Genomic DNA, 57,671 nt, shown 5'->3' on the forward strand with positions numbered 1-57,671 from the left:
CCACATTCTTAGGGGGTCAAACCGTAAGAATGTTATTAACATTCTTCTACTTTTGAGGGGTCAAACCTCAAGAATCAGAGGGGTCAAACCGATAGGAATCGAGGGGTCAAAGGTGCAGGAATATGCATACACACTTTAGGTAATAAAGCGTTATACTATGTAGAGCTATACAGTCAATGAGAATTAAGCAATGTAATATGAATTCTAATTTTATTTTAATACTTGGTTTTATTATGCCAATTTTTGGTTTTAGTCAAATGAAAACGTCTATAGACGCAATTGGAAGTTTGGATTATTCCTATCGTAGTATTACTACTTCCAGTTCCGATGAATTTATCAAAGGTCTGGTCGAAAGAAGAAATGAAGGTGAAACGGGGAAAGTGGCTTGGAATGCGGGCTTAAATTTGAATAGAAAATTGTCGAAAAAAATATTTTTAAAAACAGGAGTTAGATTTATTAGTACGGGGTATAATGGGCCAGTTGAGGAAGTGACATGGGGCTCTCAGCATGATGGAAATGGAGGCCAGATAGAAGATCCAAGCTTACCTAAAGAGATTCAAATAAAGTATAATTATTGGTTTATAGAAATTCCGTTAGGGATTAGATGGGAAATAAATGAGAATAAATTTGCACCGTTTCTGGAAGCCGGAGTTGCACCTTCCTTGTATTTGAGAACTCGATCTGCTTTGGTCTCAGATCAGGATAAAGAAATTTCGTTTTCGGATGATAGAGTGAATAAAATGAACAACATTCATGCTTACGGCTTTATTTCATTCGGAGGTAATTATACTATAAATGAAAAATATCAACTCTTTGCTCAACCCATTTTTCGTTATCATTTGACAAAATTAGCAGACACGCCCATTCGAGAACATCTTTATAGTGGCGGAATAGAATTAGGGATTAGAAGGAAAATCCAATAGACCAGAAAGGTTAGAGATAGTCCATTACAAGATGCTTCATTTATATATGTTGATCATTTAAATTCTATTCGTCTGATTGATCAGTTTCTGGTCAAGATCATTCTAGAATCGCATTAAGAAACTTAAAAGATTCTTGAATTACTAAAATATTCAGATTAAAACAATATATTTGATGTATCAATAGTTATAGTATCAATTAATATTTAATTTATTATGCAAGACAAGGATTTAAGTAGTGTTTTTCTCTTTAAAATAGAAAATACAGCAAAACAATTCCGGAAGTATAAGAATAGAATCTTTAAAGAGAAAGGAATAGATATCACAAGTGATCAGTGGATTTTACTCAAGAATATTAATGAGGAAGAAGGTATTAATCAAACGGAGTTAGCTATTAGATCTAAGAAAGAAGCAGCAGCGGTTACCCGAACATTGGACATCTTAGAGCGAAAGAAAATGATTGTCCGAAAAGCTAATCCGAACAGTAGAAGAGTCTATAATTTAATGACTTCTGCTCAAGGCAAGAAAGTAATAGAACAAATCTTGCCAATTGCATTAGAGATTAGGAAACAAGCAAAATTAGATATTCCTGATGAAGATGTAGAAGTACTGAACCAGCTGTTGGATAAAATCTTCGATAACTTAAAATAATATTTTTTTGCATTAATAATTGATGCATCAAAAATTGATAATTAAACCATAACATTATGATGTCATATATATTCTTAATCATGACTATTCTTAACACAGGTGTTTCATATAATAATATCATTTCTAAGAATGGCATGACCGTTGAATGGATCTTTCTAGATGAAAAGAACATAAAATTTAAAGTGACATCGCCTGAGAAGGGTTGGGTTGCGATCGGATTGAATACAGAGAATGAATTAGTCGGAAGCAACCTCATCATGGCTGCTGTTTCCGATAAGCAAAATTTGATTTCTGATCGATACATCGTTGATTTTGGTGACCATCAATCAGTGGTGAGTTTAGGCGCAGAATCACAAGTGGAATTAATATCGGCTGTGGAAGGAAAGAAAGGAACAGTAGTCGAATTCATATTGAAAACAAAAACGCTGGACGAATACCATTTTAATATTGCAAGAAAGCAAAAATTCTATTTAGTGATGGCCTATTCTCGAGAGGATGATTTCTCTCACCATTCTGCCATGCGTACTTCAGTGGAAATAATTTTTTAACACAATAAATCAATAATATGAAGTTCTTAATTTTTTTAATCAGTATGGTCAATTTCACCAATCAAATGCCACAAGATGACTTAGTGATGATTTCTCAGGTCGTAGAATCGTTTGTTAAGCATGTAGATGATAGAAACATTGACGAAGTCAATAATGTCCTTCACGATGATTTTAGAGCAATTGTGAATCAAGCTTTTGGAAGTAAGGATGTTCAGTTTTTGACGAAGCCCATTTATCTTGATTTAATGAAGAAGAAAGAAATAGGAGGAGATGCTAGAAAAGTGGTCATTTTATCAGTAGATCTTGAAGATAAAAATGCAGTTGTCAAAGCGAAATTCACTGGAAAAGAATTGGTGTTTACTACATTCTTGCAGTTAATTAAAGATAGTGATGGAGACTGGAAGATCATGTCTGACCTGCCTGTGATTCATAAGATTTGAAGCCAAGGATTGAATTAAGTTAAAACCTGCCACTGTCTAATAGGATGGTTGGCAGTTTTTTTATTTGTCCCTATTATTGACTTCATTCGCTAACAAGAACATGGCTATAACGAAAAATCTTTGTTACATTTATCTTCATGAAGTTGTGTAAATATTCAATTTGAAGATCTTCCTTCTTTGATTTGTATTTTTAAAGTTATAAAAACAGTTGATGAATCCAGAAGTTGATGTTTTTTTTACGGATGGTTGTGGTAGATGTCCACTTGGTGGCACCCCAGAATGTAAGGTGCACAACTGGGATAAAGAACTAGCTTTTTTAAGAACGCTTGTTCTAGACTGTGGACTAGACGAGGAGTTGAAATGGGGTGTACCTGTTTACAGTTATAATGGGAAGAATGTTGTAGTTATCGGAGCATTCATAGATAATTGTGTACTTAGTTTTTTTAAAGGTGTTCTGTTAAGTGATGAGCTCGGGATTCTGACAAAGCCAGGAGAGCATACCCAATCAGCTCGGGTAGTCAGGTTTACTAACTTGGAAGATATTGTGAAATTAGAGAGTGATTTGAAAACATACATTTATGAAGCGATAGAAGTAGAAAGAGCAGGACTTAAGGTGGAATTTAAGAAAAATCCGGAGCCCATACCTGCAGAACTTCAAGACAAAATAGATTCAGATCCAGTATTTAAAGAGGCATTCGATGCACTTACGCCAGGAAGGCAACGTGGTTATATTCTTCATTTTTCTCAGCCCAAGCAATCTAAAACTCGAATTTCTAGAATTGAGAAAAGCATTGAAAAGATCTTTGAGGGAAAAGGTTATAATGAAAGATGATGCTACAGTCGTATTAAAATTTAATAACATGTGTAATCTGTTGACAAGCATTTTCTTGGCCTTGTCTATGTCTCTGTTGTCTTTATCTGTTAACGCTCAGACTGAATCTGCTAAATCTGAATTTGAAACCCTATTAAGTAGGCTAAATGTTCAGGAAATAGCTTCCACGAATCAAATAGATAATAGCCTTTTAGGAGCAGAACAATTGCTGACTTATTTTAAAAAAAGAAAGCACGTTATGCATCCTGCATCTATTGGGAAAGGGCCAAGTAAAGTTTCGGATAGGGATAAGAAATGGGCAAGTGATGCCTTAGAACATATCTTCGTAGGACAGCCCGCTTTGCCTTCTTTTTTCTGTGGAGACGATATAGACTGGGATTTATCGCCAGTTTCAGATATGGAGTGGAAATGGCAACTGCACCGAATGTATTTCTGGAATGCCATGGGAAAAGTGTATGCAAGTTCAAAGGATGAAACATATGCTGAAGCTTGGTGCGATCAATTGGTGGATTGGACAAAGAAGAATCTTCACAACTTGGAACATAAAGACGCGTGGAGATCTATAGAAGCTGGAGTAAGAGGTAGGAACTGGACGACATTGTTCTACCGTTTTCTGCATTCTAAGCACTTTAATGATGAAGTGTTAATTGCTTTCTTGAACAGTTGTTATGATCATGCAGAATATTTAATGACTGCTTACAGCGCTGGTAGTAATTGGGCCCTAATCGAAGCGGAAGGCTTGGCTTTTATTGCTTTTACCTTTCCAGAATTTAAGAACGCTGCTGGTTGGAAGGATGAGGCCATTCGTCGGTTCAATATTGAAATTGACAACCAAGTCAATGCAGATGGTTATCAACAAGAATTAACAATGAATTATCATATAGGAAGTATCAATTGGTTTATGAGATCGTATGAGTTGGCTCAGATAAATGGAGAGGGTAGTGCTTTTCCGGAAACTTTTGTGGATAAGATAGAACGCATGTGTGAAGTTCCTATGAAAGTATGTTTGCCAGATGGTACCAGTCCACAATTTGGTGACGATTGGGCAGGGAAACCACATCAATTTGCTTCAAGGTTCAAAGGTTGGTCGGAGCGTTTCGATCGGGATGATTTTCTTTATTTTGCGTCCAAAGGAACGGAGGGTGAGGCGCCAGAAGAGACCGCATATATGTTAGATGAAAGTGGCATTTACTCCTTCCGAAGCGGATGGGAAGAGGATGCCATCTGTATGGTAATGAAATGTGGTCCCGATGGTGGGAGCCATTGCCAGCCTGATAATGGAACCTTTACTTTGTTTGCAGGAGGGAAGAATCTGATGCCTGATGCGGGTAGTTATGTGTACAGTGGAGATCCAGAGGGAAGAAGTTGGTTTCGGCAGAGTAAAGTTCATCAGACATTGACTTTAGATGGTATGAATTCAGCTTTTCATCCTTCGTTAGTGAAATGGGAAACCAGTGATTCCCTAGACATGGTTATTGTAGAAAACCAATCCTATCCTGATTTAAAACACAGAAGAAGCATTTTCTTTATTGATAAAAAGTACTTTGTAATCGTCGATGATGCTATCGGCAAAGCTAGTGGAGTAGTTGATATTCACTTTCAGTTAGCACAGGGAAATGCAAGATTTGATTCTGAAAATCTAGAAATTCATTCATTAAATAAGCAAGAGTGGAATGTTGGCGTTCATACAATGTCAGATTCAGAAGTGAGATTGGAGGAAGAAGAGGGTTGGGTTTCGTTTGATTATTCGAAGAAAGAGCAAAGGCCGGCATTCAAGTTTTCCATTGACAAAAAAAGAGATGAAAAGAAGGTTAGATTTGTCTCTTTAATTGTTCCTTATGAACAAGAAATTCCAAAGTTAGCCCTTGATTTTGATTTTTCTGAGGAGGAAAATATTGAATTTCAACTTTCCATCGATGGAGAGATAAAGTCCTATAAAATCCTTCTAAAGTAAGTCAGATTCCCATAGGTTACACCTAGATTCTATCGTATGTGAAGAGACTTTAGTGCCTATTCGTACAATTAATAATGCGAAAGGTCTAAACATTCTTGCGGTTAAAGTTTTTAAATGTGTCTTGGTAGAAACGGATATTTGTATTTTTGCAACAGAAGAAACCTGAATCTCGAATTTTGAGGAAAGTAGAACGTCCATAAATGAATTCTTAACTTTCATGCCTAGTAATTTTACTTTGCTTGAAACCACTTCCTTTGAGCTTTAATGCTCTTCTACAATGAAAAAATCATTCATAAATATGAGCTTCTTTGGTAATAATTGTAAATAACATTGAGTAAGAAAAAGCAAAAATATAGCGCTTCTTTTTGGATTAAGATAACGGCCAAGATATTGTTCATCTTACTCTTTATTGCTATTGTCGGTGCGGTTATCGCATTCTTTTCTTTCAATAGATACTTGCAAAAGAACGAGAGAAAAATATATAATGATATTGCTTTTTTGCAGAACGGAGATGTAGCAGTTGACCAAGTTTATTTTAGTTGGCTGAAGGATTTTCCTCATCTATCTTTAGTGGCGGAAAATGTGGAGTTGACGGATTCTGACATTGGCAATCAAGAAATACCGATCCTTAAGAATACGACCTTGCAAACTAGACTTTCTATTAAAAATTGGAGAGATAAAACGCTAGAAATAAAACAGATTAAGCTGGAAGGTGGATCGTTTTATTATTTCAGAGATGCTCTGAAGAACTCTAACATTGACAATATCCTAAGAGGTGATATGAGTCAAAAAGGAAATGATCATGGTATAAATGTAAATGCTGAGCATTTTAACATATCGCTTATTAATATGAAGGCGGTCGTCGTTGATTCAAGCAAAATGATGTTCTTAGATGGTATCGTGAATAAGTTCGAAGCGGAAATTTTCAACGATAATTTAACTCAAGCATGCGATGCATCAATGGATGTGCAACTTGGAAAGTTAATCTTTAATGAAAGGGGTGGTGTTTTTTTAGAAAATGCCTTAGTTTCAGGTGATTTCAAGGCATCATTAAAAGATGAATACATAGACATAAATGAATTTCCTGTAGATATAAATGGTGAGGAATTCATTTTTAGTGGCCATATTTCAACTAACAAATCATCGAAGACGACTTTGAGTTTTGAAAATGAGCAAACGAACTTGGAGACTGCACTTCCTTTGCTACCTGAACGAATTAGATCTAAGATTGAGCCTTTAGATGTGAAAGGCGAATTCTATTCTAAGACCTTAGTAGAAATTCTAGCTGGAACCAATCCTTTAGTGGATGTGAAGTTTAAAATTCCAAGCAATGATGCAAATATCCAAGGTCTTTCATTTCAAGAATTAAGTGTAGAAGGACAGTATATTAATAGAAAGGATTATCAAAACATTGACAAAAATATAAGGAAGGGTGATTATTATCTAGAACTGACTGACGTTTCCTCTGAATACAATCGGTTTCATGTCAACACTCCGAAAGCTATTATTAAAGGTAGTAAGTTTACCAAGCCAGCGATCATAGCGAAAACAAAAATTCAAGGTAAAGCAGCTAATATTAGCAAGTGGTACCAGTCTGATAAATTTTTCTTTACAGAAGGGTATTTTGATCTTAATATAGCCATTGATGGTGAAATAAATGATATTTCGAAGCTTTTTATTGAGAGTGATGCGACGCTACATTTGAATGATTTGATGGTATATTATAAGCCCGCAGATGTGGCGATTCCTATCGATTCGATGTATCTGTTCAAGGAAGCAGGAGATGCTACATTCGATGTGGTTTCTACGACACTTGTCCATGACTATGATTATGAGTTGAATGGTGGCTTAGAGAACTTAGCTGCATTAATCAATAGTACAGTAGGCGAATCTTCACAAAGTACTGCTAGTATAAGTGCTGGTCGATTAAGTTGGCAAGATTTCGTGAGTCTTTTTTCTGTTAAAAAGGAAGCATCGGAATTGCCGAAGGGAGAATTGGAAACTAAGAAATCGATGAAGGAAACGATTAATGGCATCTATTCTAAATTCAAGCCCAGCTTAACCATAAATATTGACACTTTTGATTACTACGATAAGATTCAGCTCTATAATCTAAAGACTGGTGCTTTTTTCGATAGCAAGAATTACTTCGTGTTAGACGATACAAAATTTAACTTGGATCAAGGTACAGTTGACATAAAATCAAGACTAGATCTAAGCGAAACCAATCGGACAGCCTTTGTCATCGATTTAAAGGCAGAAGATATTGACCTAGAGACGATACTGACTTCCCTCGATTATTTTAACATTCCTTTATTAGTAGATTTGAAAAGTTACGCGAAGCACTTTTATGTGGATATACACCTAGAAGGCATTGTGAATGACGATGGTGGCTTAGTAGAAGATATGACGAGTGGTGAAATTACCTTCAGAGATAAGCAGAAAGAAGATCTCAATGGATCTATCGAATTCAAGTATATCGATGATGAGATGAATACCGTGATGTTGCTAAACGGAAATCCAAGTTTGTTTAATTCTTTTTTCGCAACAGAAGAGTTCTTTTTTCAAGATGCGGGGAAATTTGAAACTAAAGTAAATTATCAGGGAGATGTAAGGTCGGTTGCAGAATTATTTGATCAAGCAAAGATAGATTTTAGCATCACGAAAGGGGAGGTGTATTATGACAATGTAGATATCGTATTTCCGCTGGAGAGATTTGATGTTTTTCTGGAAAAAGACACGGTAGATTTTGATTTATTAATGAAATCAGAGGTGCTAGAACGTACAGTTAGCTTAGATGGATCGGCAAATAATGTTTCTGAATTGTTATTTGGTAATACCGGAAAAAAATTATCCACTTCTATCAATTTGCAAAGTCCATTTTTGAAATTAGATGACGCCATATTCATTTTTCAAAGTCCAGTTGATCCAGAAGATGTGAAGGTGGTAACTGAAGAAAAGGTCAAGATTTTAATAGGTTCTTTATTAAATCGATTTAACCCAAGGGTTCATATTGAGCTGGACTCATTTGCAGTAGACAGTACGATAAGCGTTTATAATTTAAATACGGGAATGCATTTGAAAGATTCCACAAATGTGATCCTTGAACAAACTACTTTTAATTTTTGCGATGGGGAAATTGGGCTTGATCTGAATTGGGACATCAGTGAAACGAAAGAAGATCCTTTCAGTGGTAACTTGTCGACTTCTAAGCTTTCACTGAGTCAGTTGTTAGAAAAGTTAGATTATTTGAAAATTCCTAGTCTGAAAAATGCGAAAAATATAGAAGGGGAGATTAACCTAGATTTAAATTTTGAAGGGAGGCTAGAAGATTTGAATTTAGTGGAAAACGATACAAAGGCACAATTAGATTTCAATATAGAAAACCTTAGAGTAGAGGGAATAGATATCATCGATGATATCACGAAGAAGCTAAGAATTAGTAGGTATTTCCAGAAGATTCGTTTTGCAGCAATTGCTAATTCAGTCACTTTAGATGGGACTTATATAGATGTTCCATTAATGGAAATACAATCGAATATTGGTAATTTCTTTATTGAAGGGTTTATCGATAAGAACAATAAAACTAATTTATGGCTTTCTATTCCTTACAATAATTTGTTGCACTTCAGAAAGGATTTAGATCCTAAGAAAAAGGGCTACGCGGAAACTAGGGCAAAGCTTTACCTAGAGATCTACGCACTCAAGAATGGAAAAATAGAAACGAAGTTTCATTTGAGCAAGAAGAAGTTTTATGAACAACGAAACAAATTGAACGAATGGAAGATTGATAAAAAAGTAAATCAAGCCATCCGCAGTAGACTTAAAAAATCTAAGTTATAACCTTCCCGATCTGACAGTTTTTCGATCTGAAAATAGTTTTGATCTGACAGAAGTTTCGATCTGACAGCGCTTTAAGCGATGTTAGATCTGTTCATTGCAATTTAGTCATCATCTCACTATTCAACTCAACTGAATAATCGCTAACATCAGGACTTGGAAAAAGAAATCGTTTATCTTTATCAAAAAGTTCTTCAGGAAATGGACAACCTCAATAAGCAAAACAATCCAATAAGTGATGCAAAGAAAATGCAGGCACTTTACGATGCGGCTCCCTATTCTGAAGTGCTGAACGCTGGGATGCAACAAAGTACACCATTGCTTATCAATTGGATAAATGCGGTCTGCGATCCAGGTCAAAAAGCGCTTAGCCCTCACTCAAGAATACTAGTTGCCGGATGTGGAGCAGGAGAAGAAGTCTTCATGCTAGCTCAATTATTTCCTAATGCAACTATTGTTGGTGTTGATTTTAGTCCTCGTTCGATAGAGAAAGCGAAAGAAAAGGCAAAGGATTTTCCTTTTCAGAATGTCACACTAGAAATAGCAGATCTGATGTCCGTTCAGTGGACGAAGAAATTTAAGCCGTTTGATTTTATTATATGTCGAGGAGTGGCGGATTATGTCAGCGACCCAGATCAGTTAATGAAAACGCTAACTCTTTGTCTACAGACTAATGGCGTTCTATGCATGATGATGAATACGCCTTTTCATCCAGCACGGATAGTTAGAAAAGCATTCGCTGACCTAGGAATTAGGCCGGATGAGTTCACTGATTCCGAATATCAAAGGAAATTGTTGCAACAAGTGGAAGTATTAATGAGTAGTAACAGCAATCTTCAGGGTTTTAGCAACGCTCCGAAGACTTACCTAGATGTTGATTTTTTTCCATCTATTGCTCATCACGATCCATTAGAAACATGGATAGATCGGGGTAGGGCAGCAGAGCTCGTTTTTGCTGGATCTATGGATGCGCCTATTGATCTTTTGAAAGTTTTCGATGATGTTATACCCATACTGTATAAATTTGGGAAAGCCGAATTGTCTTTGTGGTTTGCCAATCTTAGTCAAAGGCCAGGAATACAAATACTTTTTAGAAAAGTACAACGATCAGAACCAGTTTTTAAAGATCTTAACCAACTTTGGGAATGGAAACCAATCCTTGACGAAAGTTTAGGAAACTTGCCGATAATGAATGTTGATCTTGATTTACCTCAGAATATCACTCTAAGATTCCATGGTCTACCTGACTTTGTCATCAACTGTAAAGCTTACGATATAGAAGTCCTCAGACGATGTGATGGACACACCAGTTTGAAAACCATACAAAGTATGATGAATGCCAATGGTGATCTAGAATCCTTGAGAGCTACCTTATTTCGAGCATATCATTATGCCTTAATTTCCTAACTATTCCTAAAGTTTCACAAAGGTTTTAGTCAATGCGTCCCCTTTCTCATTGCTGATCCTTAATAAATATATCCCAGTTTTAAATGGACCCACATCAATTGAATTTCTTCCATTATAAACATTAGTGCTTAGCATTTTAACGCCATCTATTCTGTAGATAGTTACCATGCTCTTAGTATCTGAATCGGTATTAACTAGCAATTTATCTACAACAGGATTGGGTAGAATTTCAAATTTACTAGCGAAAAGATCATTCGTACTTGAAATCAAATCCTCTCCATCACAGTCTTCATCTATCCCGTTGTTTGGAATATCTTCAGCATCTGGATTAATTGCTGCATTAGTATCATCGCAATCGACATCTGAATTAAATCCGTCCATATCTTCATCAATAACGAGCAAGATTCCATCACAGTTTTCATCTACATCGTTGTTCGCTATTTCCGTGGCATCCGGATTGATTGTAGCATCGGCATCATTACAATCGACATCAGAATTGAAGCCGTCCATGTCATTGTCAACAGCAATGAGTACACCATCACAGTTTTCATCTACTTCGTTGTTAGGAATCTCCACAGCACCTGGATTAATCGCCGCATTGGTATCGTCGCAATCCTCATCAGAATTGAAACCGTCCATATCTTCATCGATAATTGATACTTCACCATCACAGTTTTCGTCGATATCATTATTTACAATTTCATCAGCATCTGGATTAATCGCTGCATTGGTATCATCACAATCGACATCGGAATTGAAACCGTCCATATCTTCATCGATGACTAATACCTCACCGTCACAGTTTTCGTCGATATCATTATTTGCAATCTCATCAGCATCTGGATTAATCGCTGCATTGGTATCATCACAATCGACATCAGAGTTGAATCCGTCCATGTCTTCATCGATAATTAATATTTCGCCGTCACAGTTTTCGTCTATGTCATTATTTGCAATTTCATCAGCGTCTGGATTGATCGCAGCATTGGTATCGTCGCAATCTACATCAGATGCAAACCCATCCATATCTTCATCCGTTTTCCCAAGAGAAAAATCAAAAACGACAGGAAGGTGATCTGAAGCTAAGTAGGTAGACTGCGAAGTAAGACCAAGTGAATTAAGTGCGGCCGCATCTAGATATTCAGTTGCTAGTACATATCCATTTTCTTGCGTCATGACAGAACCAGTATAAAAGATGAAATCTAACTTCCCTGGATTGTAAGAACTGAAATCACTCTTCCAAGTGTAGTTACTAGGGAATCCTGTAATGTAAGGATTTGCCTCTTCTAGATTTGTTCCGTCCCAATCTGGTGCAAAGTCAGCACCCAATATATCTTCATTGATAATATCTCCTTCGATAATGGATTTTATATTCTGGCTTTTTCCGACCATATTGAAATCTCCCGTAATGATTATCGGTGCATTCTCAGGATACGTGAAATTAATCTTTGGAGAAGCATTCTTGTCTCTTAAAACGGATAGGATATTGTCAATTTCGTATTGACGACCAGAATCATTATCACAACAAGGTAAGTGAACATTATATAGGATCAATGGATTTTCTCCTGCTTGATCATAAAGTAAGAACACTCCATTACCATCTATAGCATCGTATGCTTCTATAGTCCCTTTTGTGAAAACCATTACATCTGGACCTGTTTTCGCATACTGCCAACTTTTCCCTCCCGCTAGTGGAAGCGCATTATTAAGTAAGTCACGAATGGTCGTTAATGGCGTATCATACACCTCTTGTAAGGCTAGAACATCTGGATTTAATGCTTTTAGAATTGCTTCTAAATGTGGTTTTTGTTCACTATTCAAGAATCCATCTCGGAGGACATTATAAGTGACAACACGTGTCTGCGTATCATCCTTTTTATTAAGTGCATAGGTCGATGTAAAGGTTTCATTGTCTTTCATCGTATATTCTACGCCACCACTTGAATTCGGTACCTGATCTCCATTTTGACCATTCTCAATAGAAATAGCGATGGTATTTCCCATTTCAATTGTCCCTTCACTTGTCGTTACTTTCCGATTAAATACAAGTTCAAAAGTGGACGAAGTTACTGTCGGTAATGCGGTCATACCCAATGGCGCATGGTTAGTCTGAACGAAGGAGTTTGCATAATTCACATATGCGCTCCTGTTTTCAAAGTAATAAGAAATTTCAGATCCGATTCCATTGGTTCTGAAACCAGTATTCGGGTCATTATCGGCATCAATATAAATACTGATAGCTTCTGCATCTTGAATATCATATTCTCGATCCGCATCTATTCTAATATATATGTGGTCATCATCATTGGAGACATAGATGTTTTGGATGTCTAAGCTATTATTGTCACCTTCATCTGTTATCAACAGGTCAGTTAATTTCCAGTCATCGTATATTCCATCCACAGCAATTTGCCCTAACAACATATTGCACGAAATTAAAAGCAAGAGTATTATCTTATTCATTTTGCAAAATTACACCTATTTTCTAAAACTTCATTTTATACGATCATTGTTTAAGGTCTCCACGAAGAAAAGGGAAGATTTAGGTCAATTTTAGAGCACGGATTTAATAGGAAACTAGGACTAATTTTATTTTATCGGAGCAAATATTGAAACCCATCACCGGAATGAGTTTATTTTTAAGAATATTTATTTGCCTGCTAATAAATAGATAATCAGTTAATTAGGATTTGTAATAAGGGCTCTGCAAATTTTTTCTTATCTTATATTTAAACAAAATTGGAATTATCTAGTTATAAATTCATACATAACTAAACGAATGGTTAGATTTGTGTTAAATTTTTAAATTGATGGCTCGGAGTAAAGCTTATAAGGAGGAAGAAGTACTTGAAAAGGCAATGGACTTGTTTTGGCGAGTAGGTTATGAGACCACTTCTATGAATATGCTGGAGAAAGAAATGGGTATTAATAAGTTTTCTATTTATTCCAGCTTTGGGAGTAAGAAGGGAGTGTTTTTAGAAAGTGTGAAATGCTACAGAACGAGATTAGCAGTGTGCATGGATAAATTGAAAAAGTCGCAAAATGGAGTAGAAGGCATTAAGCAGTATTTCTATGACTTTATAGATTTCTCTAATGATTCTGGTGCTGCTAAAGGTTGTTTAGTAACCAATACGGCCAATCAATTAAACCCTGATGCAGATGCTGAAATCAAAGAAGTGCTTTCAGACTTTACAAATAGCGTTCGGAATTTATTTTTGGAAAATTTGAAACAAGAAAGTGATTTAAAAAATGACAGTATAGAGAATGTTGCAGACTATTTAATAGTATCCATTTTCGGACTATCATCAGCCTCTAGAGTTTTCAATAAAGCTCACCTGGAAAATTACATTGAAAATATATTTAAAAACATATAATATTTTTTTGCAATAAAACTAAACGAATGTTTAGTAATAAATATCAACATTATAAAATTAGAAATTATGACAACATTAAAAGTTCACACCATTGATACAGCACCTGAAGGTAGTAAATCACAACTTAAAGAATCAGCAAAATCATTTGGAAGAATCCCTAACCTTCACGGCGTATTAGCTGGAGCACCTGGAACGCTAGAAGCCTATAAGAAATTAGGAGATTTATTTCTTGAATCATCATTAACTGCAGAAGAACAAACAGTTGTTTGGCAGACTATTAATGTAGAGAACGAATGTCATTATTGCGTTCCAGCCCACACTGCTATTGCAGGAATGATGAAGATAGATCCAGCATTAACCGAAGCACTGAGAAATAGCGAGCCAATGCCGACACCAAAATTACAAGCACTACAGGATGCAACACTTAGTTTGGTAAGAAATAGAGGCCATCTTACTGATTCAGAATTAAATGCATTTTATAATGCTGGATATGGAGAGCGTCAGCTATTAGATATCATTTTAGGAATCGCACAGAAAACAATCAGTAATTACACAAACCATATAGCGAACACTCCTGTAGATAAAGCGTTTGCGAAATTTGAGTGGAAGAAAGAAGTAGTAGCAGTTTAATAAGTTAGTTTAGAGCATGATGATTAGACCTTCCTTTTGTAAAAAGAGGAAGGTCTTTTTAATTTAGGATTATATCTAAGTTAGTATTCAAATAAAACGATAAAAAGGTTACAGATATATCCAGAATTACTGTGTTTTAATAAGTAGTAGGCAAGAAGAGGGAATCAGTTTCCCGTCCATTGAAATTGCTAATTATTTTACTTAAGTGTCAATAAACAGCTATAAAATGTCTTAATAGTGGAATTGAAACTACTTTTGAAAATTGCATTTTTCTTTTAATAAAAAATGAAGTATGCCATAGCATAGTCTGGCTAGATAATTGATTATTATTAGTTTTTTAGCCTAAAGAAACCAAAACATATGCTTTGTTCTTTTCCATTAAGATATATCCTACCATTGTTTCTATTTGTGGTTTTATTAAGTTCTTGTTCTTCACCAGAAATCCAAAAGGAAGAAGCAAGTCAGGTATTTCCTGAAAATGAACTTGGATATCCCGATTTGATCTCTTTGCATTTGCAAGATAAAATGAGCACGAATGCTCTACCACCTATCAATAAAATCTCCAAAGAACAAAGCATCCGGGATCGATATAAACATGAGTTTGACATGACCAAGGATCCTAAAACAGGTAAAATCCCCAAAGATGTTTTGTTCAAGTCTCAATTAAACGCTGTAAAACAGGCTGCTGAATTATCAGCTAGAAATCCGATCCCTAATGTGCAATGGGAGGAAAGAGGGCCTAATGATGTAGGAGGTAGAACTAGAGCATTGATGTTCGATCCTAATGATAACTCTGGTAAGAAAGCTTGGGCAGGTGGAGTTGGTGGCGGTATTTGGTTTACGAATGATATTACAGCTACAAATGCTAATTGGCAAAGGGTTGATGATTTTTGGTCTAATATGGCAGTTACCGCTATAGATTATGATCCTGTGAATACGAATACATTTTATGTTGGTACGGGGGAAGGATTTGGGAATGCTGATGCTATCTCTGGTGACGGGGTTTGGAAGACGACAAATGGAGGTAATACTTGGCAACATTTGAGTAATACAACTGGATTCGGTAATTGTAATAAAATAGTTAGCTGGAAGGCAAATCATGTTCTTGTTGCAACAGGATCGGGTATACAATTATCTACGAATGGAGGTGCGAATTGGACGCAATTGTATTCTAATTATGCTATTGCAGATGCTGAGAAATCTGTTAATGGTGACTTATATGTTTCCACATTTGGTGGGGATGTGTGGAGATCCTATGATGATGGTGTAACCTGGCCTTATTCTAGAAATGGAACGGAAGGTAGGGTAGAGATATCTACCTCACCTAGTGATAACAATGTATTATATGCAACAATTAATAGTGGTGGGGATGTTGTGAAAATTCTAAGATCAAGTGACCGAGGAGCAACTTGGGTAGAAAAGACAGTACCTAGATATAAAGAGCAACTTGGGTGTGGATATGGAGCAGATATATATACAAGAGGGCAAGGATGGTATGATTTGATCTCACTTGTGAAATCAAATGATCCTAACACTATTATAATCGGGGGGATCGATTTATACCGATCAGAAGATGGTGGCACTACATGGGAAACTATTTCTTATTGGACAGGTACATGCGATGCGTATGTTCACGCAGATCAGCATGCACTTGCTAGCAGACCAGGATTTCCTAATGAGATTATTTCTGGGAATGATGGCGGTGTATTCTATAGCTCTAATGCCTTTGAGTCTGGGAGTAATCCAACATTTAATCATCAATCTGAAAATTATAACGTAACACAATTTTTTGCCGTAGCAATGCACCCAGGGTTAGGAGTTCATAATTTTTTGAGCGGAGCTCAAGATAATGGTACAGTCAGACTAACGAATAATGGTATTGGTGGGTCTGCCTATGTTTCCGGTGGTGATGGTGGATTTTGTCATATTGATCAAGATAATCCGAATATTCAGATTAGTTCGTATGTGAGGAATAACTATTATTATACCAATTCAAACGGATCTTTTTTGCAGCATTTTGTAGATAATTCAGGACGGTTTATCAACCCGACAGATTATGATAATGATGCTAATATATTATATGCTTGTGCAGGAAATAATCAATATTTAAGAATAACTGGTTTCGGAGGTAGTTTAACGGATGAATTTGTAACTGCAGCTGCATTTAATGGACAGGTTTCTTGTGTTCGGACCTCACCTAATGTAAGTAATAGGGTATACTTTGGAATTGATGGCAATCAAATTTGTCGAGTAGATAACGCACATTCTGCTTCACCTACCATTACTTATTTAGGACAACCATCTGTTGGTTATGTTTCTAGTATTGATGTAGAAGTTGGTAATGAAAATCACTTATTAATTACTTATAGTAACTATGGCATAACGTCAGTTTTTGAGTCTGTAGATGGGGGCAGTAATTGGAATGCTGTAGAAGGAGATTTACCCAATATGCCTATTCGATGGGGAATATTTGCACCTCAGAATGCTGATCAAGCGATTCTAGCAACGGAACTTGGTGTATGGACAACGGATAATCTGAACGGGGCCAATACGGACTGGGATCCGACCAATACCAATTTAGCGAACACAAGAGTAGATATGATTGAATTTCGTTCAAGTGATAATCTGGTTGCTGCAGCTACCCATGGACGAGGACTCTTTACATCTACATCATTTAATTCATCTGTTTGTGTTCTTACTTCAGCAGCATTAGGTACACAAACTTGTGACCCGAATACAAGTACTTATTCTCAAGAAATTACCCTCGAAATCCAAAATTCACCAGCTTCAGGAACCGTTTCATTAAATGGACAGATTTTTAATTTTACCAATGGACAAAGCTCAACTACGCATACATTCACATTAACCAATTTAACTTCCGATGGATTAGCTCATGATTTAGTCGTTTCCTTTTCTGCAAGTGCAGGTTGTAATAAAACATATACCGATTTTATCCAAGCACCATTTCCCAATTGTTTACTAAATAACAATGTTTGTTCTGGTGCTACGGTTATTCCTATTCCTGGAATTTACACTTGTAACGGTCCCGATTCTGGAAGTGGTTGTAACTATTGTGATGGGGCTTCTATGGCAGATTGGTTCACCTTCACGCCAACTACAAATGGTACTTTGACCGTGAAATCGTGTGGAGGTGGAATTGATACTCGATTAATCATTAGTGAAGGAAGTTGTGGCAATCTTGTAATTAATGGTCTAAATGATGATTTCTGTGAAATGTATGCTGGTTCTAGTGAATATGCAAGTCAGGTTATCGTAGAAAATGCAACTGCAAATACAACTTACTACATAGAATGGGATAATAGATGGTCGACCAGTGGATTTGATTTTGAAGTAATTTATGAGTCTGATGTCCCATGTGTGGTGACGACAACATTATTTGTAGATCCAGAAGTCACCTCTAATGGTATTGGTTGTTCTTGGGAAACTGCTTATAAGTATCTTCAAGATGCAATAGATGCTGCGGAATTTTCTGGAACAACAACAGAGCTATGGCTGAAAGAAGGCACTCATAAACCTGGTAAAGAAGGTGAAGGTGTGACTAGGTTTATTACTTTTGAAACAGAAGAATCAGTTTCTATTTATGGTGGTTTCAATGGAAGTGAAACCTTGCTTTCTCAGCGAGATCCTGCTTCGAACGTTACCATTTTAAGCGGGGACATTGGTATCCAAAACAATTCAGCTGATAATATTTTTAACATCTTCACTCATCGAACAGAGAAGCATCTTTTAATCGATGGAATTATCATTGAGGAAGGAGAAGAAACTAGTGGGAATGACTGGAGTGGGGCAGCTATCTGGAATACTGGTAAAATGACGATCAGGAATTGTATACTGAGAAATAATCACGCTACCTCGGTCGGATCAGCAGTCTATAATAGTGGTTCAGGCGCTGAAATAATTGTAGATGATGTTACTTTTGAAGGCAATACAGGAGATGATATTTTAAATACATCAAGCGCGACCATGATTCTTTCAGGAAGTCAAGACATAAAGATTAAAGAGTAACCATTTTAAATGTACTAAAGAGGTGCAAGTATAAAATGTTAAGCTTAGACGAGTAATATCCTAGTGGAAATTACTCGTTTTTTATATATAGTAGGTCAATTTTTTTCTTGAAAATTTAAATATATTTCCATTCAATTTTAACTAAAGGTTAGTATATAAATATAGGGCTTAGCAATTATAATCGAACTAGATTTACCACTTCGAGAAAAAATAGTTAGCCTCTCCGCGAAGGATTTCAGATATTCTGTTTTCTAAAGTTTATTCAGTAACAAATAAATTTTAGAAGAATGAAGTATTTAATGTTTTCACTTTTACTCCTCTTTGGATGCGCATCATGTGAAAAAGATGATGTCGATCCTATAGATTCAGATGAAGTAGTTGTACCTGTTAATGCTTCACTATTTTTAACCGATGGTAGAGAAGTTACGATATCTACCGTTGATTGTAACCTTTCCGATGGAACTGCAACGACTTGCTACCAAATTGTTACTTCTGGAGTTGCAACGGATCACAATATGGGGCCTTGGTGTCCAGATAATATTTCAGACAGTGCGGAGAAGGGTGGCATTTGGTTAGAAGGTGGAGAGGTCTATGATGTAGACGGGGAATTTATCAAGAATATGGCTGAGTTTTATAATGATGACAATTGGCTGATGTATGATACGAATGGAGATATTTTCACCACCGTTACGATAGATGATTGTGCGAATGCTGCGAATCCTAACGTCGGTGCTGAGTATGAAAACTTTTGTGTAGAGTGTCTTCCATCCTTTGTGACGAATATCAGTAATACTTATTTAATTCCTACTACACCTGTGAAAACAGGAAGTGCGACTTCATTTGGAGGATTCGGACCACCTAATGTTTCGCAAGGTCCATCTCAGAGAGGAATCGCTTTTAATGGGATCGTCTTTGATGCACCAGCACCTACGAATGCTATTTTAGGAGCATATACTTTAGCTCCTTTCGATGATGCAGGTGGACACATTAATCTGAATGCTGGCTATCATTATCATGCTGCGACTGGAGTGAGCACAGAAATTCCCCAAAGCGATGGACACGCGCCGATGATCGGATATGCGCTGGATGGTTTTGGTATATATGGTCTATTAGATGAAAATGGAAATGAACCTAAAGACTTGGATGCATGCCTTGGTCACTATGATGAAGTAAGAGGATATCATTATCACGTGGATAAAGCGGGTAATAACAATTTTATCAATTGCTTGAATGGCGCATACGCCAATTAAAATATATCTAAATGTTTGTTAGCCTCCTACTGGACTGGGAAGATCTTGTCGGAGGAATTTTTCAACCTTAAATTTTGAATATTATGATTAAGTGGATATTTGTTTTTTGTATGATATGTTCAACTTCCTTGCTAAAGGCTCACCAGCCTGATCTCTCATCGACTATGCTAATTGAACAAAGCGAAGATGTTTGGGTCGTTCAGGTTCGTGCTTCCTTAACTGCATTCGAATATGAAGTTGAGTCAAACTATGGTAAAGATTCATACAAAACTCCCGAAGAGTTTAAAACACTGGTTTTAGATCATATGATGAAAAATCTTAATATAAAATTTAATGATTTGGAAAATGTAAAGTTTGGCAATGGTCAAGTTAAATTAGGACATGAGACCAGTGTGGTATTAGAAGTATTAAATGCTCCTAAATCGATCGAGTCAGTAAAGATAAAGAACTTGAGTTTTGATGATATTTATAATAGTCAGAGTGCATTAATCGTCTTAAAGAAGGATTTCGCGAAAGAACAGTTTATGTTGAGCAAGGCGAACGAATATGAAGCTGAGCTAGAAGTAGGCGCATTGAAATTTGAGTTGAAACCATCGGCAAAGTCTGCAGCAAATCCATCATATGCTATGTTGATTTTTTGCGGATTGTTATTTTTTGGATTGAGTGCCTTAGTCTACTATGGTGGGCTTCCTTTATATTATAATCGTAAAGAATCCTTAGAGATTTAAGAACATCATTTTAGCAAATAAAGCATAAAAAAAGAGATGATTCTAAGTAGAATCATCTCTTTACTTTTTAGTGAATAAATAGGCTGCTTTATCTGTATAAAGCTAACTTTCACCATCACTCTTTATTCCTAAAATCTAGGAATTTTATTAATTCAGATCAAATCGATCATTATTCATCACTTTATTCCATGCAGCAACAAAATCTTTCAGGAATTTACCTTGTGAGTCTGCGTAACTATAGACTTCAGCAATCGCTCTAAGTTCGGAATTAGATCCAAATATCAGATCAACTCTTGTTCCCGTCCACTTTCTTGTTCCTGAAGCTCTATCTCTTCCTTCGAAGACATCACTTTCATCAGAAATAGCCTTCCATGTCGTTCCTAAATCTAACAAATTGACAAAAAAGTCATTTGTTAAATGCTCTCTACTTGTAGTGAAAACACCATGTTGAGAATGATTATAATTCGTATTTAGTACTCTCAATCCTCCAACTATTACAGTCATTTCTGGAGCGGTCAAATTTAACAACTGAGCTTTATCAATGAGCAACTCTTCAGCGGAAGTATTATGTTTCGAATTCATATAATTACGGAATCCATCTGCTGCTGGTTCCAGTGCATCGAATGATTCGATATCTGTTTGCTCTGCTGAAGCATCACCTCGTCCAGGCGTGAAAGGAACCGTAATATCATGTCCAGCATTTTTTGCTGCCTTCTCAATTCCTGCACAGCCACCTAATACTATCAGGTCGGCCACAGAAACTGCTTTATTTCCAGATTGGGAACTGTTAAAGCCGTATTGAATATCTTCTAACACACTTAGCACTTTCGATAGTTGACTTGGGTTGTTGACTTCCCAATTATTTTGTGGAGCGAGACGAAGTCTTCCACCATTGGCGCCACCTCTCTTATCTGATCCTCTGAATGTAGAGGCAGAAGCCCAAGCTGTAGAAACCAATTCAGATACAGATAAGCCTGAATCTAAAATTTTAGTTTTCAAATTAGAAATATCATGATCATCTATTAATTCATGCGTCACTTCTGGAATCGGGTCTTGCCAGATCAATACTTCTGAAGGTACTTCTGGCCCGAGATATCTTGTGATTGGTCCCATATCTCTATGGGTCAATTTATACCAAGCTCTTGAAAATGCATCTGCAAATTCATCTGGATTTTCATAGAACCTTCTAGAGATTTTCTCATATGCTGGATCTATCCGTAAAGCAAGATCTGTGGTCAACATAACAGGCACATGACTTTTAGCTGGATCATGAGCATCAGGCACTGTACCGGCACCAGCACCACCTTGTGGAACCCATTGATGCGCTCCCGCCGGACTTTTGGATAATTCCCACTCGTAACCAAACAAGTTTTCGAAGAAATTATTAGACCATTGTGTAGGCGTTGTGGTCCATGTTCCTTCCAGACCACTCGTGATCGTGCTTCCTGCATTTCCAGTTCCAAAGGAGTTTTTCCATCCTAGACTTTGTTCTTCTATCGCCGCCGCTGCAGGTTCTCTATCGACATATTTCGATGGATCAGCTGCTCCATGTGTTTTACCGAAGGTGTGACCACCAGCGATTAACGCTACTGTTTCTTCATCATTCATTGCCATTCTGCCGAAGGTTTCTCTTATATCTTTAGCAGAAGCCATCGGATCTGGATTGCCATTAGGACCTTCAGGATTAACGTAGATCAATCCCATTTGCACTGCAGCAAGCGGATTTTCTAATTCTCGATCTCCTGCATATCTAGCATCGCCTAACCATTCTGTTTCAGAACCCCAGTAAATATCTTCTGCTGGTTCCCACATATCTTCTCTTCCTCCTGCAAATCCGAACGTTTCAAAACCCATAGATTCTAGCGCACAATTTCCTGTCAAAACCATGAGGTCTGCCCATGAAATCTTGTTTCCGTATTTCTGTTTAATCGGCTGGAGCAACATTCTCGCCTTATCTAAATTTGCATTATCTGGCCAACTGTTTAAAGGTGCAAACCTTTGCGTCCCGAATCCAGCACCTCCTCTTCCATCAGCAATTCTATATGTTCCAGCACTATGCCACGCCATTCTGATAAACAAAGGACCATAATGACCGAAATCTGCTGGCCACCAATCCTGAGAATCTGTCATCAGCGCTACTATATCAGCCTTTAAAGCTTCCAAGTCTAGTTTCTGAAATTCTTCTGCGTAATTAAAATCTTCTCCAAGCGGATTCGAAAGGTTTGAGTTTTGACGAAGAATATTTAATTTTAATTGATTCGGCCACCAATCTTGATTTCTTGTGCCATTACCTGCACTTTTATGCATCGAACCATTTATGAATGGACACTTGCTACTCTCATTCATTTCTGCTAGTTCAGCTTGACCACTTTTTTCTATTTTGTTATTTTTATCCATAATTGAATTGATTTATATAATTCTATATTTATAAGGCTGAATTTACCAAATTGTTTATGGACTTTGATTTTTTTACTAAAATAAAAACTTGAATTATTTAATTAGCGCAACATTTTAGGATGAATTCAGCAAAATGCAGATTTATTAGCAACAACATCGTTGAATAATTGTTACTTATTATCACATAATATGAATGAAAATGAAGTTTAATACCACCATGCCTGCCAACTTAATTCCGCATTATCAAACGGAATTAGCTGATTATACCGAGTCCTTATCGAAAGGGAATTATGAACGAGCATGGGCACACTTGGAACGAGCTCATATTATCGGCCAGCGTTATCCGCTTGCGCATACCAGTGTTCATTGGAAAATGTTGAAATTTGGGTTTCGAATTAAGAGTTCTAAAGAGATTATAGGACAGATTCCTCGTTTGCTTGTAGGTGGGGTAAAGTCTTTCGTAGGTAAAATTCCAGTAGGTAACCCAGGCGGCGCGAATGTCCCTCCCCTGAAACCCTTTCCCATTGCTGGTGACTTACAACAAATTTTAGATAAGGCCCACTAATTAAAAACTTCCAGATCCTAGTTTCTTAATACTTCGAGCACCTTCTATCAGTGGATATCGAGCTAATCCATCTGGAATAATGACTTCCGTTTTTTTATTGGGTATTCCACATGGCGACCAATTGCGTCTATCTGACCAGGCTTGGCTTACTTCTCCAGTCCAAGTTAAAATTTCGCTCGATGAATTGCCACATACCTTATTAAAATCATGTCCAAACATTGGCATAAATCCTAATTCTCTTGCTCCCAGATCTGGCTTAGAATCGGTTACATAAAGTAGATTTATATTATCTAAGATTGTCCCAGTGTCTAACGCATTAGAAGAAGCCGCTAGATTAATGTCTATGTCAGCTTCCATAACCTCCTGAAATGGATTAACCGGCAAACTAATATTGACCATGTCAGATAATCCAACTTTAACTCCATTGACTTCTATGTTTGCACCTGCGGAAAGATCAGTGACCATTGCATAGCGCACATCATTCCACTTGAACCAAGGTGATCCGCTGCTTCCTGACCGAGAGGAGTAATATCCATTATAATCCCAGTTATGTGTTGATCCTGATACTAATTCATACTCTTGAAAACAGTAATTTCCTGCATATACCAGATTGTTTTTCACCACCGTATTCTGCCAACCAGAAGGAGAACTCATGCCATCACCAGACTGAATAGTTGTATTATGGACAATGTAAAGCCCAGCTGGCTTGCGATTCATTTTATATGTGGAGTTTTCCATATTCACGAACTCATTACGGAAGACATATGCTGGTCCACCGAACACAGGCGCGAGACTTATGCCTGCTCTGCCGTTCCACGCTCGATTACTATAGACTCTAGAGTTAGAAATCATCCCATCTACTTCTATTAAGTCGTCCACAATTCTGAATATATTATTGTGATGGATGTCAAGGCTGTAGGATTGTTTATAAGGTGGTCCATCAGTTGTAACACCATCACCAAAATTTGATATCGTATTAAAACTCACCACATTGTTATTCCCGCGAATATCGACTCCTCGTTCTCCTGGAATATTTCCATTAGATTGAGGCCATGTGGTTCTGCCTTGGAAGTGGTTATTCGTAATATACTGATCATGTTCCCATCCATTCGCTCTTCTGTTCAGGATACCATAATCCACATCAGAAATATCACAGTTTTGTATGGTCAGGAATTGCGTATTCTGTGCATCGATACCCCAACGGCCATTTCGAATCACAAACCCATCTATAAAAACGTATCGAGTGCTGTCATTAAAATTACCGACGGTCACAACTCCGCGATCCGTATCATTCCCCTCTATAATGGCACCGTGCAAATTCTTGGATATAATAAAAAGACCATCGGTTTCTACAGTGAATGGATTATATATGCCATCATTTACAAGAATAAGATCTCCAGGAATCGCCGCATTGATAGCATTTTGTATGCCGTTTGCTCCATCTGACGAATTGACTTCGATGGTGTCTAGACTTCCATTTGTATCGGGAAACGTTTTTGTTTTAATTTCTAGATCGACGGTCTGTCCACCGCCATCAGGATCAGAGATGACGAGTTGTATTTCATAGGTTGTATTTGGATTAAGAAACATTGCTGATCCGGCATGAAAATTCATGTTAAGTGCTGCGCCATCTACATTCATTTCAGGAAAAGCCCGCATTGTTTCCGCACCATTTTTATAATTGTTAAATCCTTTGATGCGATAAAGAATGGTCATTTCACTGTTGTGATTATCGTCGCCAGAAATATTAACGTGGCAACTAATATGCTGAAATGAAGCCGTGAGTCGGGTGCTGATAACCGATACCGGATTTTGGCTCATTGCAAGCGTGCAGAAAAGAGTACTCAGTATTAAGAAGGACATAGATTTCATTTTGCTAAGCTATTATACTGAGTGAAATTACCTTCCATTCTCCTAATCGTTTCATCCATAAATGTTCTAGGAGTGACTAGATTGCTTGTGTTTTAGTCTAATAAAATTCAAGGTCAAGCATAATTTAAGTAATTTAAAGAGGAAATAGCATCTCGTTTTTTGAAATAGATCAGCTCTTTACTTAATTAAATAGACTAATAATTAATCAAAACAAATGAAAAATATCCTACTCTTAGTTGTCTTTACTATTACTTCGCAATTCATATTTAACCCTAGTAGCATTGCACAATCGAATACAGATGAAATATCTCACTTGCTTGATTTGTACCACGATAATGATCAGTTCAACGGTTCTGTGCTCGTCGCCGAGAAAGGTCAGGTAGTTTATAAAGGAGGAAAGGGGATGGCGAATATGGAATGGGGTATCAAAAACGACGCTGATACAAAACATCGATTGGGCTCTATTACTAAGCAATTTACAGCTATGATCGTTATGCAACTGATGGAGGAAGGGAAAGTGAAATTAGATGCTCCGATTACCACCTATATTCCGAACTATCCTAAGGTAAATGGCGATCAGATTACTTTACATCACTTATTAACGCACACCTCTGGAATTCCAAATTATACCTCATTTGCTGGATTTTTTAAGAATGAATCTAGAAATACATATAGTCCAGAAGAGTTTTTGGTATTTTTCGCGGATTCAACGTTGAATTTCGAGCCTGGAAGTGAATTCGAATACAGTAATTCAGGGTATTTCTTGCTGGGATATATAATTGAACAAGTAGCTCAGGATTCGTATGAGAATGAACTGGAAAAACGAATATTCGATCCACTAGGAATGAAGGATACAGGCTATGATCATCATGGAACCATCCTTAAGAACAGAGCAACTGGATATGAAAGAGAGGGAATGAAATTTGTGAATTCGCCGTACTTGGACATGTCCATTCCATATGCCGCGGGCTCATTATATTCTACTGCGGAAGATCTATACTTATGGGATCGAGCTCTGTATACGGAAAAGCTAATTTCAGCGGAAACTAAGACACTAATGTATGGAGCACATGCTGATGCTTGGGGCGGCGCTTATGGGTATGGCTGGTCTATCGCCGATAGAGATGGAGAATTAGAAATAGGACATGGTGGAGGAATTAACGGGTTTAATACTTTAATATCGAGGTACCCAGAGCAGGATCAAGTGGTTATTTTATTAAATAATACTGGAGGGGCGAATCTTTCTGGAATTACGAAAGGAATCAAGGCGATACTGGCAGGGAAAGATTATGATATACCTAAGAAGTCATTGGCTAAAGCTGTAAATCAAGCGATCAACGCTGCAGGAGTAGATAATGGAATTAGACTTTTTCAAGAATTAAAGAATAGTGATGATTATGCATTAGAAGAACAAGAAATGAATGCGTTAGGTTATGATTTGATGCAGTCAGGGAATATTGCTGGTGCGCTTAAGATTTTCAAGTTAAATGTGGATGAATTTCCAGAGAGCTGGAATGTTTATGATAGTTATGCGGAAGCGCTAATGGTGAGTGGTGATGATGAAGGCGCTATAAAAAACTACACTAGATCGGTGAAGATGAATCCAGCGAATACCAGCGGAATTAAGTTTTTAAAAGATTTAGGGGCAGATACCAAATCTCTAGAATCGAAAGTGGAAATAGATGATGCCATGCTTAGTAGCTATGTAGGAGAGTATGAAATTCAGCCAGGATTTATATTGTCGATCACTAAGAATGGAAGCCAGTTATCTGGACAGGCTACTGGCCAAGGTGCTGCTGAAATATATCCGAAATCTGAAACAGAATTTTATTTGAAAGTGGTCAATGCACAAATTGTTTTCAATAAAAATGCTGCAGGCGAAGTGGAAAGTTTGACATTGATTCAAGGAGGAAATGAAATGGTTTCTAAGAAAATAAAATAGTATTGACTAGTTATTAATTTAAGTAAGGGCAATAATATTTATGGATTTTTGAGTTTTAGTGGCATGATCCGAAATTCACTTTTAAGTTTGATTTTTATTTTTGTAGGTCAATTTTTGAGCGGGCAATCGTTAGTTAATTCTATAGGGACAAGTATATGCGATCGGTTTCTGCTACCTGAAGGTTTTGAGCGCATAGAGTTAGAGACGAATGAGTTTGGGTATTTCTTAAGACACTTGCCATTGAAAAGTCACAATGAAAATGTAAAGTACTACAATGGTGAGGTAAAGACTAATTATAATGTCTACGATGCCGTAATAGATCTATATATCGGAAAAAAGAATCTCCACCAATGTGCTGATGCCATCATGCGACTTAAGGCTGAGCATCACTGGAATCAGAAAGAATATGAAAAAATACATTTCAACTTTTCTAATGGGAAAAGAGTGGAATATTCGGAATGGATGAAAGGGCGAAGAATGATTGTTAATGGAAATAAAACTTCCTGGAATAATCGAAGTAATCCATCGAATACCTATTCAGATTTCTGGAATTACATGGAATTGATATTTATGTATGCAGGGACTGCTTCACTAGAAAAAGAAATGGAACCAGTGAGAATAGAGGAAATGAAAATCGGAGATGTATTTATCAAAGGAGGGTATCCGGGGCATGCCGCACTGGTTGTAGATATGGCAGTGGATTCTGAAACAGGTGAAAAATTATTTTTACTAGGTCAAAGTTATATGCCGGCTCAGGATTTTCAATTGCTAAAAAATCCTAATGACAGCCGGATAAGCCCATGGTACCGAATAGATGATTCGGAAATTTTGTTGACTCCAGAATGGAGATTTACAAAGGATGATTTAAAGCGGTTTGCTGATTAAGCAATTAAAAATCTGCAGGCAAACATTTACTACCTCATCTTTATGAGCAGTTGACAAACGCTGTTTGCCTGCTGAGATTTAGGTTCTTTTAATAGGTTACTGGCATTTGGGATGGCTATTATATGCATAACTGAAATATTTGGTCTTCTGGTTTATGCAAGGTTTTTTACTTTCAATTCATATTTTACATTACTGATATTCATATTTAACTAGACTACTCGCTATCATTAGTCGAAGTGTTTTCGAAAAGGTCACCATGTTTTTGAGATAATTATTTTTTAGCTGGATTATCACCTTTTTAAGTGCGCTCCTTTCTGCTTTGATTATTGCCTTTCTCCTTATCTATATTGATGGAAGTCCCAGAATTCAAGTTGGGAAGTTTATTTGCAATCGCAACATCCCTGTTTTCTGTGGATAGATGTTAAAAGTGAAATATCTAAGGTAACCCATAGAAAAGAACTTGCTTTTATCGCTAAATTGCAGTTTCACCCTCGAATTAATAAATATGAAAACAGTTATCAGTTTCCTCCTTCTCTTTATTTCAGTGATTACTAACGCCCAAAATGTTGGAATCAATCTTGCTAATCCTGTTGAACGCTTTCATATTCAAGATAATAGTAACACGAAATTGTTATTAAGAACAAGCAGCGGGACTTCCTTTTTTACTGCTGATGCGCCTACTAATTCTGGTCTGTTATTTCGTTCTGGAGGGACAGATAGAGCCTCTATGTTTTATTCCCCTTTATCCAATTCTCTATCGGCTTCTATAGGACTCAACGGATGGACGATGTCTGCTAATGGAGACTTTAGGGTTAAAGAGCGCGTTTATTCCTTGAATGATTTAAGACTTGATGCAACGGAAAGCGTCACCATAGAAGCAAACGGAGCTATGATTAAAATAGACACCGATGGTAATATTCAGATTATAGGAAAAAACATAAGTATAGAAGCAGAAGAGAATCTAAATATTTCTGCAGCCAATATAAATATTGAAGCTGAGCAAACTTTGCAGGTAGTTAGTGGGGGAGAAAGTAGCTATGCTGCGGGCAGTAGCATGGATTTTGGCGCCTTGAATGATGTCAATTTACTCTCTGGTGGTGATTTCAATGTACAATCTGATAATGTGGATCTCGTTGCCACAAAAGCGACTAATATAAATAGCGGAAATGGACTCGCCATTACATCGAGCGATTTAGCAATCAATACCAGTACAAATGCGATTTTTTCAATTGGAAATGGATTAGCAATTAATACAGGGCAAGATTTCAATATTACAGTCAATAATAATTTTGCTTTGAATGTAGCGCAGAACTATAATCTCAATATATCACAAAATTATGCACTAACTGCTTTAAATATTTGTGCTCAAGCCTCCGCCACAATGAACATACTTGGTAATTTGATAAGATTCAATAACGGAAGTACAGGTTTTGCGATGAAGGGAGATGCCGTGGAAGTAGGTGGAAAGGTTGGAACTATTACTAGTGGATCGACAACGATTCTTGGTAATTGAGAATGAAAACATCACAAGCTTGTATGGATCTAAAAGTAAACTTGACATAAGAAAGGAGCACGATTCTACATATACCGATGAATACGGCCATTTCACAGATTAGGTTCCTTCCTGATCGTAACATTTCATTATTCTTGTCGTCTAATACTATGATAATGAAAATTCAAAAAAATACAATTATGAAATCACTTTTACTACTCTTTGTTTCCTTTATAGCATTTAATATTTCTGCGCAAATCCAGTTAGAGGGAAAAATCATTGACAGCAAAACTTCTCAACCTCAATCATATGTAAACATTGGAGTCATTGGTAAAAACATTGGAACTGTGTCCGATCGAAATGGCTATTTCAGTCTCCTTGTTCCAGAAGAAAATTACAGCGACAAAATGAGAATTTCTATGATCGGCTATGAATCTATAGAAATGCAGGTCAACGAAATAGAGAACTTGCTAAAGTCTAATAAAAACATTGACCTAAATCCTTCTAATTATGAAATAGAAGAAGTCGTGATATCAGCAACGAACTTGAAATCTAAAGAAGTCGGAAATTTGAAACCGAAAAAGAATATTTTTGCTGCTTTCGGTGAAGATAAGTTGGGCAATGAAATGGGGATTGTCATAAAAATAAAGAAGCGACGAACGATTCTAAAAGATGTTTCCTTTGCCTTAGGAGAAAATCTGAATGATACGGTTCGTTTTAGACTGAATATCTATGATATGGAAAAAGGAAAGCCTGGAGAGAATTTGTTGAAAGAAAATATAATCATTGAGACGTCTATTGAAAAAGGCATCGTGAAAACTGATTTGTCAAAATATGATATTGTAGTGGAAGATGATTTCTTATTAAGTATAGAATGGATAGAAGATTATCCGAAAGACACGTTGAGTTTCGGAGCAACCTTATTCAATAAAAGCGTATGGGTTCGAGAAACGAGTCAAGCTGATCTCGTAAAGATTCCAATATTAGGAATTGGGCTTTCTGCAACAATACTTTATTGAAAAAAAAGCGAAATAGATACCATTTTGTAATTGGGATTCGTATAAAATAAAAGAACATTACACTATGAAGCTTTTCCCCTTGATCATTACCAGTTTAATCCTGCTGGCTTCATGTAATAAAAGCAATCAGAATTGTGAGAATCCCGACTTTTTCAGTGATGCTGGGAACAGAAATTTTTCAATGGGTTTCACCACTTGGAACTATGATGCAACGGATGAAGCGATAGAAGACACTTATGATTTTTTAACCTTGCATGGAGATATTTATGCAGAGCAGATCGATGAATTTATTCCATGGGATGCCTGGTTAACCGATACAGAATTACCAGAGAGATTTGTACAGGTTATTGATTATAAGGTAGCGCATAAAATTCCAGACTCGAAGTTGCTACTTTCGGTTAGTTTACTAGATACCGATCGTTCCGAATTGCTTAATGATATCGATGGGACGATACCGGAATATGATAAAATAGATGACGATAAAATAGTCGAGGCTTACGCGAAGCATCTTTTATATCTAATCGATAGATTTCAGCCTGATTATCTAGTTATTGCAATGGAAGTTAATGAGTTATATATTAAAGATAATGATAAATGGTTTTCTTATAAAAACTTACATGATGCGATACAAGCTAAGATAAATTCATTATATCCGTCGCTTCCACTCGCGGCCTCCGTTACCTTGCATAATTGGTATCAGCCAGAAGTTTCGGATAAAGAAAATTATCATGCAGAATTGAGTGAATTGATTGCTGATGGTGATTTTGCAGCGATAAGTTTTTATCCATTTCTAAAAGGAATGCACAAGAAGAGCAAATTCCAAAATGCTTTTGATTTCTTGCATGAACGGGTTTCTTTGCCAATTCTAATGGTGGAGACGAACCATCTTGCTGAAACGCTAGAGTTAAAGTCATTTAATCTCACGATTAAGAGTGATGAGTGCGAGCAAAAGGAGTACCTGGAGGTTTTGTTGGAAAATGCGCAGGAAAAGAATTATGAAGGTGTAATCTGGTGGTCTCATCGGGATTATGATCAGCTATGGGAAACGTTTCCGGAGGAAGTAAAGGATGTGGGGAAATTGTGGCGAGATACTGGGATTTTAAATGAAGATGGAGATCGAAGGGCGGCGTTTGATAGCTGGGAGATTGCTTTTCAAAAGTAGTTTTATGTAAATTGTAATTTTTACAAATAGATAGATATGGCTTACGATATTGCAGTTGCGGATCGCTTGAGAAATTATTTCTTGGAAAAGAAGATCACGGATATTGTTGAGAAGAAAATGTTTGGTGGTTTGGCTTTTATGGTCAATGGAAAGATGTGTATAAATGTAAGCAAGGATCGATTAATGTGTCGTTTTGAGCATAATTTAACAGAAGAGCTTTCGAAGCGGATTGGTTATGAGGCGATGGTGATGAAGGGTAGGGTGTTAGATGGATATTGTTATGTTCAGCCTGATGGATATGATTATGATGAGGATTTCGAATTTTGGGTGGATTTGTGCTTAGCGTATAATGAAACGGTAAGGGAAGATAAATAAGGTGTCGCACCTACGGAGCTACAAAGACATGGCACCTGCGGTTTTACAAAGGTTGGACTCCGCTGGAGTCGGTATATTTATTGATGATACTGAATGTTCACTCGTTGGACTCCGTTGCTGTTGGTTTCATTCGTCGTTGTTCAGAATATCAAATTCAATCGCCACACGAACAAGGCCAGCGGTATTTCTTAAGCCCAATTTATTGAGCATATTTCGACGATGTGTTTCCACGGTTCCGAAACTAATGAATAACTTTTTTGCTATCTCGGCGGTTGTGTGCTCATCAACAATGAGTGCCAATATCTCCTTTTCGCGACGTGAGAGTTTAGGAAACAATGAATTCTCCTTCTTTTTTATACGGGCCCGTTTAAGATTCATGATCTCAAGTAGGAGGTCATTCTCAAATACCGTCTTGCCCTCACTGACTTGTATAATGGTTTCAATGATTTCTTTCTGCCCAGCGTTCTTCATCAAATAGGCTCGAATTCCATGTTCAATTAAATTCTTAATTAAGTGAGAATCATTTAACATCGAAAGCATGATGACTTTAAGATCTGGAAAATCTTTCTTGACTATCTTTGCTGTCTCAAGACCGTTTAATACGGGCATATTAATATCCATGAGCAGAATATCAATTTCATTTTCCGCTAAATATTCTAGCGCTTCTTTCCCATTGTTCACTTCACCAGCAATCACAAATCTAGCGTCGTCAGCTAGAATTAACTTTAGGCCTTCTATGACCAATGGATGATCGTCACATAGTAATAATCTTATCAAGCGTTAGCATTTTTATAACTTTAATATAAGGAAGTTTGAACTTATCTGCTGATTTTTTTCTTGGTAAATGGTTTTCTGTACTTTTTCAATTAGCAGCAGATCAAGAGATGAAGAAAATAAGGGAAGAATTGCAATAAACAACACCAAATGGTACGTTTGGTGGGTTAATAGTTTTTAATTAAAGGAAATGAGAATAATGAAATTAAGTATGCAATCTGCATTAAAAATGATATTTGCTATGATGCTTATCGTATCTGTGATTAGTTGTGGTGAAAAAAATAAGCAAAATGATCTAGGCGAAAGCATTGACATGCATACAAGTGAAGAGTCGCTAGACTGGATAGGACCATATAATGGAATACTTCCATGTGCAGATTGTCCTGGAATTGAGACAACATTGACACTACAAGGAAATCTGAAATATGAGCTGAAAATGAGATATCAAGAAAAGTCGGAAAAGGTATTTATAGAAACAGGTTCTTTCGAATGGGATGATGCAGGATCAATAATCACACTTAATGTGGATGGAAAACCTTCCGAAGATCACCAATATAAAATGATAGAAAATGGCATGCTTAAGTTGGATAATAAAGGGGAAGAAATTTCAGGCGAACTTGCACAAATGTATCTTTTAAATAAGAGTGAAGATCAGATGATTAACTTAATGCCTGGGGAGTATATTTATCATGTAAGTAGTATACGCGCTTCATGTGAAGGCGTAGGCTCGCAAAGTTGTCTTCAGATTCAGAAAGGAAATGAATATAATCCGGATTCGCTCGAATTGTTCTACAGTAGCATCGAAGGATTCGACTACCAGGAAGGATTCTTTTATAAGTTAGTAGTCAAGGAAGAGGAGAAAGAAGCAAGTAATGTACCTGCTGATGCTTCTTCTATTTCATATAAATTGGTTCGAATTCTAAGCCAGAAAAGAGATGGGAAATTGGCATTGAATGATATCTGGGCGTTAGCGTCATTAAATGGGAATCCAATTAATGTGGCTGATTATCAGAAACATCCAGATCTAGAAATAAATCTTAGAGAAAAAAGGGTAATGGGTAACGATGGTTGCAATTCTTTTACGGGATCTTTAGCGAAGGTGGACGATAATTATATATCTTTTGGTCAATTAGCTGGAACCAGAATGGCTTGCAAGAATATGGAAGGATCAGATCAAGTTAATGCAAATCTAAATAGTGTCAATGCTTATAAAATCAACGGGCTTAAATTGACGTTTTTTAATGCCAATGGGGACGAATTATTGACTTATAAAAAGGTAGACTAATTGCAATGCGGCGCGTAACAATGGAAGAATATTTACTGAATCCTAAGCGATATGAATTAAAGAGTGGCTCAGTCGAAGGTGCGCCATTGTGTCCCTACGGAAATCTTTTCGAATGGGTAGGTTATGACAAAGTGGAAGAAGAATTTATTCGTTTTACGAAATCAGTTTTTAAAAAGTTAGTCAAAAAGAAACAAAGTTAAAGAGCTTAATCAATTCCTTAAGGGAAGTGCTAATTGGTAAAAATTCTCAGTTTAATTTAGTATTTTAGAGACCTCATGTCTTTAATTTAGAAATTGATGAAAATTATTCAACTGTTCGTACTATTTAGTTTTGTGTCTAGTCTTCAAGCCCAATCAGGAAAAGTGATGGATAACCTCTCCATGTCATCTAAGATTCTTGATAGCGAGCGTAAATATGCCATTTATCTTCCACCAGATTATGAAACATCTGAAAGGAGTTATCCAGTACTGTACTTATTGCATGGTGCAGGTGATGACCATACAGGTTGGGTACAATTCGGTGAAGTATTAAGAATTACGGATGAGGCAATAAAGGATGGAAGTTCAACAGCTATGATCATTGTAATGCCAGATGCTAATTCAGGACAAAGAGGTTATTACAATAATATAAATGGAAAATGGAATTATGAAGATTTCTTTTTCGAAGAATTCATGCCTCATGTAGAAGGGAAATTTAGAATTAAACAAGAGAAGCGATATCGAGCAATAGCTGGATTATCTATGGGCGGAGGAGGCTCATTCATCTATGCCTTACACAGACCTGATTTATTTTCTTCTGCTTGTCCATTAAGTGCTTGGGTTGGGTTTCAGACTGTAGAAGAGTTTAAGCAACGAGGATTAGAAAAGGATTCAAATTACACTGAAGAGCAAATACAATCTTATTTTCATAAATACAATGCGATTTCTCAAGTAGATCAAAAACCATTAGAAGGGACAAAATCTGTTCGATGGTTCATCGATTGTGGAGATGATGATTTTTTGTACGAGGGAAATAGTTTAATTCATATTAGTATGAAGAAAAAAGATATTTTTCATGAATATAGAGTAAGAAATGGAGGGCATTCATGGACTTATTGGCGGGAATCTTTGCCAGTAGTTCTAAGTTTTGTCTCTGATACATTTCACCAGCGATAAACATTATTTCTAGAATTTTGTCAGTGCTTTTGTCTGCGAATAAAGAATGACTTAATCTGTCCTTGAAATTTATTAACTTAGAGTCAAATAATTTCTGTTGGTTTTAAAATAGTTGATAAATGGATACGTATGCTCAGGTATTGATGGTTGCCATACCATTTTTTATTTTGCTGATCATTATTGAGGCATTTTACTCTTGGCGGATAGGGAAGTTATCGTATAATGGAATGGATACCATATCTAGTTTAAGTTCTGGGACGACGAATACCTTGAAGAGTGTGCTGAAACTTAGTGTTGTCATTGTTAGCTATGCTTGGTTCGTTGATAAAGTGGCGCTGACTGAAATTAAGATTACATGGCTAGTCTGGCTGTTGAGTTTTATTGCTATCGATTTCGCAAGTTACTGGAGTCATCGATTGAATCACAGCATCAATATTTTCTGGAATCAACATATTGTTCACCACAGCAGCGAGGAGTTTAATCTAGCTTGCGCACTCCGTCAACCTATTTCGAATATTATCGGCTATGGATTTATCTTCTTACTTCCAGCCGCATTGTTGGGACTTCCTGCTAAAGTAATAGCAGTCATAGCACCGATCCACTTATTTATGCAATTCTGGTATCATACGGTTCACATTCCGAAATTAGGATGGTTAGAGTATCTCATCGTCACTCCTTCGCAGCATAGAGTTCATCATGCGATTAATGATATTTACATTGACAAAAACCTATCTGCAATATTTTGCGTGTGGGATAGAATATTCGGTACTTTTCAAGAAGAATTGGATGAAGAACCATGTGTTTATGGAGTGAAGAAACCAGTAATTACATGGAATCCGATTAAGATTAATTGGATGCATATGTGGCAAATTACCAAAGATGCATGGCGAACTAAAAATTGGAAAGACAAATTTAGAGTTTGGTTTATGCCTACAGGATGGCGTCCGGAAGATGTCTCTATACAATATCCTATTACCTATGAAAAGGATCCTCATGCTCAAGTAAAGTATGCTCCGGCGAGTTCGAAGTCATTGAAGAATTGGTCTTGGTTTCAATATGTTTTTTCCACGTTATTAATGATTCACATGTTGACACAGATTGACAAAATAGGATTCCCATACTTATTTGTTTATGGTGGCTTCCTCTTTGTGCTGATCTATAGCTATTCTTCTTTGATGGATCATGAAACGAAAGCAGTGTGGATTGAAATTGGGAAATCAATCATGGGACTAAGCATTATTATAAGCACCGGAAGTTGGTTTTACTTGGAAGAAATGCTACCTGGAGCGAATCTGTTAATGGCACTTTACTTTCTAGTCTCTCCTGTAGTTGTTTATTACTTATCAAAGCAAACAGCGGCTGTGAAAGTAAGTGACTTGTCTGTAGGTAGGTAAGGTTGTTTTTATTTTAATAGATCTTATATCTTCATCATTCCGCTCATATTGCATTATTCGTTAATTCTCTAGAGAAAATATTATTTGGAAAAAAATGCATGTAAAATTTATTTGTTAAAAGAAAAAAGATATTTTTAGTACTAAGTAAAATTAACCCTATGTGCATTACTAAAACCATATCTAGATTAAGCAGTGTCTTAATCCTGTTTTTTATTTCGATTTCATTGTCTTATGGATCGATTATTTTCGATGGAAGTCCTGGGACAAACGCTCCACCACCTACATTAGGTGGACAGACGATGACTCCATTTCCATTAGATCCGAATGCAAATTATACGAGTCTTAATCAAGTTGCTGTACCAGGTTCTGCAGATTTTATAACGTTTTCTCAAAATGTCAGTAAAAGGACCATTAATGATGGTTGGAATTCACTTTGGAGTCATGGTTATACTGGAGATGTATATTTTAATACTACTTCTAGCTTAACATTAACTTTTCCTGCAGGAACTTCGGCTTTTTATTTTTATGCTGAGACAAATCAATTTGGTTCATTTACTATGGAGGCAATAGGCTCTGACGGAACAAGTTCTGGGCCTATTGATGTCTTTACTAGCCCATCCGTGGGAGGTTCTCAATACTTTGGATTTTATACTGATTCTGAAGCCTGTGAGATCATGACAATAACAATTACGACTGATGACACTTCTGGATTCGCTGTAGGTGAGTTTGGAATTGCATTAAATCAGTTTAGTGCTGCTGTTCCGACAATGGGGCAGTGGGGAATCATTATACTTTCGATATTAATGTTGATTTTCGCTATAGCAACCTATAAGAAAGTGATTTTTAAATTGGCATAGGAAACACCTGATCTATAATATTACAACCTTCCGAGACGATCTTATTAGCCATCTCGTAAGTTTGTATAAAATAATGTAAACAGCATTTTAGTATGGATTTTAATAAGAATTAAGATCATATCAATAACAAAAAAAATAACTGTTCTGGAGATTTCCGGAACAGTTATTTTTTTGATATAAAGCTAGTATTGGCTAATGATACAAATTGTATAATTTCTTTTATTACATATCAAAAGTAAGAAACAGATTGCGGTGCTTTGTAAGCATTTCTATCTAGAAAGGTGAAATAAGCATATTTCAACTTCAAGGTAGTTATCTGGCATTACTTCTTCCTCGCTCTCTCATTATTCATATACTTGATATCGGTATCACTTTCGGATTTGCCCAGCAAGTGCTCTGCAAAGTAATCCGCCTTTAACCAGAAGAAATATTCTGTCATATCTCCGTATCCATGTCTTTGTCCTGGAAATACAAAATAATCGAACCGTTTATTGGCTTTGATCAATGCTTGTGCTAATCTAATCGTTGCTGCTGGATGGACATTGTTATCTATATCTCCTGTTGTAATCAATAACTTTCCTTTTAAATTCTTAGCTATATCTGGATTCTTGTCGATCGCATATTTAAAAGTTACCTCACCAGAATCACTGACCATCTCTTTGATCCCATGATGCTTCTCACTCCACCATCTGTTGTAGATATTGTTTTCATGATTTCCTGAGGAACTCACCGCTACATCAAAGAAATCAGGATAAACTAGCAATGCGGCAGTCGACATAAAACCACCACCAGAATGACCGAAAATTCCCACTTTGTCGATGTCGATAAAGTCATGCCTGTCCGCTAATTGCTCAGCTGCATATTTCTTGTCAGCTAGTCCATAATCTCTTAAATTTCCATACCCGTAAGTGTGATACCACTTAGAACGGACAGGATGCCCACCTCGATTACCGATCGTTACGACAACAAAGCCCATTTGCGCAAGTCGATCTAGCCGGTTCATTCTTGACGACCACGTCTTGTTTACCGCTTCAGTCTGTGGTCCAGGATATACATATTCGATGAGTGGATAATGTAATGTGGAGTCGAAATCGAATGGTTTGTACATTACACCATATAGGTCTGTTACACCATCATCTGCTTTGACTTGATAAGGTTCTGGAAATTGATATCCAGTTTCCATTAATCTGTCCAAATCTGCAGTTTCTAAGTCCATGACTTTCCTGCCGTCCGCTGCGAATAAAGCTGAAGCGGGGACCGTATTAACCCTGCTATAATTGGTCACAAAGTAGGTGTTTCGATCATTTACTTCTGATTGATAACTATGATTGCCTGGATTTAGTAATTTTAAACCAGAGCCATCGAAATTGACTTTGTATAAATGTGTGTAATAAGGATCTTCACCCAGTTCTCGGCCATTGGCTTCGAAAAAAACCACTCTATTTTTATGGTCTATCGATTCTATACCTTGAACGTGAAAAGGTCCTGATGTAATTTGGTTCTTGACATTCCCATTCGAGTCATACAAGTATAGGTGCGCCCAGCCATCTCTTTCAGACCAATGGATTAATTCCTTTCCACCATCTATTAATGCCGGCGTTCGCGTGTCGATGTAAGTATTCAGACGTTCCTCAATGATAACTGTCACCTCTCCAGTTTCGATATCTGCATAGCCGAAATCAACCTTTTTCATATCTCTGGAAGTACGAGAGAAATACAGTTTTGAATCATCTGGTGCAAGCCATGTCGACCACCTCCTTTCCTCGTCTGTATCTGTTTTTTTCGAAGGTGCTCTGAGGATGGAAATCGTCTGATCCTTGAAAGTGTCAAGTTTTATTTCCTTCCGTTCTTTACTTTCGAAATCAAAAACAAACATTTCATCTTTCCCCACTTCTTTATCTCCTGCCATAGGATATTTGTAACTTTCCAAGCGTGGTCTAGGTTGTGCGGTATTGTCTAGCACCCATAAATCTTCTACCTTCCTATAATCGGATCTCGTCGTTGCGAATTTCTTTCCACTTGGAGACCAAACCACTCGTATACCTTTCCGATCATCTTTTTTCTTCTTTTCTTCTACATTATCCATTCCTCTACCCGAACCTCCGAATCCATAATCCTTTTCGCCATCAGTTGTCCACTGAGTTTCCACAATGGTTGTATCTTTTTCATCCTTCTGAGCTTTTAAGAAATTCTCCTTGTCCATCCAGTAGAGGTTATGATTTCTAGAAAAGAGCACATAACTTGAGTCCGGGGAAATAGACGCCCATTCTATTCTCTTTGGCGCTTTAGGGTAGTCATCTACAAGCGTAAGCTTTTTGCTGTTCAGGTTATATTCGAAGTGCCAAACTTTAGCAACCTTCTTCGGTTTCTTCTTTTTGGATTTTTTATCTTTCTCGTTCTCCATATCGTCTTCTTCCTTATCGTCTTCTGAATCCTCATCTACTTCTACCAATTTCGATTTGACTTCCCACTGAACGATCTCTTCATTTTCTTTGAACTTCAATTTTTGGATAGATAGATGTTGTGCATCGAATGGATCTCCTGTTAATCTGGACATGTCCGCAGCAATCTGAACATTATCAAATAGCAATGATTTTTGATTTTTGCCTGGATCTACTAGGTACCATGATTTTCCTTTTGAAGTTTCATACATATACCAGAATCGATCTGAATTTTTAAGCCAATGTGGATTAACAGACGTAGAAAATACCATTTTCTCAATTTGATTAGGAGAAAATCTAGCAGCTAAATCGTAGTTCGGTTTTGGAGTGTTTTGTGAAATACACAATGAAATACTGAGCATTAGAAAAAGGAAAGTCAAAATACGTTTCATGAATGATTGGTTTGAATTTGCGGGAAGATAATGAATTGAAAGTTGTAGAATAAAGTTTTAGGTCAATTTTTATTCTGGTCTAAAAATGTAGCAGTTAATCTGTCCATACGAATTTTCACTGGTGATGAAATTTTATATTTTATGCTTAAATGAAGTAAAGTTATATCCATGAAAGTGAAAACTAAACCACCTGATTAGCTTTGATATCTCTTTCAAAATTCTAATTTAGCTTTAACTAAAAGAATTCATTTGAAAAATCTATTAATCATCTTAATCCTCTGTTCTAGTTGTAGTTCACCATTTCTTAAATTGATGCACGGAGGCAAAGTGGAGCAAACTGGTTTTGTAGAAACAATACCCTTTGATTTTGATAAAGGTCTACCACTTATTCAAGTGGAAATTCAAGGTAATGAATATACATTTCTGTTAGATACTGGAGCACCTAATGTTATCAGCCAAGAACTTGCGGATGAGATCTCATATGAAAAGGGCGTATCAATAGATATTAAGGATTCTCAAGGGGAAAAGAAGAAGCAGAAGTCTGTGATGATTGATAATATTAGGATTGGGGATATTGATTTTGCAAACACAGGAGCAATAATTATAGATTATGGGGATGTATTTGAAATGAAATGTATGGGTTTTGATGGGATAATTGGTGCTAATTTGATGTCAAAATTGACATGGGAAATTGATTATAAAAATAGTACGGTTAGCTTCTCAGATATTAAGCATCATTTCGATGTTCCTGCAGATGCTGAAGTGATCCCATTTGTTCCGAAGGCAATTCAACGTACTCCTGTAATTCAAATTTTGGTAAACGAAGCAGTATTTGATAAAGTAACATTCGATACTGGAGCGAATGGAGCCATTAATCTCCGAAAAGATAAGGCAGATCAAGTAGTTAAGGAATTAGCAGGATTTGACTTGCATGGCAATCTATCTGCTGGGATTTATGGAAGCGGTGCGCATTCAGTAGAAAAATATGGTGTAGTTGATTCTCTGAAGATAGGCAGTTTGGAATTGGAAGCTCAAGTGGTGAGTTTTGAAAGTTCTGGTTCTATGACTTTAGGAAATAAATTTTTAAAGTATTATCGAGTCATTATTGACTGGAATAAGGATGAAATTTATCTAATTAAAGAGGAAGGATACGACAAGAAGGAATATAAAAGTTTTGGATTTTTTCCTAAAAAGGTGGAAGACAAATTGATGGTAATGGGCATTGTGAATGAATCATTTGCAGGGCAGCAAGGAGTCGAACTGGATATGCAGATCATGGAGATCAATGGAGTGGATTATCGGAATGTTACTGACAGTCTTGGGTGTGCGTTTATTACTAGCAAACCATTTGAAGAACTTGATGAAATAATGGTTACCTTTTTAATTGAAGAAAAGGAAGTTGAACTGAATTTAAAGAAGGCAGATCTGATCAAGTACAAGCAATGAGATAAAAGCTGAGTCACATTGATTAATAAAAAAGAGAAGATGAAAAAAGTAAACTTAGCAGAAAAGCTATCTATGTTTAATGACCATTGGAATCCAAGAATTATTGGAGAACTAAATGGACAACATGTTAAAGTCGCCAAGCTAAAAGGAGAATTTCCATGGCACAAACATGATGATGAAGATGAATTATTCTATGTGGTCAATGGTTCTCTTACCATCAGGTTCAGAGCCGATGAAAAAGTACTTGAGTCGGGGGAGTTTTTGATTGTTCCGCGTGGAGTGGAGCATCAGCCATACGCCGAAGAGGAAGTTTCTGTTATGCTTTTCGAGCCTGCAACTACCATAAATACTGGAAATTTAATAGAAGATAAACACACTAAAATAAAACTAGATCGAATATGAGGATTGCATTATTAGTAGGCATGATTGCCCTTTTTACTTGCGGATCAGCAGCTGCACAGAAAGAATTAGATAGTAGTCGAATGGTAACGGTCTTATCGTTCAATATTCTGCATGGAGCAACGACAAAAGGTGATTTCAATCTGGATGTGATTGCAGATGTGATCAAAAGAACTAACCCTGATTTTGTCGCATTACAAGAAGTTGATTTTCTGACGAATAGAGCTAAGAAATATGACTTAGTCACTGAATTAGGATGGCGTACTTCGATGGCACCGATTTTCGGAAGAGCGATGCATTATGATGGAGGTGAGTATGGTGAAGGAGTATTGTCTAAATATTCGTTCATTTCTTCCAGAAATGTTGTTTTGCCATCTTCTGAAGGAAAGGAACCACGTGCTGCTTTGGAAATTGTTTCCGTGATTCCATCAGGCGATACGATTTCATTTATTGGAACGCACTTAGATCATACAGAAAATGAAATGGACAGAATTAATCAAGCAACAGCAATTAATCGGACGTTTGCTAACAGTAAGTATCCAGCAATACTTGCTGGTGATTTAAATGCTACGCCAGAAAGTAAAACGATTCAGATTTTTACGTCTCAGTGGACGGCTTCTGATGACTTAGAAAAGCCATTGCTGACTTACCCTTCTAATAAGCCAGATAAAAAAATTGATTACATAATGTATTCTCCTAAGAAACAATGGACTGTTCTAAAGAAAGCGGCAGTTTGCGACGAGATCGCTTCAGACCACTGCTCCTATTTGGTGACTTTAATTTTGAATTGACAGATATTTAGGGAGATTGCTGATTTATGTTGGAAGGATTGCTGGATGTGATATAAAATTCGTAATAATTGATTATTATTGAAATTAAATATTAATCTTATTTAAAAATTGAATTTATATGCTTAATCTCTCCAATATTTTAGAAGACAGTGCAAGAAGATATCCATCTAAGGATGCTTTTATATTTTTGGATACTCATATTTCGTTCGCGCAGCTGAATGGAGCAGCTAATCAAATTGCAAACGGACTTAAAGCGAAGGGAATTAAACCTGGTGATAAGATCGCGTTGAGTTGTCTTAATGTGCCTTATTTTCCGATGATCTATTTTGGAATCATGAAAGCGGGGGCAGTAGTGGTTCCGTTAAGTGTTTTACTTAAAAGAGACGAGGTGGCGTATCACTTATCAGACTCAGATTCGAAAGCATATTTTTGTTTTCTTGGAGCACCCGGATTGCCAATGTTAGAGGAGGGTTATGCTGGATTTCAACATGCTTCGCAATGTGAACATCTTTTTGTTATCACTGCAAAGCCAGGAGATCCGTCACCTATAGAAGGATTATCCACACTAGGAAGTTTAATGAAAGACCAATCTCCTGCTTTTCCGACCGTTTCCACAAGCGCTGAGGATACAGCGGTAATTATATATACTTCAGGAACAACAGGAAAGCCGAAAGGAGCAGAATTAACACATTCTAATTTATTTCTGAATGCGATGATTTCCACGGGGATTAGCGACATAGCGTTGGAAGATGTTCAACTAATTGTTCTGCCGCTATTCCATATTTTCGCAATGACTTGTCTAATGAATGCTGGCGTTTACAAAGGTGCAACTAGTGTATTGCTGCCAAGATTTGATGCCGAAGCGGTTCTTGACTTAATGAATAAACATAAAGTTTCCGTATTTGCCGGCGTCCCTACGATGTATTGGGGATTGCTGAATTATGAGAATACAAAGTTTGATCTTGGGGAAATCTCTAAGAATTTAAGAAGTTGTGTTTCAGGAGGTGCTTCTCTTCCAATAGCTGTTTTAGAAGGTTTCGAGGAGAAGTTCAATGTTGAAATATTCGAAGGATATGGCATGTCAGAAGGTTCGCCAGTCGTTACTTTTAATCAGAAGGAGACCGGTCGAAAACCAGGTAGTGTGGGTACGCCCGTGTGGGGAGTGGAAGTAAAGCTAGTAGATGCAGATGGAAAAGAAGTTCCAGTAGGGGAGAAGGGAGAGTTAATATATAAGGGACATAATGTCACTAAGGGATATTATAAAAAGCCAGAAGCTAATAAGGTTTCATTGAAGGATGGTTGGTTGTATTCTGGTGATGTGGCTGTAAAAGATGAGGATGGGTTTTACTATATTGTAGATAGAACGAAAGACATGATTATTCGTGGCGGCTTGAATGTTTATCCGAGAGAAGTGGAAGAAGTGATCATAAAGCATGATGCGGTTTCTTTGGTTGCGGTTATTGGTGTACCTGATGATCAGTATGGTGAAGAGATTAAAGCTTTCGTTGTATTGAACGAAGGAAAAAATGTAACAGAGGATGAATTAAGGACTTATACTAAAGAGCATATAGCTGCTTACAAATATCCAAGGGTAATCGAGTTTTTGGATGCGCTGCCGATGAGTGCAACCGGAAAAATATTGAAGAAGGAATTAAGGAAGAGTTGATTTTCACCGCTTTCCGTTCCGCACTAAAAGAAATGAAGTTTTTTTCGCTCACAGCTCACGACTCACAGCTCACAGCTTACGACTTTCTACAACCTTACGCTTACTGCCCTCCAAAATAAACATTCATAGGCTCAGCCGGAAGTGATTCCATGAAGTTTTTTCTTGTCACTTGCAGCTCAGTCAAAAAAAAACATTCATAGGCTCAGCTGGAAGTGATTCCATGAAGTTTTTTTCGCTCACAGCTCATAGCTCATAGCTCATAGCTGACGACTCACGACTCACGACTTTCTACAACCTTACGCTTACTGCCCTCCAAAAAAACCATTCATAGGCTCAGCTGGAAGTAATTCCATGAAGTTTATTTCGCTCACAGCTCACAGCTCAAAGCTCACAGCTCACAGCTCACAGCTCACGACTTACCGCTTAAAGCTTACCGTTTCTTATTATACATCTCTATATACTTCTGATCCAATTCAGGTGAATCTTTATAATACACACGCATCTCCTTTAATTTCTCCTTTAATTCCACTACCGTTTCCGCATATGCAGGATCATCGTAAACATTATTCATTTCTAAAAGATCTTTCTTCCGATCATAGAGCTCCCATTCATCAACATCATGATAGAAATGAATCAATTTATATTCTTCATTAACAAAAGCATAATGTCTTTTTACAGCATGCTCCGCTGGATATTCATAATAATGGTAGTATACCGCATCTCGGAAACCTTCATTCTTACCTTCGAAAAGTGGAATGAGGTTTTCACCTTGCATTTCAGAAGGAACATCAAGACCAGCCGCCGTTAGAAAAGTTGGAGCAAAATCTAAATTCTGAACCATCTGTGTATTTTTAGACTTAGGTTTAATCACACCGGGCCACTTCACTAATAAAGGCGTCTTAAAGGATTCGTTATAAGCAAACCGCTTATCAAACCATCCATGTTCTCCTAAGTAAAAACCTTGATCAGAAGTATAAACCACAATCGTATTTTCATCTAATCCCGATTCCTTTAAGTAATCAAGAACTTCTCCCACACCTTCATCAACAGCAGCTATGGTCCCTAAATAATCCTGCATATACCTTTGATATTTCCATCTCATCTGATCTTTCTCACTCATATCAGGGAAATCCTTCTTAAACGCTTCGATCATCGGATCGTATACCTTATTCCATTCCTCTAATTGCTCAGGATTCATCCTTTTCATATTCCCATTATACGCACCGAAGTCCCATGGTGAAACTGGAGGAATACCCAAGTCTTCCAACACGCTCGGTGGAATTTTCGTGTCTCCCGCCCAACTCATATGCTTTAGCAAATTCATTTCAGCCGTTTTCGCAGCTGTGCCTCTTCCTACATAATCATCGAAAAGTGTTTTTGGTTCAGGGAATGTCTTATCTATAAATTCTGAATAATGACGTTGTGCTGGAAGCCATGCCCTATGTGGCGCCTTATGCAAATACATTAACATAAAAGGCTCGTCTTCCTTTCTCTCTTTTTTTAACCAGTCCAATGTCATATCAGTAATGATATCTGTGGTGTATCCTTCGATTTTAATTCGTCCTTCATTCTTAGTAATAAAATCAGGGTTGTAATAAGCTCCTTGACCTGGTAATATTTTGAATTGATCAAATCCTTTAGGATTATTTCCGAAGTGCAACTTACCAAACATTGCCGTCTGGTATCCACCGTCTTGTAAAATTTGTGGAAAGGTTATTTGGGTTGTGTCAAAAGGAAATAGGTTATCTATTTTTCCATTCAAGTGACTATGTTTTCCAGATAATATTACCGCTCTTGAAGGAGCACAGATGGAATTAGTTACACACGCATTGGTAAATAGCATACCCTCATTAGCAATTCGATCTATATTCGGTGTCTGAATTAATCGATCATCATAAGCACTTATTGCTTGATAAGCATGATCATCCGACATAATAAAAAGTATATTAGGTCGCTTCGGTAATTCAGCAGTTTCTTCTTTTTTCTCTGCACAGCTGCAAATCAATATGACTACAAAAGCAAGAAGTCCAATGTATTGTTTCATCTGGTTTATGTTAATATTAGGAGATTATTCAAATATAGCAAAAGTGATCTATTGTAATACGGTTCTCAGCTTTTTCGTCCAATTTCCATTTAAGAATTTCAAAGTATCTTCTTCCGTATACCCTCTATTCGTAAGAATGGACGGAATATTTTGTAAGTCCGCGATCGTGTCCAAATCATGTGGGCTTTGTTCTGTACCGAAGCCTCCATCTAGATCTGTTCCCAAGCCAATATGATCTGTATTTCCCGCAATCTGACATATGTGATCTATGTGATTGACCATATCATAAAGCGTGACATTCTTTTGATCTGGAGAGGAAATTCCTCTTTCCCAATTAGGAATCATCATCCATGCATCGAGTGGCATTCCTATAACAGCATCTCGTTCTATCAAGGCTTTGATCTGATCATCAGAGAATTGTCGATTATGATCTACGATACTTCTACAGTTGCTATGACTTGCCCACACTTCACCCTTAAAATGTTTCAAAGCTTCCCAGAAACTCGTATCACAGAGATGTGTCACATCGAGTGCCATTTCTAAGTCTTCCATTTTGGCCAATAGCTCACGACCTTTATCGCCGATTCCACCTTCACTATTCGTACCATGAGCATATGTTCCTGGTCCATAATGAGCAGGTCCTATCGCGCGAAGTCCATCGGCATATAGTAAATATAAATGATCGAAACTTACAATAGAATCAGCTCCTTCTAGAGAAAGTAAATATCCGATTCCATGATGATCCCATTGACCTAAAAAATCGTCAAAACTCTCCAAGTCTTCTACCATCCACATTTCATCTTCCCTGTCCATCTGCTGATACCAAGCCAATTGGCCTTGAACAGTTGCCCAAGCTTGAGCTGGTGAATTCCACCCTCCTAAAGGATGGTCTGGTTTGGCATATCTAGCAATTAGCGTAGCAAAACAAAATCCAACATTTCCTTCTCTCATCTGAGGGAGTGAAACCATATTGTTAGACCGATCGGGCTTATCCGTCATTCCAAGTTCGCGTTGCCGAATACCCTTTACGGGCTGAGTTAAATCTCGATTCCATTGCATGGCATTCATGCTCAGGTCTAAGTGTGCGTCTATGATAAACGGTTTTTCCATCTATACCGTAATTTGTCTATTTCTTGCTGTAACTTCCCATTCATCTACTACGACACCATCTTTCACGACATATGCTTTCTGATAGCAAGCGACGGTTGGACAGATATGATAAGGAAATGCGGTCAACACTTGGCCTACTTCAAGTTCATTTTTATGCTTACATTTTATAACCAAGTGCTCTTCAGATTGACTGACCTGCTTTTCTTTGATAGAAGTTGTAAATTCTACTCGCGGTAATGGATTTTCGCTCGCAACACTTTTGTGTCCTAGATCTAGACAGAAATGATGCTTGTCTATTTGGGAAACCACTCTCGTCGCTAAGACTGCTGCTTTATTAAATGCTTGCTCTTTATATTTTTGGCTGTATCGTTCGTCCCAGAAAATCCATGTTCCCGGACTTGATTCCACATCGTGAAACCTAGAATGCACAGAGAATGTTGGACTACCTCCAGCTACGATAGTTTGCTTTCTACCGGTTTTTAATTCCAGATATTCATTGAATTGCTCGACGTCATTGAAGGCTTTCATTGCCTTTTTAATCCGTTCGGTTAGGGAGGACATAGTAATATGGCCATCATAGCAATGAATACCCTTAAGCTCTATGTTTTCAAGTTTAATGATTAATTCAGAAAGTACTTCAGCTTGCTTGACCGTTATACCCGTTCTATTATTCCCATTATTGATGTCAATGTAGACCTGAGCTGTTTCATCTGCAAGTGCGAAAGTATCGTTAAGTAACTGAATATTGTTCGCTTCATCTACAATGCTAGCAAAATTAGTATTCGGATACTTTTCAATCAATTGGAGATAACGACCAATTTTTGGACCCTGCAGAGAATAAGCAATTAGGACATCTTTTGCACCTGCCATTCCGAGCATTTCTGCTTCAGCAATGGTGGCGCATTTAAATTTATAGATTCCTGCTTCCATCTGCATCTTTGCTACTTCGAGCATCTTATGAGTCTTCACGTGAGGTCTAAAGTAGTCGACCCCTTGAGCATAAATAATGGCTTGCTGAATATTGTAATCCACCATGTCTTTATCTATTAATAAAGCAGGCGTATCTATTTCAGAAAGATCTATTTTATTCCAGTAATTACTCATATTGATTTACAATTAGTTTTTTTGAATGTGTTTATAATAGAACAATTCATTAAAGTAATATTATTCTAAAGCTAAATTAAGAAAAACATCAAGTCTGCATAATGTCTTCCGTAATGCTATTTTATTCTTTGAGAAGGAATTGTGCTTCTATTTCTACGGGAATATTATCAGGTAATGATCCCATTCCTATCGCAGATCTCACACCAACTCCCTTTTCTTGCCCCCAGATATCTCTAAAGAGTTCGCTGCAGCCATTGATAACCTTCGGGTGTTGCTGAAATTCAGGAACTGCATAGACCATTCCAAGAACCTTTACGACCTGATCGATCTGATCAAGACTTTCGAGATTGTCCTTAAGTGTTGCAATAATAGATAATCCGACCTGTCGAGCAGCCAACTTCGCCTCTTCTAAATTTAAATCTTGACCCACTTTTCCAATGATCAAACTACCATCCGTTTTGAATGGTCCATGTCCTGAAACGTAAACCATATTGCCTACTCTTAGAAACGGTTTATAGACACCCATTGGTTTCGGAGGTGGTGGAAGTGACAAGCCCAAAGAGTTGAAATTTTCTTCTGGATTCATATGTCTTGTATTTATTGATTAGTCATTTTTAATTTCACTTGTTAGTTACCATTTTTGTTTGAGATGAATGCAAAAATTGACCTAAGAAAGTTCGCCCAACTCCTAAATAAATTGATCAAGAATTAAAATCCCAATGATCCCAGTTACAGAAACAATCATTTCCATGACACTCCAGGTCTTTAAAGTATCTTTTAAAGATAAATTGAAATACTCCTTAAATAACCAGAAACCAGTATCATTCACGTGAGAAAACATAAGACTTCCAGCTCCTGTTGCAAGGACCATCAGTGCAGGATTAGCGCCAGTAAGAGGAATGAGTGGTGCTACGATTCCAGCTGCGGTCAGACCTGCAACCGTGGCTGAACCAACACAGAATCTAATCACAGAAGCAATTCCCCAAGCCAAGATCAAAGGTGAAATATTGATCTCTTGTAACATGTTTCCAATCAGAAGACTCACTTCACTGACAATTAAGATCTCTTTTAATGCACCCGCACCCGCAATAATGAACAAGATCATGGCGATATCTTTAACTGCTGAGACTAAAGATTTCGAGACGTCAGTCATGGTTTTTCCACGCCTAATGCCAAGAGTATAAATGGCGATGAGAATGGCAATAACCATGGCGATGATCGGGTCTCCTATAAAATTGATAAACTGATTATCAACGAAGAAAATATTTAATACTGCAGCTCCAGCTAAGAGCAAAACGGGCAATAATGCAGTGAATATACTTACGAACAATGAAGGCATTTCTTCTTCCGTAAATCGCTTACCACTGAATAAAGATTTCAATGGTTTGGGGTTGTATTTCTTTAACGTTCTACCGAAAATAGGACCACCGAGAATGATGGCAGGAATGGCGACGATTAATCCATATAGTAATGTCTTACCAATATCCGCTCCGTAACTTTCTACTAAAGCGGAGGGCGCAGGGTGGGGTGGAAGGTAACCATGTGTTACGCTTAATGCTGCCAGCATTGGTAGGCCAATATATAAAAGTGGTAGTTTAGTTTGTGCCGCAACAGTAAATACCAAGGGCAATAAAATGACAAATCCAACCGAATAAAACATGGGAATACCTACGATAAATCCAACAAGCACGACAGCCCATTGTATGTATTTAGTAGGGAAAAGTTGAATCAGAGAATCTGCAATTCTTTGAGCTGCTCCACTATCCGCGACAAGTTTGCCTAGCATAGCACCACAACCCAAGATTATAACTAGAAAGCCTAGGGTATTTCCGATTCCATTCTTAACAGCTTGAGTCACTTCAGTAACCGGAATCTCGAATGCGATTCCTATACCTATAGAAACAATTATAAATGAAAGAAAGGTGTTCAGTTTGAAAACTGCAATCAAAAGTAAAAGGATAATTATTCCTCCGAAGACTATAGCTAATTCCATTTGGTTATCTAGTTGATAAAACAAAATACAATTTTTTATATAATCAAAACCTAAATATGAAATCTAACTATTGGTTTGTATTTCGATCTATTCCTTTGTGTTTTCTGCTAAAGAAGTTCATGGACGTATTGAATTAGCACAAGAAATTTATCTGGATCCAGGTTCTAATAGAAATTTACTCAGAATGTTGAAATCGATAGCACCTTCTTACAGGATGTTATTAGAACTTTCTAGATCATGTTCCATCGATAAAAGTAGGGACTAGACAAATTTCTTTATAGCAATACAAGTTCCTAAGTGCATCGCTTCATGAAGGGTATTAAAGTGAATGGCCTCTTCCACATTTGTCAAAGTCATGTTAAAAGAGGTCGTGTAGATTTTATATTCCTGAAAAAGTTCTTCCTGAAGATCATTTTCTAAGTCATCTAACGTGCTTCCAGCCAGGTAAAGCAACTCATCTATTTCATTCTGATTGACTCTTTCCGTAGGTTTAGAACCTTTGCGATAATTTTTCACCATATCGTTTTCGGTGTACATTTTAATGCCACTAAAACCGTAAATAAGTAGTTGTTGTGTGACAATTACGTGTCCGAAATTCCAAATTAGATTATTAGAAAACCCAGTTGGTATTTTATTAAGTTGGTCAATGTTATGAGCCTTAATAAGGTTTACCGTGTTTTGACGAGTTATTCTAAGAAGTTGTAATTGAGTCTTTAAATCTTTCATTGGTCATTCATCTTTGAGGCCACAATGTAAGTATTCTGATCGATTAGATTTATAATACATTGAGTTTTTAACTAACTTTATATGATAACGACCATTTTATAGAAAGGGTTACTTATCGGTTTTATCTTGGGTTTTATCAATGAGTGAAAAGGTATAAATTTAACTATTAAACTGATGAAACGTGAAGCATTATAAAAGATATAGGTAGGATTTTACATTGTGGTTCGTGTTAATTATTTTATAATTGTCAATGTAAAATTCACTTAAAGATTATTTCTTATTTTCTTTGGAGAGCACGGGTCTTGAAACTGAATTATAAGAGAGGAAGGCCATTTTTTTAGTCATATTCATTCCTTTTTCTAATGAATGGTGATCATTACAATAATTATGAGTACGAAGTATTATTGATTAAATATGAATGATAATTTCACTATGAAGCATTTCTATAATCTTTTCTTTTTAATTGCTTGCTTGCCAGTTATTTGTATTGGTCAGTCTTTCGAAGGGAAAATTATAGATGCTGAAAGTGGCGCGCCTATTTCTTTTGTCAATGTGATGTTTCAAAAAAGTAACAGAGGGACTACTTCGAATGAAAATGGTCAGTTTAAAATTCTAGTACGTGATATAGATATTAAGGATACCATTCTAATTAGTCACATCGGATATCAAACAAGAAAGTATGCCGTTTCTGACTTTGATCATCAATTTAAAAATATAAAACTAGAATTTTTAGGATACGATCTGCCCACAGTTACCATTAGTGATTTAACTGCTAAAAACATGGTTTTGCAAGCACTTAATTCAATTAAGCAGAATAATCCGCAAAAGAAATCATTAATAACAGGCTTCTACAATGAAGAATTAATTCACGAAGATAGTACCGTATTTACCTATGGTGAAGGCTTCCTGGAAACCATAAAACATAAGTATGATAATAAGCCTAGATTATCTAAGAATATCATTAATGAAAGTGACGGAAAGACAAGATTAGTAGATGGATTCTTTGAAGTATTTCATAAATACAGCTTCTTAGATGGTTCTAATCAATATTCATTTCCTAATATTACAGAAGGTGGAAATATTCCAAGATTACTCGATCTGCTGAAAAGTCCCATGAGTTTCTTATTAAAAGAGCGCTTAGATCTGTACGAATGGGAATACTCAGGAATAACATTTGATGGAGATCGAATTGCGACGATAATTTCATTCCAACCAATAAATAGCAAAGGTATTTACAAAGGTGAAATTATCATTGATGATGATTCGAAAGCCATTCTAGCTTCAAAATTCAGTATAGATGAGCAGAGCCTTAATGAGTATAACAAGAAGGATAAATTAGTCAATCTATTATCTCGTGATTTTAAAGTAGAATATAAAAAGACAGGAGATTATTACACCCTCCAAAAAGTTAATGCGAAGTCTATATTTGAACATAAGTATTCAAAGGAAATTTTCCATAACAAGATCAATTTTACAACAACAGATAGGGACTTTAATACCAAGAAAACCATCGAGGAAGATGAAGTTATTTTAGCTAATGTAGCCATGAGTAATTATGCTGGGGCGAGCACTGATTCGTGGAGAAATTCAAATTCAATTCAACGTTCTGCTTCGATCCAGAAAGCACTTGATATAGCAACTAAGCGGAATTTTATCCCCCAATTTTATATAAAGGAGAAAGTCGGGGAAGATAGTATAGAATGGGTGCCAGTGGATTCTGATATATACAAGTCCCTATCAAGGTTAGAGATAAGTTTAGAGCAATTAGAAGAATTTCCTCAATTAGAATGGCATGAAATCCAAAGTATGCTTCTGGATTTTATTATAAATGTTAAAAGTAAAGATGAATTAGTTAGAGTTGAAAAAGTATTGCTTCATTATAAGAATAAGGCTAGAATTTTTGAATGGCTTGATTTAAAAGCAGTCGCGCTGTATAGAAAAGGAGATGAGTCCAATGCAATAAAGATGATGAAGAAAATTAAGGAGGTTGCATCGGAACAGGATGTAGAGTATACGAGTGTCATCGAATTGATTCTAATGGATTCCGAATCTAGTCAATCAGAAAATCATTTCATACAAGGCAAAATCGTAAACGCTCTTGATAGTTCTCCCATTGCGTCAGCCTATGTCAGGTTTAGCAATGATAACTCAATGTCGTTATCGAATGAAGATGGTTTGATCAATGTTTTAATCGAGAATCAGGATGATAACGATACCATGATGATAAGCAAAATTGGTTATGAAACGAAGAAGATATCGATCTCTGATATCGGGACTGAATTAGGAACGATTCCACTTAACTTTCTAGGATACGACTTACCATTGGAAGATAATATTGAGAATAATGCATTAGAAACTGTCAAAACTGCCCTTAAAAGCATTGAATTAAATTATGCCCAAGTAAATCACTTGGCTAAGGGTTTCTATAAAGAAGCAATGAAAAAAGTAGATGGTGAGATTTTTGATTATGCAGAAGGTAGAGTTGAAATTATTACGAATAGCTATCAGAAAAACCCATCAGAATATTCAGTGTATCCTCCAGATTATGAGACGGGAATTAGAGTAATAGGCGGATTTTATGAGGTATTTTACAAATACTTTGTTAAAGATAGTGATGGTTTATATTCCATGCCTGACATCATGAAAGGGGGAAATGTTCCGCAGATTAATGACCTCTTAAATAGCGAGGAGAGTTTTTTATTAAAAAGTAGTCTGAAAAATTACGAATGGGAGTTTAAAGGAAAAACGTTTAATGAAAATAAAGAAGCAACGATCATAACTTTTTACCCTAAAAATGAATTCGGTTATTATAACGGTGAGATTGTGATCGAAGATGAAAGTAATACCATTCTATCAGCGAAATACGTACTTTCTGGAAAGTTGCTTGCCGAAATGAATGAGGAAGATTATTGGGTAGACCTACTTTCTAGAGCATTTCAAGTAGATTATCAGCACACTACTAATGGTTATATACTTAGTAGATATAGTGTTTTATCTACCTTTAAGCATAAGTTCTCTGGAGAAATATTTAATTATAGTTTGGATTATGTTACGACGGATGTTGATTTTAATACAAATGAAAAAATAACGTTTGATGATAGATTGGAAAGTGCCAAGAAGTTACCATCGTATAAAGGAAAGGTGTCGGATTTTTATAAGAAATATGCGGTAATTAAACGCTCTGATAAAGTGCAAGAAGCATTGGATCAAGCGATAATCAATAGATCTAAGAATTTAAAGAGTACAATCATTTATGCTAAACTTGATAGCCAAAATTTAATTCTTGATTATGGCAATCTCAGACCAGAAAAAGTAATTGATGCAGAATCAGTTTTATCTGAACTAGAATCAGCACCTGCTGAGGATTGGCGGAAGGTTCGAGGGGCTTTGTTAACTCTGATTCTTGAGGCGAAGAGTCCACAAGAAATAGAGCGGTTAGGGTTAATATTATTAAAATACAGAACGACAGCAATCTCTTATGAGTGGTTAGATCTTCGAGCGCTGATTCTTTATAAACAAGGTAAAGTTCAAAAGGCTTTTATAGAACAGCAAGAAATAATAAAAGATGCTACGAATCATGGCATAAAATATCGATCTGCACTGCAACAATTTAAAGATGAAATTGAAGGCGAGCGTTTACCTAGAATAGATAGATAATTTTTGAAAAGAAGCTCTATTCTCCTTTTATCTGAACATTTTCTTTGACCACTAAAGTACCATCATTTAAAATCTGGGTAGCATCTAAATCTTGACCTGGATTCTTATAGAAAAATACATTTTCCAAGGTAAGATTGCCTCGATTCCATATCGCACCTCCTTCATTATTCGTCCCGCTAATAATATAAAGCCCCTTTATAGAAATGTTCTTAAAAACATTGGCCAGAAAAACCCTTCCTACACTTTCCCCATAAATGGTAATATTATCAGAAAGCTCGGCATCAATGGTAAGATCTTTATTGATAACGATAACTTGAGATGTTATTCCTATTGTACTGCCCGCTAAGTCTGGATGAAAACTAATTGTTGCTCCATTCTCAGCACAATCTATCGCTTCCCGAAGTGATCCACTTCCGGAATCATTGGTGTTGGTTACCAATTTGCAATCTGCAGAAATAACCTGGATTACAAAATCCTCAGTCTCTCCATTCGAATAAACATCACATGCACCGAGGTCGGTATTCGCATGATAGCGATGCATACTAATTCTCATTTTCTTATTCCCTGGACTTGTATTAATGTCAATGGGAATGTCAAATTGCTGAACAGTTGAATTCGGTGAGCTGGAAATAACTCGCTCTGACTGATCCCAGTTCCCATCATCATTTAAATCTATCCAGGCATACCAAACTACATTATTGACATCATCTAGAAATCCAGGCGTTAGAGTAATGCTCATGACCTCACCTGCAATAATACTGGTACTTTGCTCACATGACCAATCATAGTATCCGCCATTCCAACCCGAAAAATAATTATCGCTACCAATTAACACCTTATCAATCCAATATCTCCATACGGATTGTGGATCAGTAGGACAGTAGGTTGACAACACGGTAGTGCTGAAACTTGAGTTCTGATATTCGCTAGTTTCATTACCACATTCAACTTTTATTCGCATAGTGTATGCTGTACATGGCTCCAGTCCTATTATGTTATATGGAGAAGTAGGATTCGGAATGATGGTCCAGTTGGCTTCATGTTCTCCCTTATATTCAAGGGTGAAATCTGAGCCGCTGGCGTGTTCCCAATAGATTTTAGCCGACTGATTATCGATTCCTGCTGCATAAAAGTTGTTGGACTTCGGGCAAGCATTGTTGCTGGATATTTCGATCATATTGGCACCTTGACCATTAGAAATACCGATTAATCGATGATCATCGATAAAAATCATGCTTTTCATAACGCCTCCGAATCCTTCAAAACTTAACGGTTCCCAATTCATGTTAGGTTTTTTGACAAATAGCTTTTGTGTACGCTGACCAGAAACCCAGAGTTTTTCTATAACGACCAATGTGCCGTTCGGGCTTGCAGCGATCATGTCAGAAATGTTAGTTGGTGAAGGAATAGTTGACCAAGTTCCATTATCCCACTTGTAAATCAGGTTGTTAGATATGGTCATGTAAAGAATTCCAGGATTGCTTGGGTCAACGATCATCTGATTGATGGTCGTATTTCCGGCTGGATGCGGTATTAACGTCCATGATGCATCAGACCAAGAACGATAATACATTTTGTCATTTTTGAAGGTATAAAACACATCGTTACCGTCTTTGATCAATCTATTAAAAGACTCCCATTGTTTAAAAATTCCAGCTTGGGTAATTCCTTGATCCCACGCTTCCCATGTAGAGCCACCATTAAGAGAACGATAGATTTGATTAGGAAGCCCATTTTGATGAACTCCGACCACAACATGGTTGGGATTAGTATCGAGGATTTGTAAATCTTGGAGGACGATGGATCCGGTAAAGAAATTGGTAGTCATGGGCGAAAACCAACTCGCACCACCATTCGTGGTTTTTCTTAGCTGCCCAGTATTATCAAACTTTTTCCCTACGGTATAGCCAATGTCTGGGTTGGATTTAGCATACCTAGTTGAGGCACTATAATGCAATAATAAACCTTTGTAATCCATATCGGAACCACCATTTTGGGTGAAATATTCACCAACATCGGCAACGTTAATCACAAATTTTTCCACATCAATCGGGTGGGGGCAAGCCCTAAGCGTCACCATAATATGAATGCCTTCAGCGACCCAAGTCCAATCCCATGCTGCATTGTTT

At 36.9% G+C, this 57,671-nt stretch carries 43 protein-coding genes (1 of these 43 running past the window's edge); 30 read left to right on the plus strand and 13 right to left on the minus strand.

Features of this window, described 5'->3' with window-relative positions; genetic code table 11:
* Positions 1-197 precede the first annotated feature (197 nt).
* The 6 genes from L2586_RS16340 (at position 198) to L2586_RS16365 (ending at position 5,345) form a co-directional block, all read left to right on the plus strand.
* Positions 198-923 carry an outer membrane beta-barrel protein gene (locus tag L2586_RS16340; protein WP_235294003.1) on the plus strand — a complete coding sequence of 242 codons (726 nt, stop codon included), beginning with the start codon at positions 198-200 and terminating at the stop codon, positions 921-923.
* A gap of 213 nt (positions 924-1,136) precedes the next feature.
* Entirely contained in the window at positions 1,137-1,571 is a 435-nt protein-coding gene (locus L2586_RS16345; RefSeq protein ID WP_235294004.1) for a MarR family winged helix-turn-helix transcriptional regulator, read from the plus strand.
* A gap of 56 nt (positions 1,572-1,627) precedes the next feature.
* Positions 1,628-2,119 carry a DOMON domain-containing protein gene (locus tag L2586_RS16350; protein WP_235294005.1) on the plus strand — a complete coding sequence of 164 codons (492 nt, stop codon included), beginning with the start codon at positions 1,628-1,630 and terminating at the stop codon, positions 2,117-2,119.
* 17 nt (positions 2,120-2,136) lie between these two features.
* The gene (locus L2586_RS16355) at positions 2,137-2,559 is read left to right on the plus strand and encodes a nuclear transport factor 2 family protein (RefSeq protein ID WP_235294006.1); all 423 of its coding nucleotides are present in this window, start codon (positions 2,137-2,139) and stop codon (positions 2,557-2,559) included.
* 211 nt (positions 2,560-2,770) lie between these two features.
* On the plus strand, positions 2,771-3,391 hold the full coding sequence (locus tag L2586_RS16360; RefSeq protein ID WP_235294007.1) for a YdeI/OmpD-associated family protein: 621 nt from the start codon (positions 2,771-2,773) through the stop codon (positions 3,389-3,391).
* Between the two features lie 28 nt (positions 3,392-3,419).
* Complete coding sequence (locus L2586_RS16365; protein WP_235294008.1) at positions 3,420-5,345, plus strand: alginate lyase family protein; 1,926 nt, start codon at positions 3,420-3,422, stop codon at positions 5,343-5,345.
* Here L2586_RS16365 and L2586_RS16370 read toward each other — a convergent pair.
* Positions 5,337-5,564, minus strand: coding sequence for a hypothetical protein (locus L2586_RS16370; protein ID WP_235294009.1), 228 nt, complete (start codon positions 5,562-5,564; stop codon positions 5,337-5,339). The genes L2586_RS16365 and L2586_RS16370 overlap by 9 nt on opposite strands.
* Before the next feature lie 111 nt (positions 5,565-5,675).
* Between L2586_RS16370 and L2586_RS16375 the strand changes: the two genes are divergently transcribed.
* Both L2586_RS16375 and L2586_RS16380 read left to right on the plus strand, forming a co-directional pair.
* Complete coding sequence (locus tag L2586_RS16375) at positions 5,676-9,188, plus strand: AsmA family protein (protein ID WP_235294010.1); 3,513 nt, start codon at positions 5,676-5,678, stop codon at positions 9,186-9,188.
* 153 nt (positions 9,189-9,341) lie between these two features.
* Positions 9,342-10,592, plus strand: coding sequence for a class I SAM-dependent methyltransferase (locus tag L2586_RS16380; RefSeq protein WP_235294011.1), 1,251 nt, complete (start codon positions 9,342-9,344; stop codon positions 10,590-10,592).
* 6 nt (positions 10,593-10,598) lie between these two features.
* Here the strand turns inward: L2586_RS16380 and L2586_RS16385 are convergent, their stop codons facing one another.
* The gene (locus L2586_RS16385) at positions 10,599-13,055 is read right to left on the minus strand and encodes a MopE-related protein (protein WP_235294012.1); all 2,457 of its coding nucleotides are present in this window, start codon (positions 13,053-13,055) and stop codon (positions 10,599-10,601) included.
* Between the two features lie 347 nt (positions 13,056-13,402).
* Here L2586_RS16385 and L2586_RS16390 point away from each other — a divergent pair, with 347 nt between their 5' ends.
* The 5 genes from L2586_RS16390 to L2586_RS16410 all read left to right on the plus strand — a co-directional run bounded on the left by L2586_RS16390 (position 13,403) and on the right by L2586_RS16410 (position 20,600).
* The gene (locus L2586_RS16390; RefSeq protein WP_235294013.1) at positions 13,403-13,966 is read left to right on the plus strand and encodes a TetR/AcrR family transcriptional regulator; all 564 of its coding nucleotides are present in this window, start codon (positions 13,403-13,405) and stop codon (positions 13,964-13,966) included.
* A gap of 66 nt (positions 13,967-14,032) precedes the next feature.
* Complete coding sequence (locus tag L2586_RS16395) at positions 14,033-14,596, plus strand: carboxymuconolactone decarboxylase family protein (protein ID WP_235294014.1); 564 nt, start codon at positions 14,033-14,035, stop codon at positions 14,594-14,596.
* Positions 14,597-14,956: 360 nt separating this feature from the next.
* Complete coding sequence (locus L2586_RS16400) at positions 14,957-18,622, plus strand: beta propeller repeat protein (RefSeq protein ID WP_235294015.1); 3,666 nt, start codon at positions 14,957-14,959, stop codon at positions 18,620-18,622.
* A gap of 287 nt (positions 18,623-18,909) precedes the next feature.
* Positions 18,910-19,872 carry a YHYH protein gene (locus tag L2586_RS16405; RefSeq protein WP_235294016.1) on the plus strand — a complete coding sequence of 321 codons (963 nt, stop codon included), beginning with the start codon at positions 18,910-18,912 and terminating at the stop codon, positions 19,870-19,872.
* Between the two features lie 164 nt (positions 19,873-20,036).
* Positions 20,037-20,600, plus strand: coding sequence for a hypothetical protein (locus tag L2586_RS16410; protein ID WP_235294017.1), 564 nt, complete (start codon positions 20,037-20,039; stop codon positions 20,598-20,600).
* Between the two features lie 147 nt (positions 20,601-20,747).
* On the opposite strand, the gene katG is transcribed toward L2586_RS16410, so the two are convergent.
* A complete protein-coding gene (gene katG, locus L2586_RS16415) occupies positions 20,748-22,997 on the minus strand; it encodes a catalase/peroxidase HPI (protein WP_262914176.1) in 2,250 nt (749 codons plus the stop codon).
* A gap of 199 nt (positions 22,998-23,196) precedes the next feature.
* Here katG and L2586_RS16420 point away from each other — a divergent pair, with 199 nt between their 5' ends.
* A complete protein-coding gene (locus L2586_RS16420) occupies positions 23,197-23,562 on the plus strand; it encodes a DUF3703 domain-containing protein (RefSeq protein WP_235294018.1) in 366 nt (121 codons plus the stop codon).
* Here the strand turns inward: L2586_RS16420 and L2586_RS16425 are convergent, their stop codons facing one another.
* Complete coding sequence (locus L2586_RS16425) at positions 23,563-25,425, minus strand: right-handed parallel beta-helix repeat-containing protein (protein ID WP_235294019.1); 1,863 nt, start codon at positions 25,423-25,425, stop codon at positions 23,563-23,565. It lies immediately after the preceding gene.
* 223 nt (positions 25,426-25,648) lie between these two features.
* Between L2586_RS16425 and L2586_RS16430 the strand changes: the two genes are divergently transcribed.
* From L2586_RS16430 to L2586_RS16455, 6 genes are all read left to right on the plus strand, one after another.
* Positions 25,649-27,376, plus strand: coding sequence for a serine hydrolase (locus tag L2586_RS16430; protein WP_235294020.1), 1,728 nt, complete (start codon positions 25,649-25,651; stop codon positions 27,374-27,376).
* Positions 27,377-27,463: 87 nt separating this feature from the next.
* Positions 27,464-28,261, plus strand: a complete 798-nt coding sequence (locus tag L2586_RS16435) for a DUF4846 domain-containing protein (RefSeq protein WP_235294021.1) — start codon at positions 27,464-27,466, stop codon at positions 28,259-28,261.
* A gap of 505 nt (positions 28,262-28,766) precedes the next feature.
* Complete coding sequence (locus tag L2586_RS16440; protein ID WP_235294022.1) at positions 28,767-29,774, plus strand: hypothetical protein; 1,008 nt, start codon at positions 28,767-28,769, stop codon at positions 29,772-29,774.
* Positions 29,775-29,953: 179 nt separating this feature from the next.
* Positions 29,954-30,772 carry a carboxypeptidase-like regulatory domain-containing protein gene (locus L2586_RS16445; protein WP_235294023.1) on the plus strand — a complete coding sequence of 273 codons (819 nt, stop codon included), beginning with the start codon at positions 29,954-29,956 and terminating at the stop codon, positions 30,770-30,772.
* 64 nt (positions 30,773-30,836) lie between these two features.
* On the plus strand, positions 30,837-31,934 hold the full coding sequence (locus tag L2586_RS16450; protein ID WP_235294024.1) for a glycosyl hydrolase 53 family protein: 1,098 nt from the start codon (positions 30,837-30,839) through the stop codon (positions 31,932-31,934).
* A 36-nt stretch (positions 31,935-31,970) separates the two neighbouring features.
* Positions 31,971-32,309 carry a TfoX/Sxy family protein gene (locus L2586_RS16455; RefSeq protein WP_235294025.1) on the plus strand — a complete coding sequence of 113 codons (339 nt, stop codon included), beginning with the start codon at positions 31,971-31,973 and terminating at the stop codon, positions 32,307-32,309.
* Positions 32,310-32,435: 126 nt separating this feature from the next.
* Here L2586_RS16455 and L2586_RS16460 read toward each other — a convergent pair whose 3' ends face one another.
* Complete coding sequence (locus L2586_RS16460; RefSeq protein WP_235294026.1) at positions 32,436-33,086, minus strand: response regulator; 651 nt, start codon at positions 33,084-33,086, stop codon at positions 32,436-32,438.
* Positions 33,087-33,273: 187 nt separating this feature from the next.
* Between L2586_RS16460 and L2586_RS16465 the strand changes: the two genes are divergently transcribed.
* The 5 genes from L2586_RS16465 (at position 33,274) to L2586_RS16485 (ending at position 37,773) form a co-directional block, all read left to right on the plus strand.
* Complete coding sequence (locus tag L2586_RS16465; protein ID WP_235294027.1) at positions 33,274-34,368, plus strand: copper resistance protein NlpE N-terminal domain-containing protein; 1,095 nt, start codon at positions 33,274-33,276, stop codon at positions 34,366-34,368.
* 5 nt (positions 34,369-34,373) lie between these two features.
* Positions 34,374-34,568, plus strand: a complete 195-nt coding sequence (locus L2586_RS16470) for a hypothetical protein (protein WP_235294028.1) — start codon at positions 34,374-34,376, stop codon at positions 34,566-34,568.
* Positions 34,569-34,664: 96 nt separating this feature from the next.
* On the plus strand, positions 34,665-35,522 hold the full coding sequence (locus L2586_RS16475) for an alpha/beta hydrolase (protein WP_235294029.1): 858 nt from the start codon (positions 34,665-34,667) through the stop codon (positions 35,520-35,522).
* Positions 35,523-35,641: 119 nt separating this feature from the next.
* The gene (locus L2586_RS16480; protein WP_235294030.1) at positions 35,642-36,916 is read left to right on the plus strand and encodes a sterol desaturase family protein; all 1,275 of its coding nucleotides are present in this window, start codon (positions 35,642-35,644) and stop codon (positions 36,914-36,916) included.
* Positions 36,917-37,074: 158 nt separating this feature from the next.
* A complete protein-coding gene (locus tag L2586_RS16485) occupies positions 37,075-37,773 on the plus strand; it encodes an IPTL-CTERM sorting domain-containing protein (RefSeq protein ID WP_235294031.1) in 699 nt (232 codons plus the stop codon).
* 322 nt (positions 37,774-38,095) lie between these two features.
* Here L2586_RS16485 and L2586_RS16490 read toward each other — a convergent pair whose 3' ends face one another.
* Positions 38,096-40,606 (minus strand): S9 family peptidase, encoded by a 2,511-nt coding sequence (locus L2586_RS16490; RefSeq protein ID WP_235294032.1) that lies wholly within the window; start codon positions 40,604-40,606, stop codon positions 38,096-38,098.
* A 249-nt stretch (positions 40,607-40,855) separates the two neighbouring features.
* Between L2586_RS16490 and L2586_RS16495 the strand changes: the two genes are divergently transcribed.
* The 4 genes from L2586_RS16495 (at position 40,856) to L2586_RS16510 (ending at position 44,908) form a co-directional block, all read left to right on the plus strand.
* Positions 40,856-42,052, plus strand: coding sequence for a retropepsin-like aspartic protease (locus tag L2586_RS16495; protein ID WP_235294033.1), 1,197 nt, complete (start codon positions 40,856-40,858; stop codon positions 42,050-42,052).
* A gap of 39 nt (positions 42,053-42,091) precedes the next feature.
* On the plus strand, positions 42,092-42,454 hold the full coding sequence (locus tag L2586_RS16500) for a cupin domain-containing protein (protein WP_235294034.1): 363 nt from the start codon (positions 42,092-42,094) through the stop codon (positions 42,452-42,454).
* Positions 42,451-43,242, plus strand: a complete 792-nt coding sequence (locus L2586_RS16505; protein ID WP_235294035.1) for an endonuclease/exonuclease/phosphatase family protein — start codon at positions 42,451-42,453, stop codon at positions 43,240-43,242. Before L2586_RS16500 ends, L2586_RS16505 begins: the two co-directional genes overlap by 4 nt.
* Before the next feature lie 118 nt (positions 43,243-43,360).
* Positions 43,361-44,908 (plus strand): long-chain-fatty-acid--CoA ligase, encoded by a 1,548-nt coding sequence (locus tag L2586_RS16510; protein ID WP_235294036.1) that lies wholly within the window; start codon positions 43,361-43,363, stop codon positions 44,906-44,908.
* Between the two features lie 430 nt (positions 44,909-45,338).
* Here the strand turns inward: L2586_RS16510 and L2586_RS16515 are convergent, their stop codons facing one another.
* The 6 genes from L2586_RS16515 to L2586_RS16540 form a co-directional block, all read right to left on the minus strand.
* Entirely contained in the window at positions 45,339-46,952 is a 1,614-nt protein-coding gene (locus L2586_RS16515) for a sulfatase family protein (protein ID WP_235294037.1), read from the minus strand.
* A 48-nt stretch (positions 46,953-47,000) separates the two neighbouring features.
* Positions 47,001-48,062, minus strand: coding sequence for a dipeptidase (locus L2586_RS16520; RefSeq protein WP_235294038.1), 1,062 nt, complete (start codon positions 48,060-48,062; stop codon positions 47,001-47,003).
* Complete coding sequence (locus L2586_RS16525; protein ID WP_235294039.1) at positions 48,063-49,166, minus strand: D-TA family PLP-dependent enzyme; 1,104 nt, start codon at positions 49,164-49,166, stop codon at positions 48,063-48,065.
* Positions 49,167-49,287: 121 nt separating this feature from the next.
* A complete protein-coding gene (locus L2586_RS16530) occupies positions 49,288-49,752 on the minus strand; it encodes a RidA family protein (protein ID WP_235294040.1) in 465 nt (154 codons plus the stop codon).
* A gap of 102 nt (positions 49,753-49,854) precedes the next feature.
* Positions 49,855-51,159 (minus strand): gluconate:H+ symporter, encoded by a 1,305-nt coding sequence (locus L2586_RS16535; protein ID WP_235294041.1) that lies wholly within the window; start codon positions 51,157-51,159, stop codon positions 49,855-49,857.
* A 261-nt stretch (positions 51,160-51,420) separates the two neighbouring features.
* Positions 51,421-51,885: a DinB family protein gene (locus tag L2586_RS16540; protein WP_235294042.1), complete on the minus strand. Its 465-nt coding sequence runs from the start codon at positions 51,883-51,885 to the stop codon at positions 51,421-51,423.
* 414 nt (positions 51,886-52,299) lie between these two features.
* Between L2586_RS16540 and L2586_RS16545 the strand changes: the two genes are divergently transcribed.
* The gene (locus L2586_RS16545) at positions 52,300-55,542 is read left to right on the plus strand and encodes a carboxypeptidase-like regulatory domain-containing protein (protein ID WP_235294043.1); all 3,243 of its coding nucleotides are present in this window, start codon (positions 52,300-52,302) and stop codon (positions 55,540-55,542) included.
* 16 nt (positions 55,543-55,558) lie between these two features.
* On the opposite strand, the gene L2586_RS16550 is transcribed toward L2586_RS16545, so the two are convergent.
* A protein-coding gene (locus L2586_RS16550; protein WP_235294044.1) for a GEVED domain-containing protein crosses the window boundary here: on the minus strand, positions 55,559-57,671 show its 3' portion. 1,130 nt of this gene lie beyond the right edge of the window; the window shows 2,113 of its 3,243 coding nt (coding positions 1,131-3,243); its start codon lies off the right edge, out of view; its stop codon occupies positions 55,559-55,561.

It is taken from the genome of Portibacter lacus (assembly GCF_021533215.1).
GTDB classification, from domain to species: domain Bacteria; phylum Bacteroidota; class Bacteroidia; order Chitinophagales; family Saprospiraceae; genus Portibacter; species Portibacter lacus.

What these genes read in the sequence shown, in the direction of transcription:
- L2586_RS16400 (WP_235294015.1), top strand. Translation starts at nt 14,957, where the DNA reads ATGCTTTGTTCTTTTCCATTAAGATATATCCTACCATTGTTTCTATTT.
- L2586_RS16365 (WP_235294008.1), top strand. Translation starts at nt 3,420, where the DNA reads ATGTGTAATCTGTTGACAAGCATTTTCTTGGCCTTGTCTATGTCTCTG.
- L2586_RS16350 (WP_235294005.1), top strand. Translation starts at nt 1,628, where the DNA reads ATGATGTCATATATATTCTTAATCATGACTATTCTTAACACAGGTGTT.
- L2586_RS16515 (WP_235294037.1), bottom strand. Translation starts at nt 46,952, where the DNA reads ATGAAACAATACATTGGACTTCTTGCTTTTGTAGTCATATTGATTTGC.
- L2586_RS16430 (WP_235294020.1), top strand. Translation starts at nt 25,649, where the DNA reads ATGAAAAATATCCTACTCTTAGTTGTCTTTACTATTACTTCGCAATTC.
- L2586_RS16470 (WP_235294028.1), top strand. Translation starts at nt 34,374, where the DNA reads ATGCGGCGCGTAACAATGGAAGAATATTTACTGAATCCTAAGCGATAT.
- L2586_RS16540 (WP_235294042.1), bottom strand. Translation starts at nt 51,885, where the DNA reads ATGAAAGATTTAAAGACTCAATTACAACTTCTTAGAATAACTCGTCAA.
- L2586_RS16410 (WP_235294017.1), top strand. Translation starts at nt 20,037, where the DNA reads ATGCTAATTGAACAAAGCGAAGATGTTTGGGTCGTTCAGGTTCGTGCT.
- L2586_RS16545 (WP_235294043.1), top strand. Translation starts at nt 52,300, where the DNA reads ATGAATGATAATTTCACTATGAAGCATTTCTATAATCTTTTCTTTTTA.
- L2586_RS16425 (WP_235294019.1), bottom strand. Translation starts at nt 25,425, where the DNA reads ATGTCCTTCTTAATACTGAGTACTCTTTTCTGCACGCTTGCAATGAGC.
- L2586_RS16465 (WP_235294027.1), top strand. Translation starts at nt 33,274, where the DNA reads ATGAGAATAATGAAATTAAGTATGCAATCTGCATTAAAAATGATATTT.
- L2586_RS16485 (WP_235294031.1), top strand. Translation starts at nt 37,075, where the DNA reads ATGTGCATTACTAAAACCATATCTAGATTAAGCAGTGTCTTAATCCTG.
- L2586_RS16360 (WP_235294007.1), top strand. Translation starts at nt 2,771, where the DNA reads ATGAATCCAGAAGTTGATGTTTTTTTTACGGATGGTTGTGGTAGATGT.
- L2586_RS16450 (WP_235294024.1), top strand. Translation starts at nt 30,837, where the DNA reads ATGAAGCTTTTCCCCTTGATCATTACCAGTTTAATCCTGCTGGCTTCA.
- L2586_RS16530 (WP_235294040.1), bottom strand. Translation starts at nt 49,752, where the DNA reads ATGAATCCAGAAGAAAATTTCAACTCTTTGGGCTTGTCACTTCCACCA.
- L2586_RS16475 (WP_235294029.1), top strand. Translation starts at nt 34,665, where the DNA reads ATGAAAATTATTCAACTGTTCGTACTATTTAGTTTTGTGTCTAGTCTT.
- L2586_RS16500 (WP_235294034.1), top strand. Translation starts at nt 42,092, where the DNA reads ATGAAAAAAGTAAACTTAGCAGAAAAGCTATCTATGTTTAATGACCAT.
- L2586_RS16505 (WP_235294035.1), top strand. Translation starts at nt 42,451, where the DNA reads ATGAGGATTGCATTATTAGTAGGCATGATTGCCCTTTTTACTTGCGGA.
- L2586_RS16440 (WP_235294022.1), top strand. Translation starts at nt 28,767, where the DNA reads ATGAAAACAGTTATCAGTTTCCTCCTTCTCTTTATTTCAGTGATTACT.
- L2586_RS16370 (WP_235294009.1), bottom strand. Translation starts at nt 5,564, where the DNA reads ATGAAAGTTAAGAATTCATTTATGGACGTTCTACTTTCCTCAAAATTC.
- L2586_RS16455 (WP_235294025.1), top strand. Translation starts at nt 31,971, where the DNA reads ATGGCTTACGATATTGCAGTTGCGGATCGCTTGAGAAATTATTTCTTG.
- L2586_RS16420 (WP_235294018.1), top strand. Translation starts at nt 23,197, where the DNA reads ATGAAGTTTAATACCACCATGCCTGCCAACTTAATTCCGCATTATCAA.
- L2586_RS16340 (WP_235294003.1), top strand. Translation starts at nt 198, where the DNA reads ATGAATTCTAATTTTATTTTAATACTTGGTTTTATTATGCCAATTTTT.
- L2586_RS16510 (WP_235294036.1), top strand. Translation starts at nt 43,361, where the DNA reads ATGCTTAATCTCTCCAATATTTTAGAAGACAGTGCAAGAAGATATCCA.
- L2586_RS16480 (WP_235294030.1), top strand. Translation starts at nt 35,642, where the DNA reads ATGGATACGTATGCTCAGGTATTGATGGTTGCCATACCATTTTTTATT.
- L2586_RS16345 (WP_235294004.1), top strand. Translation starts at nt 1,137, where the DNA reads ATGCAAGACAAGGATTTAAGTAGTGTTTTTCTCTTTAAAATAGAAAAT.
- L2586_RS16520 (WP_235294038.1), bottom strand. Translation starts at nt 48,062, where the DNA reads ATGGAAAAACCGTTTATCATAGACGCACACTTAGACCTGAGCATGAAT.
- L2586_RS16385 (WP_235294012.1), bottom strand. Translation starts at nt 13,055, where the DNA reads ATGAATAAGATAATACTCTTGCTTTTAATTTCGTGCAATATGTTGTTA.
- L2586_RS16395 (WP_235294014.1), top strand. Translation starts at nt 14,033, where the DNA reads ATGACAACATTAAAAGTTCACACCATTGATACAGCACCTGAAGGTAGT.
- katG (WP_262914176.1), bottom strand. Translation starts at nt 22,997, where the DNA reads ATGGATAAAAATAACAAAATAGAAAAAAGTGGTCAAGCTGAACTAGCA.
- L2586_RS16445 (WP_235294023.1), top strand. Translation starts at nt 29,954, where the DNA reads ATGAAATCACTTTTACTACTCTTTGTTTCCTTTATAGCATTTAATATT.
- L2586_RS16355 (WP_235294006.1), top strand. Translation starts at nt 2,137, where the DNA reads ATGAAGTTCTTAATTTTTTTAATCAGTATGGTCAATTTCACCAATCAA.
- L2586_RS16390 (WP_235294013.1), top strand. Translation starts at nt 13,403, where the DNA reads ATGGCTCGGAGTAAAGCTTATAAGGAGGAAGAAGTACTTGAAAAGGCA.
- L2586_RS16490 (WP_235294032.1), bottom strand. Translation starts at nt 40,606, where the DNA reads ATGAAACGTATTTTGACTTTCCTTTTTCTAATGCTCAGTATTTCATTG.
- L2586_RS16535 (WP_235294041.1), bottom strand. Translation starts at nt 51,159, where the DNA reads ATGGAATTAGCTATAGTCTTCGGAGGAATAATTATCCTTTTACTTTTG.
- L2586_RS16405 (WP_235294016.1), top strand. Translation starts at nt 18,910, where the DNA reads ATGAAGTATTTAATGTTTTCACTTTTACTCCTCTTTGGATGCGCATCA.
- L2586_RS16525 (WP_235294039.1), bottom strand. Translation starts at nt 49,166, where the DNA reads ATGAGTAATTACTGGAATAAAATAGATCTTTCTGAAATAGATACGCCT.